This window comes from Marinobacterium lutimaris (assembly GCF_900108065.1).
GTDB classification, from domain to species: Bacteria; Pseudomonadota; Gammaproteobacteria; order Pseudomonadales; family Balneatricaceae; genus Marinobacterium_D; species Marinobacterium_D lutimaris.
Window position 1 is genome coordinate 2,163,441 of sequence record NZ_FNVQ01000001.1, and the last position, 57,391, is coordinate 2,220,831.

At 58.0% G+C, this 57,391-nt stretch carries 52 protein-coding genes and 1 other RNA gene (2 of these 53 only partly in view); 25 read left to right on the forward strand and 28 right to left on the reverse strand.

Annotation, left to right across the window (positions count from 1 at the left end):
* The 4 genes from acnA to C4S72_RS10095 all read right to left on the reverse strand — a co-directional run.
* A protein-coding gene (gene acnA / locus C4S72_RS10080; RefSeq protein WP_104002875.1) for an aconitate hydratase AcnA crosses the window boundary here: on the reverse strand, positions 1-579 show its beginning. Its footprint begins 2,097 nt before the window's first position; only the first 579 of its 2,676 coding nucleotides appear in the window; its start codon is at positions 577-579; the stop codon falls past the left edge of the window.
* A 366-nt stretch (positions 580-945) separates the two neighbouring features.
* Positions 946-2,397, reverse strand: coding sequence for a nickel-dependent hydrogenase large subunit (locus C4S72_RS10085; protein WP_104002876.1), 1,452 nt, complete (start codon positions 2,395-2,397; stop codon positions 946-948).
* A 31-nt stretch (positions 2,398-2,428) separates the two neighbouring features.
* A complete protein-coding gene (locus C4S72_RS10090; protein WP_104003111.1) occupies positions 2,429-3,442 on the reverse strand; it encodes an NADH-quinone oxidoreductase subunit B family protein in 1,014 nt (337 codons plus the stop codon).
* A complete protein-coding gene (locus tag C4S72_RS10095; RefSeq protein ID WP_104002877.1) occupies positions 3,435-4,787 on the reverse strand; it encodes an ATP-binding protein in 1,353 nt (450 codons plus the stop codon). Before C4S72_RS10095 ends, C4S72_RS10090 begins: the two co-directional genes overlap by 8 nt.
* 350 nt (positions 4,788-5,137) lie before the next feature.
* Here C4S72_RS10095 and C4S72_RS10100 point away from each other — a divergent pair, with 350 nt between their 5' ends.
* Positions 5,138-5,692: a HupE/UreJ family protein gene (locus C4S72_RS10100; protein ID WP_104002878.1), complete on the forward strand. Its 555-nt coding sequence runs from the start codon at positions 5,138-5,140 to the stop codon at positions 5,690-5,692.
* 400 nt (positions 5,693-6,092) lie between these two features.
* Here C4S72_RS10100 and C4S72_RS10105 read toward each other — a convergent pair whose 3' ends face one another.
* From C4S72_RS10105 to C4S72_RS10130, 6 genes are all read right to left on the reverse strand, one after another.
* Entirely contained in the window at positions 6,093-6,716 is a 624-nt protein-coding gene (locus C4S72_RS10105) for a hypothetical protein (RefSeq protein WP_104002879.1), read from the reverse strand.
* Positions 6,717-6,745: 29 nt separating this feature from the next.
* The gene (locus tag C4S72_RS10110) at positions 6,746-7,012 is read right to left on the reverse strand and encodes a type II toxin-antitoxin system Phd/YefM family antitoxin (protein WP_104002880.1); all 267 of its coding nucleotides are present in this window, start codon (positions 7,010-7,012) and stop codon (positions 6,746-6,748) included.
* Positions 7,013-7,353: 341 nt separating this feature from the next.
* A complete protein-coding gene (gene nirD / locus C4S72_RS10115) occupies positions 7,354-7,755 on the reverse strand; it encodes a nitrite reductase small subunit NirD (protein WP_235009084.1) in 402 nt (133 codons plus the stop codon).
* 16 nt (positions 7,756-7,771) lie between these two features.
* Positions 7,772-10,315, reverse strand: a complete 2,544-nt coding sequence (gene nirB, locus C4S72_RS10120; protein WP_104002881.1) for a nitrite reductase large subunit NirB — start codon at positions 10,313-10,315, stop codon at positions 7,772-7,774.
* Positions 10,316-10,686: 371 nt separating this feature from the next.
* The gene (gene cysQ, locus C4S72_RS10125) at positions 10,687-11,490 is read right to left on the reverse strand and encodes a 3'(2'),5'-bisphosphate nucleotidase CysQ (protein ID WP_104002882.1); all 804 of its coding nucleotides are present in this window, start codon (positions 11,488-11,490) and stop codon (positions 10,687-10,689) included.
* Positions 11,491-11,514: 24 nt separating this feature from the next.
* On the reverse strand, positions 11,515-12,429 hold the full coding sequence (locus C4S72_RS10130) for a bestrophin family protein (protein ID WP_160115489.1): 915 nt from the start codon (positions 12,427-12,429) through the stop codon (positions 11,515-11,517).
* Positions 12,430-12,664: 235 nt separating this feature from the next.
* Between C4S72_RS10130 and C4S72_RS10135 the strand changes: the two genes are divergently transcribed.
* The 3 genes from C4S72_RS10135 (at position 12,665) to C4S72_RS10145 (ending at position 16,410) form a co-directional block, all read left to right on the forward strand.
* Entirely contained in the window at positions 12,665-14,815 is a 2,151-nt protein-coding gene (locus tag C4S72_RS10135) for a NosR/NirI family protein (RefSeq protein WP_104002884.1), read from the forward strand.
* 175 nt (positions 14,816-14,990) lie between these two features.
* Entirely contained in the window at positions 14,991-15,299 is a 309-nt protein-coding gene (locus C4S72_RS10140) for an ArsR/SmtB family transcription factor (protein WP_104002885.1), read from the forward strand.
* A gap of 58 nt (positions 15,300-15,357) precedes the next feature.
* On the forward strand, positions 15,358-16,410 hold the full coding sequence (locus tag C4S72_RS10145; RefSeq protein WP_104002886.1) for an alkene reductase: 1,053 nt from the start codon (positions 15,358-15,360) through the stop codon (positions 16,408-16,410).
* 22 nt (positions 16,411-16,432) lie between these two features.
* Here the strand turns inward: C4S72_RS10145 and C4S72_RS10150 are convergent, their stop codons facing one another.
* The 4 genes from C4S72_RS10150 to C4S72_RS10165 form a co-directional block, all read right to left on the reverse strand.
* On the reverse strand, positions 16,433-17,473 hold the full coding sequence (locus C4S72_RS10150) for a M14 family metallopeptidase (RefSeq protein WP_104002887.1): 1,041 nt from the start codon (positions 17,471-17,473) through the stop codon (positions 16,433-16,435).
* 68 nt (positions 17,474-17,541) lie between these two features.
* Positions 17,542-19,029 (reverse strand): glutamate--cysteine ligase, encoded by a 1,488-nt coding sequence (locus C4S72_RS10155; RefSeq protein WP_104002888.1) that lies wholly within the window; start codon positions 19,027-19,029, stop codon positions 17,542-17,544.
* Between the two features lie 244 nt (positions 19,030-19,273).
* Positions 19,274-20,563: a M18 family aminopeptidase gene (locus C4S72_RS10160; protein WP_104002889.1), complete on the reverse strand. Its 1,290-nt coding sequence runs from the start codon at positions 20,561-20,563 to the stop codon at positions 19,274-19,276.
* 1 nt (position 20,564) lies between these two features.
* On the reverse strand, positions 20,565-21,107 hold the full coding sequence (locus tag C4S72_RS10165) for an FKBP-type peptidyl-prolyl cis-trans isomerase (protein WP_104002890.1): 543 nt from the start codon (positions 21,105-21,107) through the stop codon (positions 20,565-20,567).
* A 140-nt stretch (positions 21,108-21,247) separates the two neighbouring features.
* Between C4S72_RS10165 and C4S72_RS10170 the strand changes: the two genes are divergently transcribed.
* The 10 genes from C4S72_RS10170 to C4S72_RS10215 all read left to right on the forward strand — a co-directional run bounded on the left by C4S72_RS10170 (position 21,248) and on the right by C4S72_RS10215 (position 31,791).
* Complete coding sequence (locus tag C4S72_RS10170; RefSeq protein ID WP_104002891.1) at positions 21,248-23,347, forward strand: carboxy terminal-processing peptidase; 2,100 nt, start codon at positions 21,248-21,250, stop codon at positions 23,345-23,347.
* Positions 23,344-24,138, forward strand: coding sequence for a hypothetical protein (locus C4S72_RS10175; RefSeq protein ID WP_104002892.1), 795 nt, complete (start codon positions 23,344-23,346; stop codon positions 24,136-24,138). Before C4S72_RS10170 ends, C4S72_RS10175 begins: the two co-directional genes overlap by 4 nt.
* Before the next feature lie 223 nt (positions 24,139-24,361).
* Positions 24,362-26,044 carry a 30S ribosomal protein S1 gene (gene rpsA, locus C4S72_RS10180; RefSeq protein WP_104002893.1) on the forward strand — a complete coding sequence of 561 codons (1,683 nt, stop codon included), beginning with the start codon at positions 24,362-24,364 and terminating at the stop codon, positions 26,042-26,044.
* A 125-nt stretch (positions 26,045-26,169) separates the two neighbouring features.
* On the forward strand, positions 26,170-26,748 hold the full coding sequence (locus tag C4S72_RS10185; protein WP_104002894.1) for a hypothetical protein: 579 nt from the start codon (positions 26,170-26,172) through the stop codon (positions 26,746-26,748).
* Between the two features lie 28 nt (positions 26,749-26,776).
* Complete coding sequence (locus C4S72_RS10190) at positions 26,777-27,841, forward strand: rhomboid family intramembrane serine protease (RefSeq protein ID WP_104002895.1); 1,065 nt, start codon at positions 26,777-26,779, stop codon at positions 27,839-27,841.
* Between the two features lie 221 nt (positions 27,842-28,062).
* Positions 28,063-28,485 (forward strand): type IV pilin protein, encoded by a 423-nt coding sequence (locus C4S72_RS10195; RefSeq protein WP_104002896.1) that lies wholly within the window; start codon positions 28,063-28,065, stop codon positions 28,483-28,485.
* Entirely contained in the window at positions 28,482-28,946 is a 465-nt protein-coding gene (locus C4S72_RS10200; RefSeq protein ID WP_160115490.1) for a GspH/FimT family pseudopilin, read from the forward strand. Before C4S72_RS10195 ends, C4S72_RS10200 begins: the two co-directional genes overlap by 4 nt.
* Entirely contained in the window at positions 28,936-29,358 is a 423-nt protein-coding gene (locus C4S72_RS10205; protein ID WP_160115491.1) for a type IV pilus modification PilV family protein, read from the forward strand. Before C4S72_RS10200 ends, C4S72_RS10205 begins: the two co-directional genes overlap by 11 nt.
* 4 nt (positions 29,359-29,362) lie before the next feature.
* Positions 29,363-29,917 (forward strand): PilW family protein, encoded by a 555-nt coding sequence (locus tag C4S72_RS10210; protein ID WP_160115492.1) that lies wholly within the window; start codon positions 29,363-29,365, stop codon positions 29,915-29,917.
* 44 nt (positions 29,918-29,961) lie between these two features.
* Positions 29,962-31,791: a pilus assembly PilX family protein gene (locus C4S72_RS10215; protein WP_160115493.1), complete on the forward strand. Its 1,830-nt coding sequence runs from the start codon at positions 29,962-29,964 to the stop codon at positions 31,789-31,791.
* A 43-nt stretch (positions 31,792-31,834) separates the two neighbouring features.
* Here the strand turns inward: C4S72_RS10215 and C4S72_RS10220 are convergent, their stop codons facing one another.
* From C4S72_RS10220 to C4S72_RS10275, 12 genes are all read right to left on the reverse strand, one after another.
* Positions 31,835-32,281, reverse strand: a complete 447-nt coding sequence (locus C4S72_RS10220) for a YcgN family cysteine cluster protein (RefSeq protein ID WP_104002901.1) — start codon at positions 32,279-32,281, stop codon at positions 31,835-31,837.
* A 2-nt stretch (positions 32,282-32,283) separates the two neighbouring features.
* On the reverse strand, positions 32,284-32,571 hold the full coding sequence (locus C4S72_RS10225) for a YcgL domain-containing protein (RefSeq protein ID WP_104002902.1): 288 nt from the start codon (positions 32,569-32,571) through the stop codon (positions 32,284-32,286).
* A 1-nt stretch (position 32,572) separates the two neighbouring features.
* Positions 32,573-33,757 (reverse strand): ribonuclease D, encoded by a 1,185-nt coding sequence (rnd, locus tag C4S72_RS10230; RefSeq protein WP_104002903.1) that lies wholly within the window; start codon positions 33,755-33,757, stop codon positions 32,573-32,575.
* A 9-nt stretch (positions 33,758-33,766) separates the two neighbouring features.
* The gene (gene recR, locus C4S72_RS10235; RefSeq protein WP_104002904.1) at positions 33,767-34,366 is read right to left on the reverse strand and encodes a recombination mediator RecR; all 600 of its coding nucleotides are present in this window, start codon (positions 34,364-34,366) and stop codon (positions 33,767-33,769) included.
* 2 nt (positions 34,367-34,368) lie between these two features.
* Entirely contained in the window at positions 34,369-34,695 is a 327-nt protein-coding gene (locus C4S72_RS10240; RefSeq protein ID WP_104002905.1) for a YbaB/EbfC family nucleoid-associated protein, read from the reverse strand.
* A gap of 19 nt (positions 34,696-34,714) precedes the next feature.
* A complete protein-coding gene (gene dnaX / locus C4S72_RS10245; protein WP_104002906.1) occupies positions 34,715-36,739 on the reverse strand; it encodes a DNA polymerase III subunit gamma/tau in 2,025 nt (674 codons plus the stop codon).
* Positions 36,740-36,911: 172 nt separating this feature from the next.
* A complete protein-coding gene (locus tag C4S72_RS10250; RefSeq protein WP_104002907.1) occupies positions 36,912-37,772 on the reverse strand; it encodes an aldo/keto reductase in 861 nt (286 codons plus the stop codon).
* 438 nt (positions 37,773-38,210) lie between these two features.
* On the reverse strand, positions 38,211-39,566 hold the full coding sequence (locus C4S72_RS10255; protein ID WP_104002908.1) for a dicarboxylate/amino acid:cation symporter: 1,356 nt from the start codon (positions 39,564-39,566) through the stop codon (positions 38,211-38,213).
* 315 nt (positions 39,567-39,881) lie between these two features.
* Positions 39,882-39,978, reverse strand: an RNA gene (gene ffs, locus C4S72_RS10260) — signal recognition particle sRNA small type.
* A 146-nt stretch (positions 39,979-40,124) separates the two neighbouring features.
* Positions 40,125-41,147: a TIGR01620 family protein gene (locus C4S72_RS10265; protein ID WP_104002909.1), complete on the reverse strand. Its 1,023-nt coding sequence runs from the start codon at positions 41,145-41,147 to the stop codon at positions 40,125-40,127.
* Positions 41,144-42,583, reverse strand: coding sequence for a YcjX family GTP-binding protein (locus C4S72_RS10270; RefSeq protein WP_160115494.1), 1,440 nt, complete (start codon positions 42,581-42,583; stop codon positions 41,144-41,146). Before C4S72_RS10270 ends, C4S72_RS10265 begins: the two co-directional genes overlap by 4 nt.
* Before the next feature lie 70 nt (positions 42,584-42,653).
* Positions 42,654-43,748: a LysR family transcriptional regulator gene (locus C4S72_RS10275; RefSeq protein ID WP_200826712.1), complete on the reverse strand. Its 1,095-nt coding sequence runs from the start codon at positions 43,746-43,748 to the stop codon at positions 42,654-42,656.
* A 161-nt stretch (positions 43,749-43,909) separates the two neighbouring features.
* Between C4S72_RS10275 and C4S72_RS10280 the strand changes: the two genes are divergently transcribed.
* From C4S72_RS10280 to dmpG, 8 genes are all read left to right on the forward strand, one after another.
* Positions 43,910-44,938 carry a TRAP transporter substrate-binding protein gene (locus C4S72_RS10280; RefSeq protein WP_104002911.1) on the forward strand — a complete coding sequence of 343 codons (1,029 nt, stop codon included), beginning with the start codon at positions 43,910-43,912 and terminating at the stop codon, positions 44,936-44,938.
* Between the two features lie 52 nt (positions 44,939-44,990).
* On the forward strand, positions 44,991-45,584 hold the full coding sequence (locus C4S72_RS10285) for a TRAP transporter small permease subunit (protein WP_200826713.1): 594 nt from the start codon (positions 44,991-44,993) through the stop codon (positions 45,582-45,584).
* A 19-nt stretch (positions 45,585-45,603) separates the two neighbouring features.
* Positions 45,604-46,902 (forward strand): TRAP transporter large permease, encoded by a 1,299-nt coding sequence (locus C4S72_RS10290; protein ID WP_104002912.1) that lies wholly within the window; start codon positions 45,604-45,606, stop codon positions 46,900-46,902.
* Between the two features lie 67 nt (positions 46,903-46,969).
* Complete coding sequence (locus tag C4S72_RS10295; RefSeq protein WP_104002913.1) at positions 46,970-48,712, forward strand: IlvD/Edd family dehydratase; 1,743 nt, start codon at positions 46,970-46,972, stop codon at positions 48,710-48,712.
* 29 nt (positions 48,713-48,741) lie between these two features.
* Complete coding sequence (gene araD1 / locus C4S72_RS10300; protein WP_327332637.1) at positions 48,742-49,743, forward strand: AraD1 family protein; 1,002 nt, start codon at positions 48,742-48,744, stop codon at positions 49,741-49,743.
* Positions 49,744-49,759: 16 nt separating this feature from the next.
* Positions 49,760-51,337, forward strand: a complete 1,578-nt coding sequence (locus tag C4S72_RS10305; RefSeq protein ID WP_104002914.1) for an aldehyde dehydrogenase (NADP(+)) — start codon at positions 49,760-49,762, stop codon at positions 51,335-51,337.
* A gap of 101 nt (positions 51,338-51,438) precedes the next feature.
* Positions 51,439-52,350, forward strand: a complete 912-nt coding sequence (locus C4S72_RS10310) for an acetaldehyde dehydrogenase (acetylating) (protein WP_104002915.1) — start codon at positions 51,439-51,441, stop codon at positions 52,348-52,350.
* A gap of 14 nt (positions 52,351-52,364) precedes the next feature.
* Positions 52,365-53,393, forward strand: a complete 1,029-nt coding sequence (gene dmpG, locus C4S72_RS10315; protein WP_104002916.1) for a 4-hydroxy-2-oxovalerate aldolase — start codon at positions 52,365-52,367, stop codon at positions 53,391-53,393.
* A 125-nt stretch (positions 53,394-53,518) separates the two neighbouring features.
* On the opposite strand, the gene C4S72_RS10320 is transcribed toward dmpG, so the two are convergent.
* Complete coding sequence (locus tag C4S72_RS10320; RefSeq protein ID WP_104002917.1) at positions 53,519-54,133, reverse strand: LysE family translocator; 615 nt, start codon at positions 54,131-54,133, stop codon at positions 53,519-53,521.
* A gap of 130 nt (positions 54,134-54,263) precedes the next feature.
* On the opposite strand from C4S72_RS10320, the gene C4S72_RS10325 reads away from it, so the two are divergent.
* From C4S72_RS10325 to C4S72_RS10335, 3 genes are all read left to right on the forward strand, one after another.
* Positions 54,264-54,794, forward strand: coding sequence for a DUF2058 domain-containing protein (locus tag C4S72_RS10325; RefSeq protein ID WP_104002918.1), 531 nt, complete (start codon positions 54,264-54,266; stop codon positions 54,792-54,794).
* A gap of 79 nt (positions 54,795-54,873) precedes the next feature.
* Positions 54,874-55,506: a helix-turn-helix domain-containing protein gene (locus C4S72_RS10330; protein ID WP_104002919.1), complete on the forward strand. Its 633-nt coding sequence runs from the start codon at positions 54,874-54,876 to the stop codon at positions 55,504-55,506.
* 74 nt (positions 55,507-55,580) lie between these two features.
* Positions 55,581-56,381 carry a response regulator gene (locus C4S72_RS10335; RefSeq protein WP_104002920.1) on the forward strand — a complete coding sequence of 267 codons (801 nt, stop codon included), beginning with the start codon at positions 55,581-55,583 and terminating at the stop codon, positions 56,379-56,381.
* Between the two features lie 38 nt (positions 56,382-56,419).
* On the opposite strand, the gene alr is transcribed toward C4S72_RS10335, so the two are convergent.
* Positions 56,420-57,391 carry the 3' portion of an alanine racemase gene (gene alr, locus C4S72_RS10340; protein ID WP_104002921.1) on the reverse strand. The gene runs 108 nt beyond the window's last position, so only the last 972 of its 1,080 coding nucleotides appear in the window; the start codon falls outside the window, past its right edge — the gene reads right to left on this strand; it ends in the stop codon at positions 56,420-56,422.

The window sequence follows — 57,391 nt, forward strand, 5'->3', positions numbered from 1 at the left end:
GACCGATTTAGCCAGGTACTCCAGGTTAACCTGGTGACAGATACCGGTGCCCGGCGGCACCACGCTAAAGTTGTTGAAAGCGCCCTGCCCCCATTTCAGAAACTGGTAACGCTCCAGGTTGCGCCCCATCTCGATCGCCACGTTATCCTTGAATGAAGATGAGTCGCCAAACTTGTCGATGGTGACCGAGTGGTCGATCACCAGATCGACCGGCGAGAGCGGGTTGATCTTCTGCGGGTCGGCGCCGCGCTTGACCAGCGCGTTCCGCATAGCCGCCAGGTCGACCACACCCGGTACGCCGGTGAAGTCCTGCATCAATACCCTGGCCGGGTGGTAGGCAAACTCGTGATCCGCTGCCTTACCCCGGCTTTTCGCCAGAGCAACGATATCTTCACGACTGCAGGTCTCGCCATCCTCGTGCCGCAGCAGGTTTTCCAGCAGCACCTTGACCGAAACAGGCAGGCGCGCGGCCTCGACCATCTCACCCAGCTCGCCACCGTTCAGCGCGTAGTAGGTGTAGGTTTGACCGTTAACTTCCAGGTTACTTTGAGTTTTGAACGAGTCTTTCGATCGCAACATCGATATCTCCTTGGCCATAATCTGCGTCAGGTGCCCAAACCGGGCTCCGGGCGTTCTGTTTGAATGTTCACGGGCTTGAGATGTTCTGGATACAGGGCAGCGCGAAGAGCCTAATACGGAATTATTGTTGTGCACGCTAAAAGCGCTTCAGCGTCTCTCATTTCGGACAAGCCGCTTACCGATACAGTTCAAAATAGTTCATTAGGGTGGGGGATTCAGGTTTCAACCGGGTAACAACAGCGTTGCAGACCCTGCATCTATCTGGGGTTGTGTTGCCAGAAGAACTGAAAACAGCACCCTGCGCAGATGCTGTGGATGGGGGAAAATCGCCCTATTGCCGTAAAAATCGCTGAAAACGGGCCCAGTTTAATGAACCGTACATACCATGCATGGATCGAAGCTGCGTACGATATGCTGAACCGCCACCGGATCGGTTTCACCTTCACGCACCGGTGTGCCCACCAAAGCCTGTTCCAGCGCACCCGGCTGCCCTGAGGCGTCCCGCGGAGAGAAGTTCCAGGTGGTCGGCGCGATAATCTGGTACTGGCTGATGCGCCCCTTGCGAACCTCGATCCAGTGACCCAGGCTGCCGCGGGCTGCTTCCATCAGGCCGACGCCCTCGCCATCGGTGATCGACGACGGATGGTTACAGAAAGGCTCTTCCGGCTCGATCATCTGGGCCCACTGCTGCAGTCTGGGCAGCATTTTCGCCAGCTCCAGCAACCGCGCCAGCATTCGCGTCTTCACATTGGCACCCTCTTTTCTGGCCATTGCGGTCAGCAGGGGATCGCCATCCACCAGCGCCCTCGCCAGAGCACCGGTTTCCATCACCTGGCCTGCGTAACGCGGCGCTTTGCACCAGCTGTAAGCGCCCTCTTTCTCAGCCACTGGTTCGGTCTCGCCCTGTTGCGGATGCAAAGCCTCCGACGGGCGCATCCAGGCGTGGCTGACATCCTCGACGATCCTGCCGGCATCAAAACCGGAGAGGCCCTGGTCCGGCGTCCAGATCCCCTGGCCAACGGCATTTACCCCTTCCAGCGAGTAATTACCAAAGCTCATAAAACGGTCAACACTGCGGCCCAGCCCTGCAAAGCCTAGCTGCTCGGAGAGATGCAGAAAGGTACGCAGATCGTCATGCTGCCAGGGCTTTTCATGGCGCCAGTTCTCCAGCTGCGCTGGAGTCTGGATCGCCTGCACCCGCTCAAGGTCATCGCCAAACAGGGTCTTTTCCAGAAAGCGGCGAAACCCACTGAGGATCGCCATCAGCCGCAGCCGCTCCTGTCGCTGCACCGGCTTGGTGCTGCCGCCAGGCTGGATACTCAGCGTATGTGGCCACTTACCCGCCAGCAGGCCCATCAGATGCAGAAACTCGGCGCGAGCCGGCAGCACATCGCGAGTCGCCTCGCCTTTCACCGCACGGAAGCGAGTTGCAACCTGGTTATACCAGAGCTCGGCGGCATAGGTTTCCCGCGCCAGGTCCGGCATAAAGAACAGGTAAAAGTGAGTCAGCAGATCGGTAAGGGATTCGTTCGCCAGCACCAGGTTACGGCACAGTTCACCGTTGCGGGTAGGCTTGATACCGAGCGCCTGAGACAGCGCCTGAGCCGCCGCCACCGACTGGCTTACCGAGCAGATCCCGCAGATACGCGGCACGTAGACCAGCGCATCCAGCGCCGGCTTGCCCACCAGTATCTGTTCGAAACCGCGATAGAGCGTGGAGTTCACCCGTGCTTCGGTCACCTGGCCATTATCGGTGTCCAGGGCAATATCCAGATCACCCTCCACCCGATTGAAAGGGCCGACTACAACTCTGCTCATGAACGCGTTCTCAACTCTTCATTTATCGAAATTATTTAGAAGAAGCCTTATTACCGGAAGTCTTCTTGGCAGAAGGCGGATAAATCAATTGCTCTGAGCGGGCGTTTTCCTTCAGGCGCTCCGGCGTAGCAGCTTTCGACAGGGACGCCAGTGCGACAAACCAGGCCTTGGGCATATCGGTGGGCAGCCCCACGGGAATACCTGCGATTTTAGGTGTTTCGGTAAAGCGGTGGCGCGGCTCTTCAAACTCCGGCGCCGTGCAGTTGATGCAGGGATAACCACCCCGCGTACAGGAGCCTTCGCCATTCCAGGGCCGGGTATTGCAGTCACCATGGGCCTGGGTGCCCAGGCACCCGAGATGCTCCATCATGCAGCCCTGATGTCCCAGCGCCTCTGCACTGGCCTTGTATTCGTAGTATTCATTGCGGGTACAACCGTGATGCACCAGCTGATCGGCATAGAGCCTGGGCCGCACCAGGGCATCCAGCCGTTCGGGATCGCCCTCGCCCAACGCCAGCTCGATCAGCGACTCGGTCACCCAGTTAGGATGCACCGGGCAACCCGACACATTCACCACCGGCAGATCGCCACCAGAGCGATAATCGCTGCCCAACAGGCCACCGCGCAGCTCTCCTTCAAACTGCAGCCCGGTGGCATCGGTAGGGTTATCGCCCGCCGTGCTGATACCGCCAAAGGCAGCGCAGGAGCCGATCGCGAGGGTATACCGCGCCTTGGCGGCCAGTTGCTCAACCCAGTGGATCATCGGGATACCGGTGCCACCGAGGAGATGAAAACGGCCTGTACCCATGGGGCCGCGCATCATCGAGCCTTCGATGCAGAGCAGATCCAGCTCGGTGCGCCCTTCGAGGATATCGTCCAGCAACTGGCGAACTTCCGCGCCGGTCTGCTCACTCAGGGAAGGATGCCAGAGCAGGTTGATACCCGCGCTTTCCAGTGTGGTGATCAGGTCGGGCGCCTCCGCCCCCAGCAGGGACATGGAACAACCACCACAACCTCCGGACTGCAGCCAAAGCAGGTTAGCCATCAGCACTTTCATCCAGACCTGGCGCCGGCTGGCTGGCCGGCAGGGTCAACTGTGCGACAGCGCCGCCTTCCGCGCCGTTAATAATCTTCAAGGTGCCACCATGTTCGTTGACGATTCCGTAGCTGATCGAAAGCCCAAGCCCGGTGCCCTGCCCAGTGGGCTTGGTGGTAAAGAAGGGATCAAACAGACGCGGCAGATTCTCCGGCGCGATCCCCTGTCCGTTGTCGGCCACGCTGAGCCAGGCCAGCCCCTGATCACTGCCCGCCTCTATTTTCAGCGCTGGTTTGGGCTGATCAGCGACGGCATCGGCGGCATTCTGGATCAGGTTTACGACGACCTGATGAATCTGGCCGGAGTGTCCCACCACCTCGAGTTTATCCGGCAGCTCCAGATCCACATGGATCGCCACCTTGCTCTCCTTGGTGATCCAGTGCAGTGCCGAGCGCACCACGTGGATCAGATCGAAAGGCGCCTTCTCGCTACTCTGGGTGGATGAGAACTGGCGCAGGTCATTAACGATCTCGCGCACCCGGTCCGCCCCCTCCATGGTGCCTTCGACCAGCGAATCCAGATCGGCGATCGCCCGATCCAGGCGCAGCTTTTGGCGCAGCTCGCGCAGCTCATCACGGCTCGCGCCGGACTGTACCAGGTCGAAATACTCCACCAGTCGTCCGGTGTAGCGCCGCAGGGCGTGCATATTGCCATAAACGAAGCTAATCGGGTTGTTGAGTTCGTGGGCCACGCCGGCCACAAGACGACCGAGGGAGGCCATCTTTTCTGCCTGGATCAGCCGCTCCTGCGCCAGCTTCAGCTCGGCGTGGGCCTGGTGCAGTTCATTAAAGGCACACTGCAGCTCACCCAGCGGGCGACCCGCCACGACTATCCCGGCCAGACGGCCACGTTGATTGAAACGGGGGGAACAGTTCAGCGCCAGCGGCTCCGGGCCATTAACGCCATCGATGCTGATCTCCTGATCGCGCACCGCCTCCTTGCGGACCCGCTGCAGACACTGCACCAGCTTGTCGCGGCTCTCGCCGCTGCAGAGGCTTTCCATCGGCTGGTCCAGCAGCGATTCCATGGTGCGACCGGTAAGCTCTTCAAAGGCGCGGTTAACCTGCTGAATCCGCCCCTCGTGATCGCAGGCGATCAGCACATCGCTCATGGCCGACTGCACGCTGTCGACGAAGTTATGGGCTTCCTCAAGCGCCTCGTTCTGCTCTTCCACCTGAACCTGATAGCGCACCAGATCGGCATAGGCCTCGTCCATCTTGCGTATAACGCTGACCCAGGCTTCGTCGGCCGTGCCCGATTCTTTGTGGCTGTTGGGGTGTTGCTGCTGCACCATCGTTTACTTACCCGTTTGGAAGATTCCAGACTACCGCCAGACCGCGGTCAGGCCAACCTCGGCGCACGGAAACTCGTCACTTTGAAGCTCAGCACATTGAATGCACGAGCGAGTTTCCATTTAACACCCAGGGCGGCAACCAAATATCCACTTAAACAGCTAAAACCGTAGATTCTGTATGCCTACGCATTGAACGTGCCGCCCCGGTCGCAGCCATCGCGAAGCCTCGATTTTCCGCTTTCCCCAGGCAATATCGCCCCTTAATTTCCCCGCAACGGCGGCGATGGCATCGCTTTTGCTCCATGACAGGGAAGAAAGTGTGGAAAGAAAATTAAGAGTAGGAAACAACAATGAAGAAACAGCTTTTCACCGCTGCACTGCTGCTGGGCCCGAGCCTGGCATTCGCCCACCCCGGCCATGAAACCGGTGGACTGATTGCCGGCCTGACTCACCCGCTGATGGGTCTGGACCATCTGCTGGCGATGCTGGCCATCGGCATCTGGGCCGCACTGCAGCAGGGCAAAATGAAACTGGCGATGCCAATCACCTTCGTTGGCGTATTGATCGCCGGTTTCGCCCAGGGCGTTGCCGGCGTGAGCCTTCCGATGGTTGAAAGCGGCATCGCACTCTCGGTACTGCTGCTGGGCCTGATCATCACCGTCGCCGCCCGCCTGCCCGCTTCTGCCGCTCTGGCGCTGACCTCTGTTTTCGCCCTGTTTCACGGCTATGCCCACGGCGCCGAAGCCACAGGCTCACTGGCCCTGTTCGCCATCGGTTTCTCCGTCACCAGCGCCCTGCTGCACCTGAGCGGTATCGCCGTAACCGACAAGCTGAAAGCGCTGCCAGCCGTTGTTCGCAGCGCCGGTGCTGCCATCGCGGCCAGCGGTGTATGGATGCTTAGCTGAGGGTCTCCACCCTTTTCACCCCCAGGTAGTGTTTTACCGACACTCCGCGTAAGTTTTCCGGGCCTTGTGCCCGGTTTTTTTGTTTGGTGGGACGATTCTTATTTCGGAGTTTGTAGATGGTGCAGGTTCCGCCTGCTGGCGTATCAAGGATCTTGGACGGCCAAGATCCTTGATAATCCTAAGCCGCCCCGACAGCTTGATCGGCTGCGCCGATTACCCTGTGCTTCTCGCCTGAAAGAGCGGGAAGGGAAACTCGGCTTCGCCTCAAACAGCCCTTCCCTTTTCTCTCTTTCAGCCTGCGATGCTCGGCTGCGCTGAAGGGGAATCAGGGTGCTCTTAGCTAGCGAATTATTAAAATCAAAGAGACCCTAACCACCCATGATTTTATCAATGATAAAATCTAACAAAACGCCTCGAAGAATCCTTTTTGCAAAGATGAATTCATCAAACCATATTTTTCAAAAACCTTAAAAGACTTATCTTTAAAACTTACATCGCCTCTAAACTTAAATTTATATTTTTCCTTATCAAAAAATTCAAAATAGTAAAGTAAATCAACCAAGTAATATGAAACTTCCAGACTAGGAGCGTGATCAACCCAATGCATATAAGAATCATCATTTAGCCTCCTCACACGACCTTTATCCATATCACGAACTTTATCCCACTGAATCTTTACATTTTGAACAAATCTTCGGTGATCATAATTTGGTATTTTTCTAGTTTTATACAGTTCTAAGTGTAACTCACTGAAAACACTAAAATCTACTTTATGCGGAGCACTGTATTTTTCACCTTGATCTAAGTCTATTTTTCTTTTTTCATATTCATCGGCAATTCTTTTAAAGAAGGACTCTACATGACCGTAAATAAAACGTGTCTCATTATAGAATGCTCTCTCTAGTTTTATATTTCTTCGATAATCTAGAAAAGCTGAAGTTATAAATCCGAAGAATGCACCAAGAAATGCGCCGATCAATGCCCCCATGATTGACCAAAAACCTTCTCCTATAAAATGCTCCATGCATACTCCAAAAATATTCAGTTTTGGCATCATTTAGAATAATTCAGCCACTTACTCATCTTCGTCATCGCCTCAGTTTGAGCAAGCAGCTTTCCTTCAGCTACTGCTCGCTCTCCTCCTAAGATCCCCTCAAGTGATTCGACTCGGCGCTGCATAAGCTCATAGTCCTGCACATCAACGAGATAGGCCAGCGGCTGACCATGCTCAGTAATCTGCACAGGCTCTTTGGAAGAACTCAGGTCAGCTAGCATTTGGGATGTATCGTTCTTGAGGCTGGTAAGCGACTCAACTTTCATAGGCGTCCTGCTGATCAAATAAACATCAATACAACAGTAGCACTCTACGAGAACCGTGGACACGAAATGAGCAGTGAATGACCGCGCCAAGGAGTATTGAGAAAGCACGGGGACAAAAAAGTTACGCACAAACCAACTAACCGCAGCCGTATTCATCCCCCTTCAGTGCACAGCCGATCAAACTGTCGGGGCGGCTTGGGGTTATTAGGGGCCCATTTTTCATCAATGTAAGCGCACAAGGCCCCTAATTCGCCAGCAAGGCGAAACCTGACTCAGCTAAAGCAGCTGAAATATCAGGTCACAACTGAAGAAAGGATCGATTCAAAGCGGAGTCAGCGGGATCAAGCACTCTCCCGCAATACCCCCTGGTTAACCGACTGCGGATCCACCAGCAATTGATCCCCCTCCAGCCAGGTATTCCAGGTATCCAGCACCACCTCCGGATTATCCAGGCAGCGTCCGGTCTCCAGGCAGTAGCGCTCCTTGTACAGCGGCGAAGCCAGGAACAGGCCGCCTTCACTGCTGCCGACCAGCCCGCGGGAGAGCACGTTGGCCTGCCCTACCGGATCGAAGTTATCGATGGCGTAGACCCGAGCCCTGGCCGGGAAGTAGAACAGGGCGACCTGACGGCCGTTGATCAGGGCACAGACGCCGGATTCGGCGACCAGGTCATCAACAGTGCAGACCGGGATGCCCTTTGTTTCTAAAGCTTTCATTTCTACAGAATGGCTTTCTACAGACATGATTCTCTCCTCCGGCTTAGGCCATCACGATGGGCTGGGCTTCGATCTCTTTCTCTTCAGGTCGGGCGGGACGGATCTGGCCACGCTCCTGCACGAACACCACGTTGCTGTCTGACTTGTCGCTATTGACGAACTGGCGGAAGCGTTTGAGCGCCTGCTCGTCGTTGACGGTTTTCTTCCACTCGCACTCGTAGGTTTCCACTACGTGCTGCATCTGAGATTCCAGCTCGTCACCCAGAGCGAGGCTGTCGTTGATCACCACGTCGCGCAGGTAATCCAGCCCGCCCTCCAGGTTGTCCATCCAGACGGAGGTACGCTGTAGGCGGTCCGCCGTGCGGATGTAGAACATCAGCACCCGGTCGATGTATTTGATCAGGGTCTCTTTATCCAGGTCGGTAGCGAACAGGTCCGCGTGGCGCGGCTTCATGCCGCCGTTACCGCAGACGTAAAGGTTCCAACCGTTTTCGGTGGCGATCACGCCGATATCCTTGGACTGGGCTTCGGCGCACTCACGGGTGCAGCCGGAGACGGCGAATTTGATCTTGTGCGGCGCGCGCAGGCCCTTGTAGCGGTTCTCGATCTCGATGGCGAGGCCGACGCTGTCGTCGACACCAAAGCGGCACCAGGTGCTGCCGACACAGGATTTCACGGTACGCACCGATTTGCCGTAGGCATGGCCGGTCTCGAAGCCAGCATCGATCAGGCGGCCCCAGATCTCCGGCAACTGCTCAAGGCGTGCACCAAAGAGGTCGACGCGCTGGCCGCCGGTGATCTTGGTGTAGAGGTTGTAATCCCGCGCCACCTCGCCGAGCACGATCAGCTTATCGGGCGTAATCTCACCACCGGCGATACGGGGTACGATGGAATAGGTGCCGTCCTTCTGCATGTTGGCGAGGAAGGTGTCGTTGGTGTCCTGCAGGATCACGTGCCGTGGATCGAGCACATAGTTGTTCCAGCATGACGCCAGGATAGAACCCACCGCCGGCTTGCAGATATGGCAGCCCTTACCACCCTTACCGTGCTTGGCCATCAGCTCATCGAAGCTGTGAATGCCCTCGACGCGAATCAGGTTGTAGAGGTCCTGGCGGGTGAACGCGAAGTGCTCGCACAGATCGTGGCTGACTTCGACTCCCAGGGCTTCAAGCTCGTGGTTCACCAGGCTGGTCAGCAACGGGACGCATCCGCCGCAACCGGTGCCGGCCTTGGTAGCGCCTTTAACATCGCCCAGTGAGCAGCAACCGCCGGCCACCGCGCCCTGCACGTCGCCCTTGCTGACATCGTGGCAGGAGCAGATCTGCGCAGTTTCCGGCAAAGCCGCCACGCCAAGCCCGGCGGAGGCGGCGCCATCAACGCTCGGCAGAATCATCGATTCAGGGTTGGCCGGCAGGTCGATCTCGTTAAGCATGTACTGCAGCAGGGTGCCGTAGCTTTCCGCATCGCCCACCAGGATGGCGCCCAGCAGTTTCTTGTTATCGCTGCTGACCACCAGTTTCTTGTAGGTACCTTCAGCTTCATTAAGCCAAGTGAAGTTCTTGGCGCCCGGTGTACGGCCCTGGGCATCGCCGATGGAGCAGACATCGACACCCATGAGTTTCAGCTTGGTGCTCATATCGGCGCCGGCGAACTCCGCTTCGCCGCCGTTAAGCTGCGCCACGGTGACCTTGGCCATGGCGTAACCCGGCGCGACCAGGCCGAAGATCTTGCCATCCCAGAGGGCACATTCGCCGATGGCGTAGATGTTTTCGTCGGAGGTCTGGCACTGGTTGTTAATGACGATACCGCCACGCTCGCCCACCGCCAAGCCAGATTCTCGCGCCAGCTGATCGCGGGGGCGGATACCGGCGGAGAACAGGATCAGGTCGGTCTCCAGCACTTCACCGTCCGCAAACTCCATGCGATGCACATGATGCTCGCCATCGACGATCTGCTGGGTGTTCTTGCCGGTATGCACCTGCACGCCCAGCGCTTCGATCTTGGAGCGCAGCAGACCGCCGCCCATTTCATCGAGCTGTACCGCCATCAGACGCGGAGCAAACTCGACCACGTGGGTTTCCAGCCCCAGATCACGCAGCGCCTTGGCCGCTTCCAGGCCCAGCAAACCGCCACCTACGACGACTCCGACCTTGCCCTGCGCCGCGCTGGCCTTGATCGCTTCCAGGTCTTCGATGGTGCGATATACCAGGCAGTGGTCGCGGTCATGACCCGGCACCGGCGGTACGAACGGGTATGAACCGGTGGCCATCACCAGCTTGTCGTAGCTCAGCGTGGTGCCCTTGTCGGAAACAACCAGGCGGTCGTTCTTGCTGATCTCCACCACGCGCTCGTTGAGCAGCACGTTCAGACCCCATGCGCGGTACTGATCGATCTTGCCCATGGCGAGATCTTCGGCGGTCGCGCCCGTGAAGTATGAGCTGAGGTAGACACGGTCATAGGCCAGACGCGGCTCCTCACAGAACACGGTCACCTCGAACTCATTCAGACGACCGGAATCTGCCAGGCTCTGAAGAAACTGGTGACCCACCATACCGTTACCGACGACGACCAGGGCGGATTTGCTCATTGTGCTGCTCCTGCTTATCTGTTTTGGGCCTGCCTGCTGCGCTTTTGCAAACCCCAGAAACGAAAAAAGGCGCTCACCGATCAGCACCCTGAAAAGGAAGCTGATCGATGAACGCCTTTGTTCATCAAATATGTTGTCCGGGATATGCCCGGCTGTTGGAATCTTTAAAGCAGAAGCCGTGCCAACAGCGCACTTCTTTTAGATAACAGATAGTTAGTGATTAAGAACAACCGAACGCCCTATTAAAATCGCACCAGTTTGGTGAAGAGGCACCAAAATAATGCTCTTTTTGTGTATGTGGGGGCGCACCACTGACCTGGTTGTACTGCAGTCGCGACTGCCGGAGCAGATCGAAAAAGACGGCCTAAGGGCTAGAACCGGCTCCAGTCGATCTCGCCAAGACCATGCGCGATAAACCAGGGGTTCAACAGCTCCGCGGTGTCGGCATAGCCAAGCGGCGAACCATCGAAGCGGATCACCGCCCCACCCGCCTCGTTCAATACAGCGTGAGCGGCGGCGGTATCCCACAGGGATGTTGGGCCCAGGCGCGGATAGATATCGGCCGTGCCTTCGGCGATGCGACAGAACTTCAGCGAGCTGCCCACGGATTCCAGCCTGACCTCATCATGCTTTTCCAGCTTGTCGATCCAGGCCTGCATATCGGGGCTGGGATGAGAACGGCTGCGCAGCAGATGCCAGGGCTGGCCCGGCTGGTGCTCACGCACCTGCAGCGGTTTCTCGCCCTCGGCGTCGATTCTCACAGCGCCTATACCTCGCGCCGCCATCCAGAGCACTTCATTCACCGGCGCATAGACCACGCCGAGCACCGGCTCACCGTTTTCGATCAGGGCGATATTGACGCTGAAGTCGCCGTTGCGCTTGATAAACTCCTTGGTGCCATCCAAAGGATCCACCAGCCAGTAACGGCCCTGATCGTCAGCGCCACTAAAACCTTCTATATCCTCTTCAGAGAGGATCGGCAGTTTTGGTGTCAGCGCGACAAGCCCCGCCGCGATGATCCGGTGCGCCGCCTGATCTGCCTCGGTCAACGGTGACTCGTCCGCCTTGAAGTTGACCTCGAAGTCGCGGGCGTACACCTGCATGATCGCTGCACCAGCATCCCTCGCAAGCTGAGCCACATCATCGAGCAGCGCTCTGTTAATCCAGTCGGTCATGCTGTCTGTCCTTATAGGCTCAGGTTAACTTAAGCGGAAGTTCTTACTGGCATGGGGCTCTGGCAGGGTCGGTGTACCCAGCGCCTGCAGGCATTCGCGCTCAAAGGTGCGGGTCATCGAATCCAGCGCCAGCCCGTTGTCGGTCTGCCCGAAGGGGTTCTCCAGCTCCTGGCTCAACTCATCCAGGCCGAAAAAAGCATAGGCGACGATAGCTGTCAGCAGAGGCGTCAGGATGCCGCTGCTGGCCACCAGGCCAAACGGCAGCAGCAGGCAGTAGATGTAGCAGATCCGGTGCACCAGCAGCATATAGGCGAAAGGCAGCGGTGTGTTGCCCAGGCGTTCACAGCCAGCGACCACTTCACTGAGCGACACCAGCCGCTGCTCGAAGTTACGCACGGTGACCGGGTCCAGGCCGCCGCTTTTCACCTCGGTCGCCAGCTGCTCGCCGAGCAGACCAAGAATAGCCTCGGGTCGGTTCACCGATGCCTCTATCTGAGCCAGCTCAGCAAAACTCAACCAGTTGGCAAGCCCTGGCATCGGATCGGTACCGCGCAGCTGATCACGCAGGCACTGGGTAAATCCGATCAGACGCCGCACCATGCGCTGGTGACGCTCGCTGTCCTGGCCGCGGTAGCTCAGGCTCAGACGCAGCAGGCTGCGCCCCTCCACCAGCAGCTGGCCCCAAAGCTTGCGACCTTCCCACCAGCGCTCGTAGCAGGCGTTATTACGAAAACCCAGATAGAGCGACAGCGCCACACCGATAAAGCCGAACGAGGTGGTGGTCAGCTCCGGGAAAAAGTCGGGGAAATGGTCATGCAGCACCACCGTCAGCGCCGCCAGCAGCGACACCAGGATAATCTGGGGCATCACCCTGGGTGCGATGGAGCCCTGAAAAACAAAAAACAGTGCCAGAAATCCCGGCTTTTCACGCACAATCACGGTCGATAAATCCCAGTAAAACAGTTCGTTGCAGCATACCCCAGCAATCCTCTTTTCTGTAGGCCGAGTATTGCTACCGGGTTTTGCACCGTCCCGAACGGGTCATTTTCCCACCAAAAGTAGTAGCCGATTTACTTCCTTTGACCCTTAGCCACACCGATGTTGATCTGCCACGCTTTCCCGATTAGCGAATCAGATATGTAAGCCGGATAACAACAATAATAGAGGGACGAAGATGCAAAGCTGGCGGATGCAAAGCTGGGTGATGCCAAGCTGGGTGCCTCGCATATGCCTGGCCATGCTGCTCTGGCTGCCACTGCTGGGAAGCCAGGCCCGTGCCGATGCTCTTCAAACGCAGGCGCTGGAAAACAACCTGCCACCACTGATTCAGGAGCTTTTTCCCGAGGCCACGGAAATCGGTGAAAAGCAGACCAGCCCCAAGGTATGGCCGGTTTACCAGGTAACCGAACTGATCGGCTACGCCTTTCTATCCGGCGATTACATCGAACTACCCGGCTTTTCCGGTGCGCCCTATCAGCTGCTGATCGGCATCGACCGTGACGGGATCTATCGCGGCGTTAAGGTACTTGAGCATCACGAACCGATCTTCCTACATGGCCTCGGCCCAGAGCCGATGCACCGCTTTACCGAGCAGTATCAGGGCCTGGATCTGCGCCAGCCGATCAAGATCACCAGCGCCTCGGTGCGTAGCAAAGGCGCCGGCAGCAATGTCTATATCGACGGCATCACCAAGGCCACGGCCTCGGCCATAGTGCTGAATGAAACCGTTATGATCTCCGCCATTCAGGCCGCCCAGGGCACAGGGCTGATTCCGCATCGCAACCCGCCCGCCAGGGTTCGCACCGAGCTGCAGGAAGATACCGACTGGCAAAGCCTGTTGGCCAACCAGATGGCGGGCCAGATCCGCTTGAGCGATGCGGAGGTCAAAAAGGCTTTCGGTTCCTCTGACTCTTCCATCTCAGGCAATGATGACGGCGAGAGCAACTTCGCCAACCTCTACTTTGTTTATCTGAATACACCGACTACCGGGCGCTACCTGCTGGGCGATGCCCATTATGAGCGGCTGATGCAGGAGAAACTGGAACCGGGCGATCACGCCATTGCGGTCATCAACCGCGGGCCCTACTCGATCATGGGCGAGGAGTTCGTGCGCGGCACCGCGCCGGACCGCCTGGCACTGGAGCAGAACGGTATTCAGATCGAACTGCGGGATATGGACTTCTATAACTTCGTCGACCCTCAGTTGCCCGCTGACCTGCCGCAGTTTGAAGAGATGCGCCTGTTCAGCATACATAGCGGAGCCGGCTTCGATCCGGCCTCCCCCTGGGTATTGAGGCTGGTGGTCAGCCAGCAGCAGGGTTATCTGCGCCCCGATGAGGTTCGCAGCTTCAGCAGCCGTTATCAGATGCCGGAACGCTTCTTCGAAACTGTTGAAGTTCAAGCCACCGAAACACGGCCGCTATGGATGCAGATCTGGCAGCAGCGCGCCGGTCTGATTGCAGGCCTGCTGGCCGGTTTGACGCTACTGACCGCGATTATTCTCTGGCACCGCAAGGTCACCGGGAACGCCCGTCTGTTCCGCGTTATTCGCTGGGGATACCTGCTCTACACGCTGATCTTTATCGGTTACATCACCCAGGGTCAGCTCTCGATCACTAACGTCTTCACCATTTTGCAGGTGGTTACCGGCTCAGCCGACAGTTCGATTCTGTTGATCGACCCGGTGATCTTTATCCTCTGGTGCTACGTAATTTTGACGCTGGTGCTCTGGGGGCGCGGATATTTCTGCGGCTGGCTCTGTCCCTTCGGTGTACTCCAGGAGATGGCCGCCGCCCTCGCCACAAAACTGAAGATCAAACAGAAGAAGATCCCCTGGTCCGTGCACCAGAAACTCTGGGGGCTGAAATACCTGATTCTGGCCGGGCTGGTGGGCGTCAGCTTCTACTCACTGAGCGCCGCCGAACGCGGCGCCGAGATCGAGCCGTTCAAGACGGCTATCACCCTGGGTTTTGTGCGCGAGTGGCCCTTTGTGATCTACGCGATTGTGCTGCTGGTTGCCGGCCTGTTCGTACATAAATTCTTCTGCCGCTACCTCTGCCCACTGGGCGCCTTCTTCGCCGTGATGGGTCACTTCCACCTGTTGCGTTGGCTGCCAAGACGCAGCGAGTGCGGCAGCCCCTGCCAGCTCTGCAGCCACCGCTGCGGTATCCGCGCCATCGAGCCTTCGGGCAAGATCAACTACCGAGAATGTATCCAGTGTTATGACTGCGAGGTGATCTACCGGGATGACCATCAATGCGTGCCGCTGATCAACGAACGCCGCGGCAGAAAGCGACCATCCGGCGTAATCGCGAAAGCTTCCTGAAGTTGGCCGGTTTATCATTCTGTTACTTTGCGGATCATCGCCGCTCGCTGTACCTTTAGCCTGCTCAGCAGAGACTGCGCCGGCTTCAGCCCTGGCTGCTATTAAAAAAAATCATGTTCCATAACTTGTGTATCGGGTTTTTACGATATACATTTCGATAAAAAGCGATATAGATATGACCGACTCGTCCGAAATCGATGCCATTATCAAGGCACTGGCTCACCCGGTTCGCCGGCAAATACTGGCCTGGCTCAAGGAGCCCGAAGAGTGGTTCGCGGAGCAGGCCCATCCGCTGGATTACGGTGTCTGTGCCGGCATGATCGATAAACGGACCGGCCTGTCGCAGTCCACTACCTCCGCTCACCTGTCCACACTACAGAAAGCGGGCCTGGTGGAAACTCAGCGCATCGGTCAGTGGATCTATTACAAACGAAACGAAGCCAATATCCAGGCATTTCTGGAGGCGATCGGGGAAAGTCTTTAAGTGACTTTCTACGCCTCCTGAACTGTTAAGCGTTAAACCCAAGGAGGCAATCCTCGCAATGAGCACACTTCACCAACCTCTGACAGCCGGCGCACTGGAACTGCGCAACCGTATCATCATGGCGCCACTGACTCGCTGCCGCGCCGATGCCGGCCGGGTTCCGGGCGAACTGATGCTGGAATACTACCGCCAGCGCGCTGGCGCCGGCCTGATCATCAGTGAAGCCACTTCGGTAACGCCTCAGGGCGTGGGTTACCCGGATACTCCGGGAATCTGGAGCGATGAGCAGGTCGCCGGCTGGCGTAAGATCACCGATGCGGTTCACGCCGAAGGTGGCAAGATCGTGCTGCAGCTCTGGCACGTGGGCCGTATCTCTGACCCGATCTACCTGGACGGAGAACTGCCGGTGGCACCCAGCGCTATTCAGCCGGCGGGCCATGTCAGCCTGGTACGTCCGCAGAAAGGCTATGAGACGCCGCGCGCACTGGAGACCGACGAGATCCCCGGCATTGTCGAGGCTTACCGTCAGGGTGCCGCCAATGCCAAGGCAGCAGGTTTTGATGGTGTAGAGATCCACGGCGCCAACGGCTACCTGCTGGAACAGTTCCTGCTCGATGGCACCAACAAGCGTACCGATGCCTACGGCGGCTCTTTGGAGAATCGCGCCCGTCTGCTGCTGGAAGTGACTGACGCGGCGATCGATGTCTGGGGAGCAGATCGTGTCGGTGTACATCTGTCTCCGCGCGCCGATGCCCACGACATGTCCGACTCGGATCGCAAGACCACCTACTCTTACGTGGCCAGCGAGCTTGGCAAGCGCAACATCGCGTTTATCTGCGCCCGTGAAAAAGCCGGTGAAGACAGCCTGGGCCCTGAACTGAAAAAGCTGTTTGGCGGCGTTTACATCGCCAACGAAGGCTTCGGTTTTGACAGCGCCAACGCCTGGATCGACGCCGGCAATGCGGATGCTGTCGCGTTCGGTGTACCCTACATCGCCAACCCGGACCTGGAAACACGCTTTGCCCAGGGTGCCGAGCTGAACACGCCGGATCCGAGCACTTTCTACGCCTCTTCACCGGAAGGCTATACCAGCTACCCGGCGCTGGCCTGAGCCTGAGCCTGAGCGGACAAAGTCAGCTATCCAGCCGGCTGTGTCCCGCTTCAGGTGCCGCATAGAACAGGCAGTCGCTCAGCGCGATATCCTGGCGGTGGGTCACCATGAACAACCTCAGCGGCTGAGCGGTCAGCAGCCGCTGATCATCCACTCTGAACCACTCATCAAAGCGGTCTATGCCGTTGCCGTTACGGGCGCTGAATCGCTGTCGGCTGTTAGGCCCGACCCAGCCGATAAAGGTACCTTCTGGCGCCGTACCGAAGTTGAATCTCTCCAGATCCGGCGGCACCGTCAGGTCCATCCCGGCCACCGGGCGGGTATCAAACGCCAGGGTCGCACCACTCTCCAGCTCCAACCTAACCGGGCTGTGATAGAGCTCCATCCGTTGCCCACTTTCCAGCCGTAGCACCTGATCACGCTCGGCGTAACGTACCAGTCCTTCATAAGCGACCCGGTCGGCACGGGCATCTCCCGCTCCGCCGCATTCGATGGTCACTATGGGCCGCTGCGGCGTGCTCAGCTCCATCAGCGCGCCGAGTCGCAGGTCAGTGACCACCAGGTGATGGGTAAACAGGCAGACCAGCGCCTCATGCAGGCTATCTTCACGGGAGACCACCCCGAACGCGGGGCCCGCACCGGATGTGTTATGAATATCGATCACGCATTCCGGCTGATACTGATCCAGCAGCTGCATCATCCGCTGCGCTACCTGCCCCGGCAGATCATCAAAAGGCGCCAGGAAACAGCGGTTCATATCGCGCAAGCCCGGCAGATGCCGATAAAGAAACAGGCGCTCATGCAGCGCTGTTTCGACCGACACAACAAAGCAGAGCAGATCCACCGCCGGCACCTGGCCGCTACGCAGATACTGGTGCAGCGCATGGGTACCAGACGGCTCGTTACCGTGCAGCAGGGTCGCCACCGCTCGGCAGCGGCTGCGGTCCCGCCCCGGTACCTGTATCAGGGAGGTGCCGCCGAGACGCTGCAGAAAATCGTCGACGTTCTCACCCCAAACACAGCGGGGTGAGGCTTCCAGTATGCGGATCGGATCGTTACTCATATTCCCTCTTTCCCGACCATCTTTCCGGACCATTTTTGCAGCCAAGGGACTCGTCAGGCTGAGCCGGCTCAGTCAATATCCTTCCAGCGCGCAACCGGCAGGTTGGCCCGGCTGTTCTCCATGTAACACTGCATCAGCCGCGACATGGCGATATGACGCTTGTTCGATCGGTGTAAGCGCTCGAACTGGCGCAGCTGCCAGGCGGCGCCGTTGACTCCAGCCTTCAGGCGCTCTTCTATAAGTCCGAGGTAATAATCACTGTCCGCAGTGTCTATACCTATACCGCTCAACCCCTGGGCGGCTAGCGGCAACAGCTTAAGCGCCAGTTCACGCGGGGTTGTCTCGTCAAAGCCGCCACCCTTCTCTCGCGGCCAGAGCAGCTCCGCTTGCATACCCTGCTGAGCGGCACGGTAAAAGTTATAGACCAGGGTCTGATAGGGCATGGCCGCGGTGTAGCGCTCCATTTCCGGCGCCAGACCTTCCGCCAGCCCCAGCAGAAAAGCGGCATTCGCCATCATATCGCAAGCGCTAGGTCCCGCCGGCAATGCCCGCAGCTCGATACGCAGGTGCCCCTTTCCTGACGAGTCGTAGATTGCGCGGTTCCAGGGCCAGACCGTGCCCTGGTGCAGCTGGAGCTGGTAGAGCTCAGGCACCTCTCCGGCATCGAACACCGCCTGCGGGTTTTCCTTGCTGCAGATTGGCAATAGTGGCGGGTGCAGGTAAACATTCTCGGCGAAAAGCTCATGAATCCCCTCGCGCACCCAACCGTTGCCCAGATCCACACGCGATGGCAGGTGAGCATCGCGCAGATCGCGGGTATACCCGTCGATGGCGTGCTTGAACAGCGGTATCCGTGTTTCGTGCCAGAGCCTGCGCCCCAGCATGAAAGGCGAATTACAGGCGATCCCCAGCGCTATCGGCGTGGCCAGTTGGATCGCGTTAAAAATACGCGCATAGGCCTTGGGTTCCACCCGATAATGCAGCTGCAGCGAGGTGTTCGCGCCCTCCAGCGTCAGATCGCGGGAGCGCAGTTCCACCGGTTCCGCGCCGTTAATTTTCACCGAGAACAGCTTTCCGCGAAGCTCCGCCAGGCGCTGTGTCAGACAGTGGTAGCGTTTCAGATCGGTCATATGACGCGGGCCAAAATCGCGCCGCTTCAACGTGGGCAAAATTCCGACCGGGATAACATGGGCATTGAACTCCGTTGCCGCCTGGTTCAGCCGTAGCAGCGCATCGCTGATCTGCGCCTCCATGGTGGAGAACGGCTGACCTTTAATGCGGGTAGGTGCCAGGTTGTATTCCAGGTTGTAGCGGTTCAGCTCCAGGGTCACCAGCGGGTCATCCAGGGCCTTCTGGATCTCCGCATTGGCATCCACCGGACGCCCCTGGTCGTTGACGATATAAAGCTCAAGCTCCGCGCCGAAGGTGCGTGCGCCCAGGCCAAACCTGGGTCGCGCCAGAACCTGGGCCAGTACATCAAGATCGGTCAGCAGACGTTTCTGGAAGCGCTGCAGTGAGCGGTCGGAGTAGCTGGCATTGCTGATCGCCTGTCCCATACGCGCCTCAGCTTAATCGTAATAAACAGGTCAGGAATCGCTGCCAGGATACGGCGGCGCTGTGCAGGAGAAATCGCCGGTATTGCTGCTCGTTTTGCATAACAGGCCCCTGAAGGTTTTAACTTCAGAATGGCACATCACAGCGAGTTCTCAACTCAACCGCCAGCCAGGCTGACCGGCATCAGGAATTGCCCCGGAAAGGGAAAACAGCAGAGGACGGCGGGCAGAACGCCCGCCGCTGGGATCAGATTTTTGCGCGTTCGTAGAACGGGGTCAGCACCCGGCTGAGCGCCTCAGCATCGCGGCTGCCGCAGAGTTCACGGATGGAGTGCATGGCAAACTGAGGCACGCCGATATCCAGCGTCGGCACTCCCAGTTCCGCCGCCGTGATCGGGCCGATGGTGCTGCCGCATGCCATATCGGAGCGCACCACGAAGCTCTGCACCGGCACGCCCTGCTTTTCCGCCAGATCGCGGAATACCGCGCTGGTTTCGCTGTTGCTGGCGTAACGCTGGTTGGCGTTCATCTTGATCACCGGCCCCTTATTCAGCAGCGGCCCATGGTTTTCATCATGCTTGTCGCTGAAGTTGGGGTGCACGCCGTGAGCGTTGTCCGCCGAAATCAGCATGGAAACCGACAGCGCGCGGTTACGCTTCTCGGCATCCGGCATCACCCGCTCCAGCCACTGTTTCAGCATCGGCCCCTGGGCTCCGGATGCGCTGAGGCTGCCAACCTCTTCGTGGTCATTGCAGACCAGCACCTGACCGACACCCGGCTTGGCATCAATCAGCGCCTTGAGGCCGATAAAGCAGCTGAGCAGGTTATCCAGCCGCGCAGAGGCGATAAAGTCCCCCTCCAGGCCCACTTCGGCAGCACCCTGGGTATCGTAGAAGCAGAGTTCGTAATCGAGCACCCTGGCTACGCCGGTTTCGCCATCCGCTTTGAGACGCTCGGCCAGCAACTGGCGGAAATCCGGCTTCTCATCGGTCTGGCTCAGCAGCGCCGGCAGATAGGTCTGGGCGTTGATGGCGCGACTGGAGTTGGCTTCGCGGTCCAGGTGAATCGCCAGACTCGGCACGGTCGCTACCGGACGTTCGAAGTCGATCAGCGAGCTGTGCAGCTCACCGGCCTCGTCACGCCAGCTGACACGCCCCGCCAATGACAGGTCGCGGTCGAACCAGGGGTTCAGCAATACGCCGCCGTACACTTCAACGCCGAGCTGGAAATATCCCTTACGGACCAGCTCCGGCTGCGGTTTAACCTTCAGGCAGGGTGAATCGGTATGGGCTCCGACCAGACGCCAGCCGCTCTTTTCCGGCTCGCTGCCCTGGGGCTGACGCCAGGCGATGATCGATGAACCGTTACGGCAGATAAAGTAGCCGGCGCCCGGCTGCAACGACCAGCTTTCGTTCTCGACCAGTGGCGTAAAGCCCGCAGCCGTCAGCCTCTCCTGTATGGAACGCACGGCGTGCCAGGGGGTTGGCGATGCATCGAGAAATGTAATCAGTTCAGCGTTGAATGGGGTGCTCGCCATATCACTCTCCTGTTGCAGACTTCTGGACTTCGAGCAGCTCGACCTTGAAGATCAGCGCCGAGTTGGCCGGTATCGCCGGTGAAGGGCTGCGTGCGCCGTAGGCCAGATCAGCCGGCAGATAGAGCATCCGCTCGCCGCCGGGTTTCATATCCATCAAGCCCTCGGTCCAGCCGCGGATCACCTGATTCAGCGGAAAACGCGCCGGTTCACCACGCTTGTAGGAGCTGTCGAATACCTCACCGTCGATATTAGTGCCCTCGTAGTGCACTACAACCACGTCCTGCGGACCAGGGCTTGCGCCTTCGCCTTCACGCAACACTTTGTATTGCAAACCGGAGGGTTTCACCTGAACACCGGGCTTGCTGGCGTTTTCTTCGAGAAACGCATCGCCCGCGCGGCGGGTGTCATCATTCAGCGCCTTGTCCACCAGTTCCTGGCGGAAACGCTCCTCTTCCGGATCATCACCACAGCCGTTCAGCGTCAAAACAGCCGCACCAAGGCACAAAATCGCACCACTTCGCAGCCAACGCCTGGAATATCTCATTGCAAGCCCCATAACAGGTACAAAATACTGATTTTACATTACTTACATGCCTGACTACACTCGAAAGTCCGGCCAGCGGAACTCGGAACTAACGGAACGGGTCCGAGTTATAAACGAACGATCTGGAGCCCTCCTTCCCGATGAAGAAACATTTCAAGGCCCTCACACTTGTTCCGGCGCTAGTTGGCGCCCTGGTGATCAGCCTGCCGGCCCAGGCGCGTTTAAGTCCTGAACCTATTCACAACCAGACACTTACCGAAGTCGTCGACACCCTGCAGCAGGGGCACTACAACAAGGTAGCCATCGATGATGCGCTCTCCAGCAAGCTGCTGGACCGCTACCTGGAGCGCCTGGATCCTGGCCGCAGTTACTTCTACGCCGCCGATATCGCCGAGTTCGAACCGCTGCGTAATCAGCTGGATGACCAGTTATTGGCCGGTGATCTCTCTGCCGCCTACAACATCTTCAACCGCTTCGAAAAACGCCAGCTCGAACGCCTGGATTACGTCATCCAGCGGCTGGAGAATGACTCTGTCGACTACGACTTCAGCGTGGATGAGTCGATCGATCTGTCCCGTGAAGAGGCTCCCTGGATCGAGTCCGAAGCCAACATGGACGATCTCTGGCGTCGTCGCGTCAAAAACGCCCTGCTCAGCCTCAAGCTCGCCGATAAAACCATCGAAGAGGCTCGTGAGGTGCTGCTCAAGCGCTACCGTACGCAGAAGCAGCGCGCCGAACAGGCCAAGAGCGAAGACGTATTCCAGACCTACGTAAATTCTCTCACTGCGGAGCTCGACCCGCACACGCAGTACTTCTCCCCGGTCACCGCCGAAAGCTTCAAGATCAATATGAGCCTGTCGCTGGAAGGCATAGGCGCGGTGCTCTCCAGCGAAGATGAGATGACCAAGATCGTCAAGCTGGTGCCGGCCGGCCCTGCCGAAAAAAGCGGCCAGCTCAAGGCTGCCGACAAAATTGTCGGCGTTGCCCAGGGCGAGGATGGCGAGTTCGAGGACATCATCGGCTGGCGTCTCGATGACGTCGTGCAGCTGATCCGCGGCCCCAAGGATACCGTGGTACGGCTCCAGGTGATCCCGTCCGATGCCGTTAACCAGACCACGCGCAAAACCGTGCGCCTGGTACGCTCCAAGGTCAAACTGGAAGAGCAGGCGGCCAAGAGCCGGGTGCTGGAGGTTGAGCATGGCGGTGAAACCCATCGCCTTGGCGTCATCACCATCCCGACCTTCTACATCGACTTTGCCGCCCTGCAGAGCGGCGACCCCAACTACAAAAGCACCACCCGCGATGTGCACAAGCTGATCGACGAGCTCAAGCAGCAGCAGGTCGAAGGCCTGGTGATCGATCTGCGCAACAACGGCGGCGGCTCTCTGCGCGAGGCCAACGAGCTGGTTGGCCTGTTTATCAGCCGCGGCCCCACCGTACAGATCCGCGATCCGGAAGACCGCATCGATATCCTCGGTGACTTCGATCCGGATGTAGCCTGGAATGGCCCGATGACCGTGCTGATCAACCGTCTTAGCGCGTCCGCTTCAGAGATCTTCGCCGGTGCGATTCAGGATTATAACCGCGGCCTGATCGTCGGTAGCCGCAGCTTCGGCAAGGGCACCGTACAGGTGGTCGAACCGATCGATCACGGCCAGATCAAGCTGACCCACTCCAAGTTCTACCGCATCTCCGGTGAGAGCACCCAGGACAAGGGCGTGGTGCCGGATATCGCTCTGCCGACCCTATACGACGAAGACGAAATCGGCGAAAGCGCTCTGGACTCCGCCCTGCCCTGGGACAAGGTACGCCCGGTGCGCTACGGCCACTTCCCGTCGTTCGACAACATGCTGCCCGAGCTGGAGAAACGCCACCAGCAGCGCACCGCCGAAGACCCGGACTTCAATTTCATGGAGGAGCAGATCGCCCACCTGAAAGAGAAGAAGGCCAGCACCCGCGTCACTCTCAACGAAGAGAAGCTGAAGCAGGAGCGCGACAGCACAGAAAGCTGGCTGCTCAACGCCGAAAACCGCCGCCGCAGCGCCAAGGGTGAACCACCGGTGGAAAGCCTCACCGCTCTGGATGAAGAACTGCCCAAGGACGACGATGGAATGCCGATCAACCAGGAAGCGGAAGCGATCCTCAAGGAAGGCGCCGCGATTACTCTGGATATGATCGATCTGTCCGAACGTCTGGCAACCGCACAACAGACTCCGCCCCTGCTCAAGAGGGCTGAATGAAGTTCAATGCAACAAAGCTCTCTCTGATCATCGCGGTTCCCCTGATTGTCGCTTCGCTGGGGGCCGCGGTGTATTTCTTCTGGGATTCGATGCAGGCCAGCCAGGAAGCCAACGAAGAGATACTGCACAAGTTCGGTTTTCAGATCGTGCCGAACAGTCCCTACACCGAAACCACTGGTGAACTGGGCGCCAAACAGGTGCCGGCGACCTTTGCCGAGGATGACCTGTCTCCGGTGGAAAAAGTGATCCGGGGTCTGCTCTTCGACAAGGAACAGCTGATCGAGGAAAACGCCCAGCTGCAAAGCCAGATCGATGAACTCCATGCGCGGATCGACAAGCTGGAGCAGTACAAGACCAGCAACGAGCAGTTCGCTCCGGAGAATCTGGCCCAGGAGATGATCCGCACCCGGGCGGAACTGCGCGACAAACTGCGCGCCCTTCCGGAAGCCCAGCGCTTCACCGATTTCTGGATCAACATGATGACCGACGCCTCGATGTACGAGTATCGTCAGTTCATCAACGCCAACCGGCTCATGCTTGATGAAGCTCACCGCGAGCAGATGGTTGGCAAGGACCTGGTCGACTACGGCTTCTGCATTGGCAACGCGGTAGAACTGGCGGCCAACTCAGTCGATGAAGCCCAAAGCGTCGCACGCTGGCTGAAAGATCCTCAGAGCACCAAGCTGGCCAATGCCCTGCGCGAGGACCTTAAGGTCGTCATTCCACCCTGCCGCGCGCCCCTGCGTGCAAAGCTGGACACCTATCTGGCGGGTAACCTGGGCACCCCCTGAAGATGCCCCCGCCGGATAATTTTTCATGGAACGCCGCTGTTAATCGCCGGATCACCTCTGTATAATTTTGCAACTTTAATCATTCTCCCCTCGCCTACGTCAGCGCGGCGCGGGGCGGGATGACTATCGATAACCGACCCTGTATAGCTGACGATACAGGCTGGCAAGCTGTCTAAGGCGTTCATTCCAACCCCGCCGAAGCAGCGCAATATAGGACATTTTCATGAGCGAAAGCTTTGCTGAACTGTTTGAAGAATCCCTCCAGAACGTACAGATGACTCCGGGCACCCTGGTCATGGGTGAAGTTGTCGACATCGACAGCGACTGGGTTACCGTGAACGCTGGCCTCAAGTCTGAAGCCGTTATCCCCCGTTCACAGTTCATCAACGATGCCAACGAACTCGAAATCTCTATCGGCGACACCGTTAAGGTAGCGCTGGAAGCGGTTGAAGATGGCTTCGGTGAAACCCGTCTGTCCCGTGAGAAGGCTAAGCGTGCTGAAGCTTGGGAAGTTCTTCAGACCAAGTTCGAAGCCGAAGAAACTGTCAAAGGTTATATCTCTGGCAAGGTCAAAGGCGGCTTCACTGTCAGCATCAACAACATCCAGGGCTTCCTGCCGGGCTCTCTGGTTGATGTTCGTCCGATCCGTGATATCGATCACCTGGAAGGCAAAGAGCTGGAATTCAAGCTGATCAAGCTGGATCCCAAGCGCAACAACATCGTTGTTTCCCGCCGTGCCGTTCTCCAGGAAGCTAACAGCGCTCAGCGCGAAGAGCTGCTGGCCACTCTGGAAGAGGGTCAGATCGCCAAGGGTTACGTTAAGAACCTCACCAACTACGGTGCGTTCATCGACCTGGGCGGCGTTGACGGCCTGCTGCACATCACTGACATGGCTTGGAAGCGCATCTCTCACCCGAGCGAAATGCTCACTCCGGGCGACGAGATCACTGTCAAGATCATCAAGTTCGACAAAGACAGCGGTCGTATCTCCCTGGGTCTCAAGCAGCTGTCTGCTGATCCGTGGGATGACATCAAAGCTCGCTACCCGGCTGGCTCCAAGTGCGCTGCACGTGTTACCAACCTGACCGACTACGGCTGCTTCGCTTCTATCGAAGACGGCGTTGAAGGCCTGGTACACGTTTCCGAAATGTCCTGGACCAACAAGAACATCCACCCGTCCAAGATCGTCAACATCGGCGACGAAGTGGAAGTGATGATCCTGGACGTCGACGAAGAGCGTCGTCGTATCTCCCTGGGTATCAAGCAGTGCACTGCTAACCCGTGGGTATCCTTCTCCGAGCAGTTCGCTGCCGGCGACCGTGTCAGCGGCACTATCAAGACCATCACCGATTTCGGTATCTTCGTTGGTCTGGATAACGACCTGGACGGCCTGGTACACATGTCCGACATCTCTTGGGATGCGGATCCGGAAACCGCTCTGCGCCAGTTCAAGAAAGGCGAAGAAGTCGACGCAGTTATCCTGTCTATCGACGCAGAGAAAGAGCGCATTTCCCTGGGTATCAAGCAGCTCGCTACCGATCCGTTCAGCGAGTACCTGGCAGCTAACCCGAAAGGCTCCATCGTTACCGCTCCGGTTAAGAGCGTTGACGCCAAGGGCGCTGTAATCGATCTGGCAGAAGGCATCGAAGGCTACCTGAAAGTCTCCGAGATCTCTGCTGAGCGTATCGAAGATGCCAGCACTGCTCTGTCTGTAGGCGAAATGGTTGAAGCTAAGATCACCGGTGTTGACCGTCGCAACCGCGCGATCAACCTGTCTGTTCGTGCTAAAGACCAGGCTGACGAGAAAGAAGCTCTGAACGCTGTTCGCAACCAGGAAGTTGAAACTGCTGGTCCGACCACCATCGGTGACCTGATCAAGCAGCAGATCGCTAACCAGAAAGACTGATAGCATCTGACCTCCTAAAATGGCCCGCCTAGCGGGCCATTTTTGTTTCTACACCTCCCCTTTTCCCAACTCCGCCATACAGTTACCATTCCCCGCTTCAAAACACCGCTAAAGGAATATTATTCATGGAAGATATGGATCACGACAGCTCCAACCGGAGGCTGCGCAACAAGCTGGACAACTCTGAACTGGTCAAAACCGGCTTCTGGGTCGGCCAGGTTTTCATGCTGATCGCCACCGTGCTTGGCGTCTATCTTGCCTCCCAGGAAGGTCTGTCCCAGGCGATCCGCTTCAGCGAGATCGACGATATGCAGAACAACTATTACCTGCAGCGCTCGCTTTATGATGAAGTCAGCGACAATGTCGAAGGCGTACGCAACTACGTCAAAACCATCGAAGAGAACAAGCCGTTCGACCTGACCAAATTCCATCCCGAACTGCAGACCTATATCTGGGACACCATGCGTTATTCCCAGAACACCCTGCAGACCCCTTCCCGCTTTCTTTCCGAAATCAGGCGCTTCTATGCCGAGGTGGAGGATCTGGTCCGCAAAGGGGAAGAGCGCACCTACGGACGCTCCTTTTTCATGCCCAAGCTGATTGAGGCAGCAGATCGGATGGAACAGGAAACACTCGCGGCGCTGGAGCAGAACCTGGAGAACCTGAAAGCCGAACTGGCTAAAAATGACGTCGATATAGACTAACGCAACGACGCTGCCGAAAGGATCCCGGATGAAATACTGCCCCTATTGCCGTCACCAGGCACTACGCGAAACCACCTATCAGGGCCAGGAGATCGATGTCTGTCCGCGTTGCGCAGGGCTCTGGTTTGAGGCTGGCGAATTCGACGCCATTCTCGACCTCGAAAAGGACAGCTCCATCGAGCTGAAGCGACGCGACGCTCACGCTAAAACCGATCTCCCCTGCCCCGACTGCGGCAGCGCCATGCACCGCCATCATCTGATGCAAGGTTACCGCATAGAGATAGAATGCTGCCCTCACGGACACGGCAGCTGGATAGAGCGTGCCGAACTGGCAGAAGCCAAGGCCGCCAAGGCGCTGAACACCCCTCTGGAAACATTGAACGCAGGCATTAACTGGCGCACCTGGCTGTTCCAGTTTGTCACACAGATGCCGGTGGAATACAACATCACTCCGCACAACCGCCCTTGGGTAACCTGGTCGCTGCTGCTGTTGAATACGCTGATCTTTGCCGCCATGATGTTCGTACCCCAGATCGAGGAAGCGATGTTCTATTGGGCAATGATTCCTAACGACATCAGCCATGGCAGCCATCTGGGAACGCTGATCAGCAGCCAGTTTCTACACGGCAGCTGGCTTCACCTGCTCAGCAACATGTACTTTCTCTGGCTGACGGGTGACAACCTGGAGGACGCACTCGGGCATGTTCGCTTCCTGCTGATCTACCTGCTGTGCGGCACCTTCGCCGCCCTGGCGCAGGCGATGACCGATCCTTCATCCACTATCCCGGTGATCGGCGCTTCCGGGGCGATAGCAGGTCTCTTTGGCCTTTACCTGTTCTGGTTCCGCAAGGCCAGCCTGACGCTGATGATTTTCGTCTTTCAGAAGAAGGTCGCCCCCTGGGTGTTTTTCCTGATCTGGCTGGGCCTCAATCTGATCGGCATGATCAGCGGCGATCAAGGCGTCGCCTACATGGCGCATATCGGCGGCCTGGTTGCAGGCCTAACGCTGGGCGCATTGCTGCATCAGTGGGTATTGAAACACTACCCGATGCTGCAACTCCTGGGCAGCGACAAGGTCCGGGTGAAGCGCTAGCCCCATAGAAACAGTAAAACCTTTGCCGGATAACGCTCCGGCAAAGGTTAATCCTCTAAATAAGCGTTACTTGATATAAATAACTTTCATCTCTCTTCAATCAAATACCCCTGATCCGATCTGGAATATTGTCGACCAAGTGATACACTTGCGTTCACTTTTTAACCAAGACGTACCTTCGGCAGTTTTTCCTTTCCAGCGCATCGAACATCCAGAAATCAATGAAAGAGCTTCGCAAGCACCGTTCTTCAAACCGTCTGCCCACCGATAAAGGCTTCACTCTGATTGAGTTGATGATCGTTGTGGCGGTCATCGGCATTATTGCGGCCATCGCCTACCCCAGCTACATGGAGCATGTGCGTCGCAGCCACAGAGTCGACACCCAGGGCCAGCTGCTTGACGGCGCCCAGACACTGGAACGCCAGTACACGCTGAAACGGGCCTATGACTGCAGCCTGCACGGCCTGAGCAACACGGAGCGTTACACCTTTTCATGCGCGGTGAACGGCGTCGCTAACGGCAGCGGCCAGAGCTTCACACTGCAAGCCACCCCTCGCGGCGATCAGACCAAGGACCACTGCGGCACACTCAGCATTAACCAGCGCACGGAAACCAGCGCCGCTGAGGGAGATTGCTGGCAGTGAAACAGCACTTTCACCGCGGCTTCAGCCTGATTGAGCTGATGATTACGCTGCTGATTCTCGCCATTCTCAGCCTGGTCGTTGTGCCCGGTTTTCAGTCACTGATCTCGCATAACAGATTGACCTCAACCACCAACCAGCTGCTGGGCAGCCTGCAACTGGCCCGTAGCGAAGCGATCCAGAGCGGTGACGATATTAAGGTCAGCGCCATAGATAACGACTGGAACCAGGGCTGGACACTGCAGACCACCGCGAGCGGAGCAGCGCCGCTCAGGGTCTATGACGACCTGCCCGGTGATATCAGGATCAGCACCGTAAAGGGCTCCGCCAGCCTTACTTACAGCGCCATAGGGGCAACCGGCAGCAGTGAGTGCTTTACCCTCGCCAACAGTGCCGGCGAGCGCTCCGTTGAGGTCATATCCAGCGGTCTTGCCGCTGCTTCGGAGGTCAGCTGTGCGCCCTGAGACTCTGAACCGCGAACGCGGCGTAACCCTGATCGAAGTTCTGATCACCCTGGTGGTGATCTCCATAGGACTGCTGGCCATGGCGATGATGATGATCAAGGCCACCCAGTACTCCCAGGCCAGTTTCGATCGCTCAGCCACTGTCATTCAGGCCAGCGACCTGGTGGAGCGACTCTGGGCCGGCGCCTGCGAGCTGCCCGCCAACGGCAACCTGATCGTCGATGGCTGGAAAACCGACAACAGCATCGTCATCCCTGCCGGCTGGGACGGCACCCTGGTGAACATCACCGAGAGCGACAACCTGTTTGAAGTCGAGATCCATATTCCACTGGTCAACAAGAATGAAGCGGGCGGTGAGCAGCTTGAAGAGATCACCCAATCCGCTTTCATTCCCAACGTGTGTGGTAACTAGGCCGATGCAGAGCAAGATCGCTAGTCGCGAACATGGTTTTACGCTGATTGAACTGATGATCGCCATGCTGCTGGGTCTGGTTATCCTCGGCGGCGTGCTGACGATCTACAGTTCGATCAGCCATACCAATGTGATCAAGACCCGCTTCGACAGCGCCCAGGAGTCTATCCGCTACAGCCACTACGTCATCACCCGCCTGGTGCATAACGCCAACAGCTTCGCTGGCAGCAGCAGCTCCAGCCTGGTGATCGGATACCCGGGCGATATCACACAGGTAGATGACTGCCAAGGCAGTTCCCTTGGCCCGAGCAGCCAGACCCGGTTCGACGCCGAGAACGGCCGCCTGCGCTGCGATGACGAGGATATCGCCCTGAGTATTAAAAATGCCGAGTTTGAATATGGCGTCATCGACGACAGCACCGGTCAATGGAAGCAAACCAGCCTGGCTAACGCCAGCAGCGTCAAAGTGATACTGACCGTTCAGCCCCACGCTGACTTTGCAGAACGCAAGCTGAGCTTTATTGCCACCATGAGAAACCCAATTCTGGAGAAGGGCTGAAACAGATGCCTGCAACCAACGCCGCTCGTAAAAATAGGCCAACCATGCGCACACCCAACCGCGAAGGGGGCGCCGTGCTGATCGTTGCACTGGTGCTAATGGTCGCCGCGACACTGCTTGCACTGAGCCAGATGAAGAGCTCACTGCTGCAGGAGCGCATGACCTCCAACCAGTACGCCAAGGAAACCGCGCGACTGGCAGCGGAACAGGGCGCTGCGCGGGCGATGGAGTGGATCAACGGCATCGAGGATGAAACCGAGTGGAATGAGTGGGTCGACGATCCCGCAAACCACCCGATCTGGCACGCCAACCCGAAGGCCGCAGAAGTCGCCCAGGGCAAGGGCTTGGGCAAGGGCCTCTATAAAGGCATCCCCGCTGCCAACGGAGCACCCTTCCTGGCGGGCAACGCGCTGTTCTGGATAGATCCCGACGAGATCAATACGGATTCATCCGATCCCGGCTTCGCGCGCATCAAGGTGCACGGCGCGGTGAAAGACCCGGATACCGACGATCAGCTTGCCTACTCTAGCCTCGTTCTCAGGGCCAGAACCCCGAGCGGTGGCAACAACGCCGTACCGCCCTTTGCCAGCGGCCTAGTCGGCTGCGAAGGCGTCAATATGGTGGGCAGCGGCCAGATAGACAGCTTCGACTCCCGCATCGGCGGCTACGGTGATCTGTTCTATGATGATGCCGGCACCGAACAAAACAACAGTCTGCGCAGCAACGTGACTCTGCAGACCTTCAGCGAAAATGCCAGCGCCAACTTCGCAGGTCACGCCCCACTCTATGGCGACCTGAGCTTTACCGGCCAGAACCTGACCATGTCAGGGTCTACGCCGATCTACGGCGATGTCTATGCCGAAGGCGATGTAGAGATGAACGGCTCCATCACCGGCACACTCAATGCTGGCGGTAACGTCACCCTGGGCAGCGCCTCTTCCTCCAATCAGATAAATGCCGGCGGCAACGTCAGCGTAGAATCAACCGGCTCGCCGCCCAGCGCGATATCGGCCGCGGGGGAAGTGAGCTGGCCGGACTGGTGGCAGTATGATGACGCCAAGAACGCCCTGACCGCGAACTATAAAGGCAACGACGGCATCCAGGTACCCGCCGTCTATGACAGCTCACAAAGCTGCGACCAGCTCGGCGTTCGCGATGCAGACGGCAATACCGGCAACATGTTTGAATCGGCGCGCAACGGCTCAACTCCGCTTGCCGATGCCATGCCCGATACCGACGCCAAGCCCCCGAAAGGCCCCGACTACCAGCTGAAGAAACAGGGTAGTGACTACTCACTGAACGGCCCCGGCGGCGACGAAAGCATTCTGAACCTGGGCAGCGACGGTGAAGCCTCCACCCTGTCTGTAGATGCCGGCCTGACCACCTCTGGCAACCTGTCTGGCATCACCATTCATGGCGATGTCACCATCGTCGTCAGCGGTGACTTCAACCTGGGGTCGAACACCCAACTGAACGTCAGCCCTGGCGCCACCCTGACCCTGCTGGTTGAGGGCAAAACCACCCTGTCGGCGGGTACAAACCTCACCACCAGCGACTTCACCCGAACCAACACCGAGGGCGAGGCCTCCGCTGCGGTGCAGATCTACAGCGCGTACCAGAGCAGCGGCAATAACGATGTGGGCGTTAGCATTTCTGGCGCAAACTCCAGCAGCCTGGCGATTTACTCACCCTATGCGACCGCCAGAATCACCGGCTCAGGTGCCCTCTACGGAGCGATCCGCAGCAGATACCTGGATATTCGCGGCAGCGGTGATATCCATTACGACGAAGCCCTGGGCACCCTCACCCAACCGGGCAGCAGCGGCGGCACTCCAACCGCCGGGGCGATTTCAGGCTGGTTCGAAGTGCAGTAAGAACAGAAATAGCAAGGCAGGGAAAAACAGAGATCCCGGCTGATCAGCCGGGATTGATGACGTAGTCGACCAGGTCCTCTTCGTCGATCTGATCGTCGGTAATGTCGTAGATATCGATAACCGATGCATGAGCCTTGATCGGGCTGCGGCGGTCACCGGTCACCAGCGGATGCCACTCAGGCAGCTCCTTGCCTTCATTCAGCAACCGGTAGGCACAGGTCGGCGGCAGCCAGTTGAGCTGTTCCACGTCATCCGGTGTCAGCTGGATACAGGTAGGCACAAGCTCGGTACGTTTCTCATACTGGGTGCAGCTGCAGTCCGAGGTGTCCATCAGATGGCAGACCACCGTGGTGTAGAAGATCTCCTCGGTATCCTCATCCTCGATCTTGTGCAGGCAGCAGAGCGCGCAACCGTCGCAGAGCGACTCCCACTCCTCGCGATTCATTTCGCGCAGGGTTTTACGGCGCCAGAACACCTCCTGGGCGACCATGCTCAGCGCACTCCGGTAACTGGGCGGTTGGCGTGCAGATCGAGCAGGTATTGTTCTTTCGGCGGCGGCATCTGCAGGTAGTAACCTTTTTCGGTAATTCCCTCCAGCACCTTGTCGGCATCGGCACGGGCCAGCTTGCGTTCCGCCTTCATCGGCATATCCATCACATGCACCGGCTGGCCAAACATCTCCAGCAACGCCTCAGGCACCCGCATCAGTGCCTCGCGCTTGTCGACGTAGAGGTACATTTCGTCCTTGCGCGGACTCTTGTAGATACTGCAAATTTTCATACTAGTTCTCTTGTTCGAATTGTTGCAGCTGCTCAAGCAGCGCCTCTCCCACCAGGGGTTTACGCCATCCCTGGAGCGTGGGCGGTAGTGTGTACCCACCCACAGACGAGCGCGACTGGATAAGCGCATCGAGATCGCGCTTTCTCAGCAACACTTCGACCGCAATTCCCTGCTCTTCTGCGATCTGACGACCTATCGCCTTGAGCACCTTAATGCGCTTATTCCAAGCATAGTGCAACGGCCGCTGGATCGGCTCCGGTGGCACTTCTGCAGCGGAGTGCTGCGCGTTACGGATACAGTTCAGTATCGTCTCGCCATGATCCTTGACCACCTTTCGGCGCAGCTCCGGCACCCGCCCCAAGGCCTCCGTCGTCTGCGGCCAGCGCTCGATAATGCTGAGCAGGTGCTGGTTGCGCAGCAGGCGGTTGCGCGGCACATCCTGGGCACGGCAAGCCTGCTCTCGCCAAGCGGTCAGATCACGCAGCGCAGCACGCTTCACCTCAGATATATTCCATACCTGGCTGAAACGCTGGTAATAACTCAGCCCCTGGGGATCGGTATCGATCACTGACAGACGCAGCACAGAGCATTCCTCCATAACCCAGTCCAGACGACCCAGGTTGCGCAGCTGCTCCTGCAGCTCCATCGCGATGGCCGGCAGGTAGGCCACATCCAGCGCCGCATAGTGCTCCTGCTCTGGCGTCAGCGGGCGCTGCATCCAGTCAGACGTGGTCTCGCCCTTACCCAACTGCACGCCCAGCGCATGATCAACCAGGCGCTGCAGCCCCATACTGAATCCCCAGCCGGCAAATGCCGCCGCCACTTGGGTGTCGAACAGCGGCTCGGGCAGCACACCGTAGCTGTTGAGCAGCAGTTCCAGGTCCTCACTGCCGGCATGAATCAGCTTGAGCACCGAGCCATCCGCCATCAGCTCGACAAACGCGGAAAAGTCCTCGATACAGAGCGGATCGATCAGGTAGCAGTTATGCTCGTCCGCCAGCTGGATCAGCCCCGGGCGTGGGTAGAAGGTATCTACCCGCATAAACTCGGTATCGAGCGCTACCATCGGCAGCTGCCGCCAACGCTCGCAATGCTGCGCCAGCGTCTCGCTGTCCCTGATCCAACAGGGAGTCGCAGCCGAGCGCTCCAGTTCCTGCCAATCCCATGCCCTGGACTTTTCCGTCATGTCACTTCCTTAACGCAGTGAACGGCGACCCGCCAGCGCATGCGCCAGGGTCCCACCGTCAACATACTCCAACTCACCGCCCACCGGCACACCATGCGCTATGCGGCTGATTTTCACCGGATGATCGCTGAGCTGCTCGGCGATGTAATGAGAGGTCGCCTCCCCTTCCACCGTCGGATTGGTGGCCAGTATCAGCTCCTCAACAGAGCCATTGATCACCTTGCTCAACAGCTTGTCGATCCCCAGTGCATCCGGGCCTATACCATCGATCGGTGACAGCCGCCCCTTGAGCACAAAATAGAGCCCGTTGTAGCCGCCGGTCTGCTCGATCGCCATCATGTCGACAGGCGATTCAAGCACACAAAGCAGGCCACGATCACGCGCTTCGCTGCTGCAGATCTCGCAGACCGGGTCTTCCGACAGGGTACGGCACTCAGTGCACTCACCGATCTTCTCGACCGCTTCAACCAGCGCGCCGGAGAGCGTCAGCGCTGCGCTGCGATCCCGCTCGAGCAGGTGCAGCGCCATGCGCTGAGCCGATTTAGGGCCAACGCCCGGCAAACAGCGCAGGGCATCGACCAGATTTTGCAGAAGAGGACTGAACGCCATAATCAGAACGGCATCTTAAAGCCCGGCGGCATGCCCATGCCGGAGGTGACCTTGGACATGCGCTCCTGGGTGCTCTGCTCGATCTTGCGCACCGCATCGTTCACGGCCGCCGCGATCAGGTCTTCCAGCATCTCTTTATCTTCTTCCAGCAGGCTGTCATCGATGCTGACTTTCTTCACATCGTGACGGCCGTTCATAACGATGCTGACGAGACCCGCACCAGACTCACCGGTGCACTCTGCATTGGCGATCTCTTCCTGCGCCTTCTGCATGTCTTCCTGCATCTTCTGGGCCTGCTTCATCAGGTTGCCCATGCCACCTTTCATCATCTCGCTTACCTCTATTTTCTTAAGACGGGTCTACTGGTGTGACAGATTCTTCATCGATACGTGCCCCGAACTGCTCGAGGATCTGCTGCACGACCGGGTCGGCCTTCATCGCCTCTATCGCATCAGCCTTGCGCTCAGCCCTGCGGCGCTCGGCAAACTGCGCCGGCGTCTCGCGGGTCTGTAGCGCCAGCTTGTACTCCACAGTCAGCGCTTCGCCGTAACGGCTTTTCAGTGCGCCGGCGATACGTTCACGCTGAGTTTGGTTGAGCAGGGCTTCCTGTTCCGCATTGTAATGAAAGCACAGATCGGCGCCGTTCACCTGTTCCAGGGAAAGACTGCGCGCCAGGCTTTCGGTCATGCCGGTCAGGCCGATCTCGGCGGACAGCACAACCCAGTGTTCAGGCGTCAATTGTTCAACACTGGCGGGCGGCGGTTCAAGACCGGCCAGCAGGACAGCAACAGAAGGCGAAGGACCGGTTTTCTGCGCAACGACCGCAGGCCTGTTTTCCGGCTTTACTGTTTCCGGTTCAGGCTGGGGTGGTGCCGCAGACACCGGCGCAGGGGCCGGTTCAGGCTTTTTTGCCGGCGACTCCTCGTAATCTACGGGGGCGGCGTCGTACTCATCCCAGGGCGGCGGCTCCTCCATCGGCGGAGGGGCCATCTCATTCTGCGCCACTGCCTGCTGCGGCTGGGGCTTCTGCTCTATAGGCTGGGCCGCGGTCCGCGTTGGCGGCTCTGGTTCTGGTTCAGGCGCAGGAGCCGGTTGAGGAACCACCTCAGCCGGTGCAGGCGTTTCGACCGCCGCCCTAGGCTCTGGCTGAGGCTGCAAGGGCTGAGCCTCTTTTTCAGCAGCGACAGGCGCGGCTTTAACAGCAGCAGACGGCTCTGCCTGGGCTGCCGGAGCCGGTGATACGGGAGCTGCTGCAGCGGCCGGCGGCTCGGTAGCGCTCACGGCCGCGCCAGCCGGACGGAACGCCAGCATTCTCAGCAGCACCATCTCCAGGCCTTCGCGGGCGTGCGGTACAAACGGCAGATCCTTTCGGCCCATCACGGCGATCTGGTAGTAAAGCTGCACATCCTCGGCACGCATGCTCGCGGCCAGCGCCCTCACCTGCTCCAGGTCACCCAGACTGTTATCCACCGCTGTAGGTACCGCCTGCGCCAGCGCAATGCGGTGCAGCAGACTGATCAGCTCGCCTAGCACACTGGAGTAGTCGGGCGAGAAGTCGGCCAGCTCAGCACTGGCGGCCAGCACCTCGGCGCCATTGTGGCTCGCCACCGCTTCCAGTATCCGGTACACCAGTCGCTGGTCGATGGTGCCGAGCATGGCGCGCACATCCGGCTCGGTAATACTGCCGGCACCAAAAGCTATCGCCTGGTCGGTCAGGCTGAGCGCATCACGCATGGAGCCGTCAGCAGAGCGCGCCAGCAGCCAGAGCGCCGGGTCTTCAAAGCTGATGGTTTCCGCCTCAAGCACATGACGCAGATGGCTGACGATGCGCTCAGGAATCAGGTTTTTCAGGTTGAACTGCAGACAGCGCGACAGGATGGTGACCGGCAGCTTCTGCGGATCAGTGGTCGCCAGCAGGAACTTAACGTGGGGAGGCGGCTCCTCCAGCGTCTTCAACAGGGCGTTGAAGGAGTGGCTGGAGAGCATGTGCACCTCATCTATCAGGTACACCTTGAAACGCCCATGGGTCGGTGCGTACTGGACGTTTTCCAGCAGCTCCCGGGTGTCTTCCACCTTGGTGCGCGACGCCGCATCGACCTCGATCAGATCGACAAAACGGCCCTCGGCGATTTCGCGGCAGGCGGTACACTGGCCACAGGGTTCGGAAGAGATCCCCTGCTCACAGTTCAACGACTTGGCGAACAGTCGCGCAATGGAGGTCTTACCCACCCCGCGCGTGCCGGTAAACAGATAGGCATGATGCAGGCGGTCGTCATCCAGCGCGTTAACCAGCGCTTTTAGAACATGCTCTTGCCCCACCATCTCCTGAAAGCGGCGGGGTCGCCATTTTCGTGCCAGTACCTGATAGCTCATTGTGCCTCGTGCAGCTTGCGTCCGTAACTTTGCAGGGGGCCGATATTAGCATGACAGGAGTGCGGAGTCGTTAGCCGACGACCCCGAGATCCGTCTGGAGAGCAGACATGAAAAACCCGCTCCTTTGTTAAAGAAAAGAGCGGGTTGTGTTTAATGCGGGTCAGAGGGAAGTTCAGCCCTCGCGATAGACCGGGAAGTGACTGGCATCGCCGTAGTCGCTGATCTTCTCCATACCCTTCAGCACAGTCATATCCGCGTCAGAGATCACGAAATCCAGGTCCGCATTGTTTTTCATATGCTCCGGATTAGCGGTTTTCGGCAGCGGCAGAAGACCCAGCTGAAGATCGTAACGAATACAGAGCTGCGGTACAGAAACACCGTACTTCTTCGCCATATCGGCAATGGCGCCATTTTTGAACAGCTCTCCATGACCCACCGGTGAATAGGCCTCAACCAGTAGGCCCTTTTCCTCGGAGTACTGGATCAGCTGCGTCGGAGTATTGCTGATATGCGCCAGTATCTGGTTTACCACCGGCGCTACCGTGCAGGATTGCAGAATATTGTCGATATCGGGAGCGGTAAAGTTGGACAGACCTATGGCGCGCAGTTTGCCGGCTTTCTGCGCATCTTCCAGCGCCCGCCAGGCTTCGCGGTTACCCTCAAAAAAGCGATCAGTCTCACCGAAATTCCCCCAGGGCTGAGGACTGTGAATAATCATCATATCGATGTAATCCAGACCCATGCGCTGCAGCGATTCGTCAATCGCCTGCACCGCGCCCTCATAGGATTTGTACTGCGCCGCGAGCTTGCTGGTCAGAAAGATCTCGTTACGATCGATACCGCTGCTCTTGATCGCAGTGGCAACCTCCGCCTCGTTACCGTAATCCTGCGCCGTATCGATATGGCGATAGCCGAGCTTCAGCGCATCCCGCACTGCCTGCTCGGCACTCTCGCCGGTAATCAGCCAGGTACCCAGGCCCAGCTTCGGAATCTGCACGCCATTGGACAGCGTGTACGTTTCGCTCAATACCATGAATTACTCTCCTTTTCATAGATATGACCGCAGTGTAACGCCAGAGATGAACACCATTGCACCTCGGCCGGGAAACTCTCAGTTTCCAGTTAGGACAACAGGGACAGGATGAAGATTCAGAAAACGGATAGACAGAAATGGCTGGCAGAGCCGGCGCCGCCAGGGTCGAAAAAGCGACAGGTATAACGGGTTAAAATGTCTGGCGGTGGTAACACCTGTGCCTGTAGATCGGATTGCTGTTCCACCGGCTACAGCCGAAAACCCGTTCTTGCACGTATCGCTCTGAAAAGGCCGAAACAGAAGCCTTATGCCCTGACAGGAAAAAGTCGAGGGCGACCGGGAGATTCCTGTCGCCCTCGACTGAGTTGATTTTGCATGAAAGGTTAAGTGAGCCCCTGATATCGCCGCTGAAAAGCTGTGACAGGGGCCCCTCTACTGTCAGTGTTTGTGCGCCGCTGTGACGAGCTCAGCTTCCGCCTCCGCATCAATATGCATATCCGCAGGAGTAATAAGCCCGGCATCCGGGTCGTTGAACACAGACATGTCGATCTGACCTTCGCCCTTGGCCACAATACTGGTCACCACAGCATCGCCAGTGATATTCACCGCCGTACGGATCATGTCCATGAGACGGTCAACACCCAGTATCAGCGCGACCCCTTCGATCGGCAGCCCCACCTGTCCGAGCACCATGGTCAACATTACCAACCCGACCCCTGGTACACCGGCCGTACCAATGGAAGCCAGAACCGCCATGGCAATGACCGTGAGATAGCCGCTAAGACCCAGATCGATACCATAAACATTCGCCAGGAATACAGTCGCAACCCCCTGCATGATTGCCGTGCCGTCCATGTTAATGGTTGCACCAAAAGGAACACAGAACGAGGCCACTGAGTTATCGACCCCCACACGCTCCGTTACCGAGCGCAGGGTGACAGGGATGGTGGCATTCGACGAAGCGGTCGAAAAGGCAAAAATTTGCGCCGGCCGCATCTTAGCCATGAAGGTGAAGGGATTAAGACCTGAAAATAGCTTAAGGATTATCATCAGCGTCACAAACAGATGCAGGAACAGCGCTCCCACCAACGTGAACACATAGGCCAAAACCGGTGCAAACAGCTCAACGCCCTGCTCGGCAAAGGTCTTGGCTATCAGGGCAAACACCCCAATTGGCGCAACGCTCATGACGATGGTGACAATTTTCATCATCACCTCATTCATATACTCGCAGCCCTCCACAAAGGCTTTCGAGCGGTGACCCAGCATCATCACTGCGACGCCAAGCACAATGGTGTAGAAAATGATCTGCAGCATCTCGCCATTGGCGAAAGCCGCCACCGGATTGGTCGGCACGATAGCAGCAAAGACATTCCAAACGGTCGGCGCCGCCTTGCCCTCAACGCCGCCGGTATCAACGCCGACCATATCGAAGTTATTGCCGGGCCCGACCACCACAGCGATCGAAATGGCAATGGCAATCGCAAGAGCTGTGGTCATCAGATAGAGCGCGAAGCTCTTACCACCTACACGGCCCAGCAGCCGGATATCACCTATCCCGGTTACCCCGGTGATCAGAGAAAAAAATACCAGTGGTACCACCAGCATTTTGAGCGCATTCACAAACATCTTGCCGATCATCGCGAAGAGACCGCCAACAATGTGCGTATTAACGAAGTTATTGTCGATGATGTTGAAAATCACGCCTAAAATAACGCCAGCGATCATCCCGATCAGAATTTTGGAAGTCAGCGAAAGCCTTCCACTGCGTTTAACCGTGCCTGATTCAGTCATCCAAATCCCCTGTGCTATCAAGTTTTCACAACAGCTTCCCGCACATTTCAGGATAATCTAAATTTTTCGAAAATCTGCAAAAACTCAATTGCGTTTATGTATCGAGTAGACTTAGAGGGGATGAAATAGGCTGTGCAGACGCGCTATCGAAGACAAAGAATCAACGCAGGTGACGGTATCAAACGGAGTGTCGAGAAAATTGGATAGGCTGTTGCTCGCGGGTATCGAGGGTATCGAGGTCTACCTTGGGTTACACCAAGGCGATACTGAGCAAAAAACACGAGGAAATAACCCAGCTGGGGAAACTGGGGGTGGCCCCACCAGCCACATCCCGGCACACGAATCCACCGCTGTGGCTGCTCCCTTCCGGGCCTGACCAGGTTCACGGCTTCTCGTTGCGAGAGGACCGGCAGAGCCACCATAACGTGGCTTACGCCTTGTTCCGATAGAGGTTTAGCGCCTCACATCGAAACAGGCGCGCAGTATAAGCAGCGTGTTCTGCGAATGCAAACCCGATTTATCAAACCGGGTTTTGATTGCACAGATAAACGGGTTCGGCTACTTAGATCCCCCCAAACGCTGCACTATGCCCTTGGCCACCGCATCGAACACCCGCCCCTCGTCACGCTCAAGCGGCAGTGGGCGGCAAAGCTTCTGCGCCTGCAAACCGGTGCGGGCCGTGAACAGGCCTGCGCCCAGCCCCTGCCCCGCCCGCGCCGATAGAGTCGAAGTAAGCGAACTGCCCAGGGCCGCGGAACCGGCATCGATCGCCATTTCACTGGCGCCGGCAAATGCCAGGCCGTGCAACACGCTTTTCAGCAGCTTCCATTGCGCAGCGGCTCCCGGCGCGATGCCATAAATCCCGGCGATCTCACGCAGCATTCTCAGGTTGCGCCAGCCCACCAGCAGCATGTCGAACGTGGCCCAGGGGCTCAGCGCCACCATTACCCCTGACTCGACGCTATAACGCTGCACACAGCGGCGTGCGGCAGCATCCTGGCTTTCCAGCGCATGCCGCGACAGGAACTGCACCACCTCCCTATCGCTATAGGCCGAATCGAGCTCCCTGATCGCATCGATCACACTGCTGTGCCCGGCCTGGTCCTGGTAACGGCGCTCAAGGCCAGCCAGCAAGGCCGCCGATCGACCCTGACCGCTATGCTCCAGCAGCTCACGGGCACGATCATGCAGGCGCTCGGTATCACGCAGCTGACGTAACCCTTTGAAACTGCGCCAGATCTGCACGCCACCGCTAATGGCCAGCAACGCCAGGAGTACCGAAAAACCTATGCCGACACCAAGGTGAATAGAAAATCCCCAGCTCAGCAGACGGTAGAGTTCTGCACCGACACCGGTCACCACAACCGCACCCAGCGAAAAACCAAACAACTTCTTCCAGCCACGTCGCCGACGTGGCGCTGGCGACTCAATCAGCTCGACGCCTTCGTTATCAGCGATATCGACCACCTGATCCAAGGGCACCTCCTGCACCCGCGCAGACTCTTTCGGAGCCTGCTCAGCTGCCTCAAGCTTGTCGAGGTCAAGCCAGACCGCACCCTGTCGACGTTTAGACTCGCTCATCGAAACAGATCCCCCGTCATATACTCCAGCACCTGATCCAGCCTTATATGGTGCTTCGCCTCCAGATCGTTCAGCGGCAGACGCCGGGGCGCGAAGTCGATAAACCTGAAGCGCTCCTCATTCCAGTCATCGGCGCCCGGCAGCTCCGTGGGCACCTCGCCCGGAAACAGCGCCACCTCCTCACCGTTCTCCTTACTGATGCCACGCAGACAGGAAAGCACTTGGCCATCCATCTGCGCCTGGGCCGCCTGAGTCGAACGGATAGACGACAGCGCCAGCGAGCGGGTCTCTATGCCGTCGAAACGGATATTGCGCTGCGCTTCCTCAACGATCAGCTCCAGAAAGCGATCCAGGTTGTGGTGTTGGTTGGCGGTGACATGATCGGCCTTGGTGGACGCGAACAGTACCTTGTCTATCCGTGGCGCGAACAGACGCCGCAGAAAACCGGAGCGGCCGTAGTTGAAGCTTTCCAGAATCGCACTCAGCGCCGCTTTCATATCCTCAAAGCAGGCCTCACCGCGATTCAGAGTCTTGAGACAGTCCACCAGCACAATCTGGCGATCAAAACGGGAGAAGTAACGGCTGTAGAAAGGCTTGATAATCTGCTCGCAATACTGGTCATAGCGCGACCTGAGCAGATCGAGGTAACTACCGGCGGGGACCTCTCCCGACGGCCAGTGATCGATCATCAGCGGGAACAGCTCGATCAATTCACTGCCGGCATATTCACCGGGGAGTACCGCACGCCCGGGCTGCAAAAGGCTCAGCCCATCCGGACCTGTGCGCAGCTGCTGCAACACCGAGGCAAAACCATCGGCAAGGCGGCGCAGCACAGCGGGATCCGCCGGCGCCGTCCAGTCGATCTCACCCAGCTGGGCCAACCAGCCCTGAGCCACTTTCGCGCGCGGTTCACCGGCGAAGAGCTGCGTCTGCTGTTCGCACCACTGCTCAAAACTCATCTCCAGCAGCGGCAGGTCCAGCAGCCACTCGCCGGGATAATCGATGATATCCAGATACAGGGTGCCGGTTTCCCCCAGCACCCGCCTTAATCCCGCCGGACGACGATAGCGAATTGCGAGGCGAACCTCGGAAAGCCCGGTGGTGGATTCTGGCCACTGCGGCGGATCCTGGGACAATCCAGCCAACGCCTGGCGCAATGGAAAAGGATGCTCGGAAGCGGTACTCAGATCACGACTGCTGACCACCCGACCACTGGCCGCCACCTCGAAAAACGGCAGCGAACCGCTACGATGAGCGTGCAACAGATGATGAACCAGCGAGGTGATAAAAATGGTTTTGCCGCTTTGACTCAGCCCGGTTACGGCAAGCCGTAGATGCCGTTCGGTACTCTGTTCGGCGAATTCATGCAACCGGCTGCGGGCCAGATCCACCCGTTCGTCACCGATCCAGTGTTTTAGCTTTCGACCTACACCCATTCTTTCTCCCGTAACTGCAAACACCCTTTTCAGACAGACGGCTCGCTGCTTAGTGCCGCTGTGCAGAGACTCAACTACGTTTTCGAGTGTAGTTTTTCCCCTGACGCAGCAACGATAGCACCGCACGAGAAGCCGGAGACAGCAACTCTTCGCCGCGGTGAATAAGGCCATAAGGCTCCAGTATCCGTGAAAGATCCCGCTGCAATCGTGCCTCTACGGCCACATGCCCCACCATGCCATATTTCATATAGTGCGCTACCGCCGCATCAGGCAACAATGTCAGCATGTCATTCTTTTCCAACAGATTAGTGACCATCAGCAAGTTCTCCGCCGTCACGATATGATTGGGCAGGTTCAGCCCACTGCGCTGGAACAGCGCCTCAAACTCGGCGCGCATTACACTGCCAGCGGGTGGCAATACCCACTCTTTATCCAGCATATCTTTCAACGCAAGACGCACCCCATTTTTAATCAATGGATGCTCCCTGCGGGCACACACCACCACCGGTTCCGGCGAATAGGGTTTGGGATAAGCGGGATCAGGATAGCTGGATTGGGCAAAAAACGGCGATCCGCCCCCCGCCTCACCGGGATAGACCGGTTCAGGATACTCCGGCTGAGGAAAAGCCGATTTATGTTGAATCGGCTCATAACAAAAGTTGAGGTGGGCAAAAGCGTGCTGGATACGCGCCACCAGAATGTCCAGCTCACCATCTTTCAGTATTCCCAACAACTCTTCGCTGGACCCGGTACGAATAGTGATCTCAAGATCAGGGTGGGTTTCCCTGATTCGGTTAATCGTTTCCGGGATCAAGTCAGTACAGGGCGTAAGTACGGTACCGATTCTTACGTGCCCACTTAACCCCTGACGAATCGAATTAACCTCATCAAATGCATTATCCAGCGTTGTCAGCATCGCCCTCGCATAGCGGATCATCGTCTCACCATAGACGGTTGGCATAACGCCTCGCGGGTGGCGCTGAAACAGCTCGACATTCAGCCCCTCTTCCAGCTCTTTCAACAGCTTGGAAATAGCTGGCTGAGAGATCCCCAAACCCTCCGCCGCATGATTCAGATTGGCGGTCTCACCCAACGCAGACAGGACCAGTAGATGCCGATGTTTCAGCTTGGCTCTGATAAACCAGTTGGTGTTAATGGTACGCATACTTGCCTCGATATATTCAATTAAATATATCAAAGCCTGAATTTAGTATTTGTTCAACATACCCCGCTATTTTAACCTCCATCATGCTCGCTAGATGGACCAACCGGCATGCACCCGACGAGTTGGTCGCACGATAAAAAAAACAACCGGAGTATTTAAGGATGAGTAAAATTCGCTTCCGTCCCGTCGCAGCGATTAGCGGCATTGCTGCAGCTGTAGCACTGTCCACCAGCCTGTCCGCCCAGGCATCACAGCTGTGGAAATTCCAGATCAACGTCAACGCCGGTGACGAACAGTTCAAGATCGCCGAAGAATGGGCAAAAAACGTCGCTGAAAAGAGTGATGGGGAGATCGAAATCGAACTCCTGCCGAGCAGCTCAATCGTTGGCAATAATGAAACACTCGACGCCGTTGGCGCAGGCATTCTGCAGGGCCATATCACTGACCCGAGCTACTTCGCCGGCAAAAACCCGGCCTTTGCCGTTTACGGCAACATGGTTGGCGCCTGGTCTGACCCTTACCAGTTCCTCGATTACATGCGTAACTATGGTGGCGAAGAGCGTTACAACGCCCTGGTAGAGCCTTACAACGTTCACTTGATTCGCGCCGGCGCCATGATCCCCGAGGCACTGATCACCAAACGTAAAATCGAAACCATGGAAGACTTTAAAGGCCTGAAGATCCGCGCCCCTGAAGGCATGGTCTCCAACATCTTCCAGCTGGCCGGTGCAGCCCCGGTCAATCTGCCCACCTCTGAGGTTTATACCGCACTGGAAAAAGGCGTAATCGACGCAGCGGACTACACCGTATTCGCCACCAACTACACCCAGGGATATCACAAGTACGCTCCGGCCGCGGCTTACCCGGGTTTCCACTCTATGCCGATGATGGGCATCTCCCTGAACAAAGACATCTGGGAAAGCCTTTCTGCGGAAGATCAGAAGATGCTGGAAGACTCCGTCGATGAATTTGTCGACGCACTCTACAACCAGTTGACCGAAGCAGACCAGGAGCAGGTCAAGATCGCCAAGGAAAACGGCGTGACTATCAGCACCCTGTCACCTGAAGAGCTGAAGAAGTTCCGTTCTGCTGCACAGCAAGAGTGGAACAACTGGCGCGAGAAAACCCCGGCCGCCAAAGATGCCGTAGAGAGCATCACTGCTTACCTGAAGCAGAACGACCTGCTCTAAAACCTCTGTAAAACGGCCCGCCAACAGGCGGGCCACAGACCGGACGACCCCCATGAGTAAATACCACCATCCCTCCGAATCGGAGCAGGAGCTGAGCGGCCTGCACGCCAGCAGCGAGCTGGACTCATCGCTCCCCGATGCTGATAAAGAGATCACAGCAATGGACCGGCTGGTTGAAAAAGCCGGGAAACTCTGTGCCTGGCTGGTGCTGCTTGCAATGGCAATCAGCGTTTACGAAGTAATCATGCGCTATGTCTTCAATTCGCCTACGACCTGGGTACATGAAACCACGACCTTCCTGGTCGCTGCGATCTTCGCTCTGGGCGGCCCTTACACACTGGCGCGCAACCGCCATATACAGATCAACGTACTGCACGACATCCTGCCTCCGGGCGGGCGCCGCTGGCTAAAGCTGGTGCAACTGCTGCTCGGCATCGGCTTTTGTGTGGCAATCGGTTACGCAGCGTGGATTCTCGCCTGGAACGCGACCCATACACCGGGTGGTGAATGGCGCCTGCAGACTTCCGGCTCCTCCTGGAATTCACCGCTGCCTGCGTTCACCAAGTTGATCGTACTTCTCTCTGTTGTACTGATGGCTGTCCAGCTGTTAGTCCGGTTCGGCGCTTTCTTCCGCCGTAAACCCTGATAGCTGCGAGTAATTCCCGATGACTATTGAAATAGCAACTTACCTACTGATCTCGTCGATATTCGGCTTGCTCATTATCGGAATTCCGTTGGCCTTCGTAACAGGCCTGGTCGCGGTCCTGTTTACCTTGGGTTGGTTCGGCCCTAATGCGATTCCGCTGGTTGGCAGCCGAATCTACGGATTTATCACTGAGTACTCCCTGGTCGCCGTACCGATGTTTGTCTTTATGGCCGGCCTTCTCGACCGTTCCGGCATGGCCAGAGACCTGTTCAACTCGATGCGAGTGTTCTCCGGACGCCTGCCTGGCGGTGTAGCGGTACAAACACTGGTGGTAGCGTTCTTCCTCGCAGCCATCTCCGGCATCATCGGCGGTGAAATCGTTCTATTGGGCGTCCTCGCCCTGCCGCAGATGCTACGCCTGGGCTACGACAAACGGATCGCCATCGGCGTGGTTTGTGCTGGCGGCTCGCTTGGCACCATGGTTCCTCCCTCCATCGTATTGATCATCTACGGCCTGATTTCCAGCGTCTCGATTGCAGACCTGTTCAAAGCCGCATTTATCCCGGCATTCATCCTGATGGGTGCGTACATGGCTTACGTGATTTTTATGTGCGCCAGAAACCCTGCTATGGGCGGGGCTCATATCACCGAAGACGATCAGCCCAAGATCAGCTTCAAGGAAGCGGTAAAAGGGATCTCTGGTCCGCTGATCATTGCCGGCATGGTGCTGGGTTCAATTTACGGTGGCATCGCCTCCGTCACTGAGGCTGCAGCCATGGGCGCAGCTGGGGTGCTGGCAGCAGTGAAGCTGCGCGGGGAGTTCAGTTTCAAGCTGCTGCGCGAGAGCCTGACACAAACACTGGAAACCTGCGGCATGATCGTCTGGATCGGCATCGGCGCTGCCTGCCTGGTTGGCGTCTACAACCTGATGGGCGGTAACCGCTTTGTCTCCAATGCGATTCTCGGGCTCGATGTCGCACCGATCCTGGTCATCCTGGTAATGATGCTGATCTTCCTGCTGCTCGGCATGTTCCTGGACTGGATTGGTATTGCCATGCTCTGCCTGCCGATCTTTGTCCCGATCGTAGTCCAGCTCGGCTTCAACCCGGTGTGGTTCGGCATTCTGTTCGCCATCAACATGCAAGTGTCCTACATAAGTCCACCCTTTGGCCCCGCCGCTTTCTACCTCAAGAGTGTGGCGCCACCAGATATATCACTGAAAGACATATTCGGATCGATGGTGCCCTTCATCGTCATCCAGCTCTGCGTCCTCGGCCTGATGCTCGCGTATCCCGAGATGACGACCTGGGCACTCTAACCCTTACCCCAAATTATTGACTCCGGCCCTGCGCGGGTCGGGAGATCACGAATAAGAGGCAATAATCATGAAAAAGAAGACAGATCTGCGTTCTGCCCAGTGGTTTGGCACCATCGACAAAAACGGCTTCATGTACCGCTCATGGATGAAGAACCAGGGCACCCCTGACCACGAGTTTCAGGGCAAACCGATCATCGGTATCTGTAACACCTGGTCGGAACTGACCCCGTGTAACGCCCACTTCCGCCGCATTGCCGACCGTGTAAAACAGGGCGTCCTGGAAGCCGGCGGCTACCCGGTGGAATTCCCGGTATTCTCTAACGGCGAATCCAACCTGCGCCCCACCGCCATGTTCACCCGTAACCTCGCGAGTATGGACGTGGAGGAAGCGATCCGTGGCAACCCGGTTGATGCGGTCGTGCTTCTAGCCGGCTGTGACAAAACCACCCCTGCCCTGCTGATGGGGGCCGCGAGCTGCGATATTCCAGCTATTCTCGTCACCGGCGGACCGATGCTGAACGGCAAGCACAAGGGTAAAACCATCGGTTCCGGCACCGCGGTATGGCAGCTGCATGAAGAGGTAAAAGCCGGCAAGATCTCCATTGAAGAGTTCCTCAGCGCCGAGCGCAGCATGTCCCGTTCGGAAGGCACCTGTAACACCATGGGTACCGCATCCACCATGGCCTGCATGGCGGAATCCCTGGGCGTTACTCTGCCTTATAACGCAGCTATTCCGGCCGTTGATGCCTCACGTTACACCCTGGCCCACCTGTCCGGCATGCGTATCGTCGACATGGTCTGGGAAGACCTGCGTCTCTCCAAGCTGCTCACCCGTGAAGCGTTCGAGAACGCTATCCGCACCAACGCCGCCATCGGCGGTTCCACCAACGCAGCGATCCACCTCAAGGCGATCGCAGGACGTATCGGTGTGGATCTGGAACTGGATGACTGGACCCGTATCGGCCGCGGCACCCCGACTATTCTCGACCTGATGCCCTCAGGCCGCTTCCTGATGGAAGACTTCTGCTACGCAGGTGGCCTCCCGGCAGTCCTGCGCACGCTGGGCGATGCCAATCTTCTGCCGCACAAAGACGCCCTGACCGCAAACGGCAAGACCCTGTGGGAAAACGTCTGCAACGCGGACAACTACAACACCGAGGTTATACGCACACTCGAAAACCCGCTGGTCGATGATGGCGGTCTTTGCATTCTACGCGGCAACCTGGCACCCCGCGGCGCCGTACTCAAACCGTCTGCAGCCAGCCCGCATCTGATGCAGCACCGCGGTAAAGCCGTAGTGTTTGAAGACTTTGACGACTACAAAGCCCGCATCGCAGACCCGGACCTGGATGTGGATGAAAACTCCGTCATGGTCTTGAAGAACTGCGGTCCGCGTGGTTATCCAGGCATGGCTGAGGTCGGCAATATGGGCCTTCCGCCCAAGCTGCTGGAGCGCGGCATCACCGACATGGTCCGTATCTCAGACGCCCGCATGAGCGGCACCGCCTACGGTACCGTTGTGCTGCACACCGCCCCGGAAACAGCTGTTGGCGGCCCGATCGCCATCGTGCAGAACGGCGACTGGATCGAGCTGGATTCCGCCAACGGCGCACTCAACATCGACATCTCCGATGAAGAGCTGCAGGCACGTCTGGACAAACACAATGCGGAAAAACCAGTAAACCCGCTGATCGCCCAGGGTGGCTACCGCAGCCTCTACATCGAGCATGTGATGCAGGCAGACGATGGCTGCGACTTTGATTTCCTTGTCGGTTGCCGCGGCTCCGACGTGCCGCGCCACTCTCACTGATGTCTGACCCCAACATCGAGGAACGCACAATGATTCGTCTTATTCAGTACATCGATTCAGACAACCAGCGTCGCGTCGGTATCGTCGATACCGTTGGCGGCGAGCAGATTCAGCGGCTCGAGGGCGCTGTCAGTGTTTATGCACTGGCACAGCAAGCCATCGAGAACTCCAGCGATCTTGAAACACTGGTCAAAAGTCTGCCAACTCGTGCCGAGGAAGCTACGCTCAGCTCCCTGCTTGAAGCCAAACGTGTGCTGGCACCGGTAGATCACCCTGATCCTGCGCACCTTTACGTCACCGGTACCGGCCTTACCCATACCGGCAGCGCCGATACCCGCGACAAGATGCATACCGCCGACAGTGCCGAGATCCAGCAGTCAGATTCCATGAAGATGTTCCGCATGGGCCTGGAAGGCGGCAAACCCGCCGCTGGAGAAGCCGGTGTGCAGCCGGAGTGGTTCTACAAGGGTGACGGCAGCATTGTCGTGCACCCAGAGCACAGCTTCCCGATCCCCTCTTTCAGCCTGGATGCGAGCGAAGAACCGGAACTGGTCGGCTGCTACCTGAATGGACCGGACGGAACGCCTTACCGCATCGGCTACGCGCTGGGCAACGAACTGTCCGACCACATCACCGAGCGCGAAAACTACCTGTTTCTGGCCCACTCCAAGCTAAGAGTCTGCTCATTCGGACCGGAGCTGCTGATCGGCGAACTACCCGAGAATATTCAGGGCACCAGCCGCATCCGCCGGAATGGCGAGCCGATCTGGGAGAAAGCCTTTGCCAGTGGTGAAGCGAACATGTCGCACACCTTCGCGAACCTGGAGCACCACCATTTCAAATACAAACTGTTCTGTCGCCCAGGCGATATTCACCTGCACTACTTCGGCACCGCCACTCTTAGTTTTGCGGATATGCGTACCGAAGCAGGCGATCAGTTTGAAATCAGTGCTGATGCATTCGGTAAACCGCTACGCAACAACTGGGAAGTGGTCCAGGAACCGGACTGCGTCACTGTAAAAACGCTCTGAATCCTAGGAGGAAACTATGCAATTCGACGGCAGACACCTGATTAACGGACAGTTTCAGGCCGAGGGTAACGAGACCTTCCAGGTTGCAAATGCAGCGACCACCGAAACACTGAACGGAGCCTTCACCCTGGCGCTGGAAAGCGACGTGAACAAGGCCTGCGAACTGGCAGCCAAGGCTTTTCCGATCTACTCGGAGCTGCGCCTTGAAGAGCGCGCAATATTCCTCGAGACCGCCGCTTCTGAAATAGATGGCATCGTCGATGATCTGGTAGCCCGCATCGGCGAAGAGACCGGCCTGCCAGAAGCTCGCGTCCGCGGTGAAACAGGCCGTACCACTGGTCAGCTTCGCCTGTTCGCCAAAGTATTGCGCCGCGGCGACTACCTTCAGGCGCGCATCGATACCGCCATGCCGGAGCGTCAGCCGCTACCGCGCCCGGATATCCGCCAATACAATCAGGCCCTGGGCCCGGTTGCCGTGTTTGGCGCCAGCAACTTCCCGATGGCGTTTTCGGTAGCCGGTGGCGATACCGCATCAGCACTTGCTGCTGGTTGCCCTGTCGTGGCCCGCGCTCACTCCGGCCACCCGGGTACCGCAGAACTGGTCGGCAAAGCGATGGTACGCGCCGTTGAAAAATGCGGACTGCCCGCCGGGGTTTTCTCCCTGATTCAGGGCAAAGGTCACCATATCGGTGGCGCGCTGGTTAAGCATCCCGCTATCAAGGCGGTAGGCTTTACCGGATCTCTCGGTGGCGGTCGTGCGCTATGCGACGCTGCAGCCAGCCGCCCTGAACCGATTCCTGTTTTCGCTGAAATGGGCAGCATCAACCCGGTATATCTGCTGCCACGCGCACTGGAAGCCAACGCAGAGAAGCTGGCAGAAGGTTTCGTTACTTCTCTGACCATGGGCACTGGGCAGTTCTGTACTAATCCGGGATTGGTGATAGCTGCAAAAGGTGAGGGCCTGAACCGCTTCAAGGCAAAAGTTGCAGAGTTGATCAGCAACGCCCCCGCCGGCGTTATGCTCAACGCCGGTACGCTAAACGGCTTCAACAAACAGCAGGATAAATACCGCAACGAGGCGGCACTGATCGGCGAAGGCCCAAGCGCTGAAAATCGCGCCCGCGCCAGCCTCTTCGGAGCCGATCTTGCCGACTGGGCGGGTAATGAAACCCTGCATGAAGAAGCCTTCGGCCCCTGTTCACTGCTGGTGGAAACCGCAACTGACGCGCAGTTTGTTGAAGCTACGCAAAAACTCGAGGGGCAGCTGACTGCAACTCTTTGGGGCGCAGATGCCGAGCTTGAATCCTATCAGCCCCTGCTGAACGAGCTTTCCCGCAAAGTGGGCCGCATTCTGGTTAACGGCTGGCCGACAGGCGTTGAAGTATGTGACTCCATGACGCATGGCGGCCCTTACCCTGCCTGCTCCGTCGCTGGTTCCACCTCCGTGGGTACCCGTGCCATCGAGCGCTTTGTGCGCCCGGTCAGCTTCCAGGATATGCCGGACACCTGCCTGCCCGCACCACTGAAAAACGCCAACCCGCTGAGCATTTCCAGGCTGGTTAACGGCGCACCGAGCACCGACCCGATCGCCTGATCGATCACCGGGCGCCGCCTGGCGCCCTCCTAACTTCTAGGGCTCTGCCACACCGATACGCTCGGTGTGCAGGTCCCGTTTTGCCTTTTTGAGGTGAACAGATGAGTAAAAAACTGAAAGCCGCGATCATCGGTCCAGGTAACATCGGAACCGATCTGCTGATGAAGATGCAGCGCTCTGAGTGGATAGAGCCAGTATGGATGGTCGGCATCGACCCGGAATCCGAAGGTCTCAAACGTGCTCGCGAGATGGACATAAAAACCACCGCCGATGGCGTGGATGGCCTGTTACCGCATGTACTTGAAGACGATATCCGGGTGGCCTTTGATGCAACCTCTGCTTATGTTCACGCCGAAAACAGCCGCAAGCTGAACGAGCTGGGCGTCATCATGGTTGACCTGACTCCGGCGGCCATCGGGCCTTTTTGTGTACCGCCCGTCAACCTGAGCGCACACGCCAAAAATCTGGAAATGAACGTCAACATGGTTACCTGCGGCGGACAGGCCACCATTCCAATGGTCGCTGCCGTGAGCCAGGTTCAGCCAGTCGAATATGGCGAGATCATCGCGACCGTATCCTCCCGCTCCGTAGGTCCAGGTACGCGCAAGAACATCGATGAATTCACCCGCACCACCGCCGGTGCCGTAGAGAATGTGGGCGGTGCCCAAAAGGGCAAGGCGATCATCATTATCAACCCTGCTGAACCGCCAGTGATGATGCGCGATACAGTGCACTGTCTCACCGTATCCGAGCCGGATCAGCAAGCGATTACCACGTCGGTTCACGCCATGGTGAAAGAGGTACAGAAATACGTGCCGGGATATCGCCTGGTCAACGGACCGATCTTTGACGGCAACCGTGTCTCCATGTTCATGGAGGTTGAAGGCCTGGGTGACTTCCTGCCCAAGTACGCAGGCAACCTCGACATCATGACAGCCGCAGGCCTGCGCACGGCCGAGATGTTTGCTGAAGAGGCCGCCAGCGGCTCCATCCAACTGCCTGCACGCGGCTAACCGGGAGAGAAAAGATGAACCTGAACGGTAAAAAGGTCACGCTTCACGATATGAGCCTGCGTGACGGTATGCACGCCAAACGCCACCAGATCTCGCTTGAGCAAATGGTGGATATCGCAACCGGGCTGGATGAGGCGGGAATGCCGCTCATCGAAGTCACCCACGGCGATGGCCTCGGCGGCTCCTCGGTGAACTACGGTTTCCCCGCTCACTCCGATGAGGCGTATCTCAACGCGGTTATCCCGAAGCTCAAAAACGCAAAAGTCTCCGCACTTCTCCTTCCCGGTATCGGAACCGTTGAACACCTGAAGATGGCGCGTGATTGCGGCGTCAACACGATTCGGGTAGCGACACACTGCACCGAAGCGGATGTCTCCGAACAGCACATCGGTCTAGCCGCAAAAATGGAAATGGATACCGTTGGCTTCCTGATGATGGCGCACATGGTCAGCGCCGAAAAGGTGCTTGAGCAAGCAAAATTGATGGTGGAGTACGGCGCTAACTGCGTTTACTGCACGGACTCCGCCGGCTACATGCTCCCCGACGAAGTCAGCACCAAAATCGGCCTACTGCGGCAAGAACTACCCACCAACGTAGAGATCGGTTTCCACGGCCATCATAACCTCGGCATGGGGATCGCCAACTCGCTGGCCGCTATCGAGGCGGGTGCCGCTCGTGTCGACGGTTCCGTTGCTGGCCTTGGTGCCGGTGCAGGCAACACACCGCTGGAAGTGTTCTGTGCCGTGCTTGACCGCATGGGCGTCGAAACCGGGATCGACCTCTACAAGATCATGGATGTAGCAGAAGACCGAGTGGTGCCGATGATGGATCAACCGATCCGGGTCGACCGTGATGCACTGACACTGGGCTACGCTGGGGTTTACTCATCGTTTCTGCTGTTTGCCCAACGCGCAGAAAAGAAATACGGCGTTCAGGCACGTGACATTCTGGTGGAACTCGGCCGTCGCGGCACCGTGGGCGGTCAGGAAGATATGATCGAAGATCTCGCGCTTACCCTGGCCAAGGATCGCGGTCTGATCTAAGCCTTTGGCTGCGCATCATCACTGGCGATGCATAGCAGTCCAGCCGCTAACTCATCTCGCGTCAGTTTGACGGGCCGCTCTCCTCAGGGACGGCCCTTTTTTTGCTCTAATGCCTGGCAGCGCCGTCAGAGGGTCACCACCCTTACCGCCAGCCCAACCAGCAACGCACCTGTGGCTCGCTCTACCAGCTTGGCGCGGCGCCTCAGGGCATTCAGCAAGCGACGGTGTGACAGCAGCAGCGCCACCAGCGTATACCAGGCACCATCTACTATGGTGGCGGTCAGTACCATCACCCATTGAGCCAGCACACTCTGCTCGGCACTGACGAACTGGGAAAACAGCGCCATAAAGAACAACGCTAGCTTGGGATTAAGCAGCGACACCAGCGCGCCGGCGCGGGCTGCGCCAAACAGGGAGTGCACAGAGCCATCAGCAACCTGCAGCGCCCCGCCCTCTCCGGCATGACGCCAGGCCTGAATACCCATATAGGCCAGGTAAGCGGCGCCGGCCCAGCTCAGGGTCAGATAAAGCGTCTGGTGTTCGGCCACCAGCAGCGCCAGACCGTGTACGGTCAAAAAGGCCCAGAGCCCAACTCCCAGCGCATGGGACAGCCCCGCCACTACGCCGTGGGCACGACTGTTGCGCACCGTTTCACGCAGCACCACCGCGAGGCTCGGCCCCGGCGACATCGCCCCCATCACACAGACCAGCAGCAGGGAGCCCCAAAGCATCAACGACATCATCTATCCTTGGAATAGCGAAATTTAGCGCCATTATCCTCCGCTACGGGAGGTGTGTCACACTGCCCGTTCAACGTTAAACCGCCTTGGGGTATAGTTCCCGCCCCATCAATTTTTTCGGAGTTTTGGCATGGCAATCTCACTCCAGGACCAGCTACTCAAAGCCGGAGTAGCCAACAAGCAACAGGCCAAGAAAGCCAAACAGGCGAAAAAGCAGCAGAAGAAAAGCAACGCCCCCGATGAAAGCGTGAAGCAGCAGGCCGAGCTGGAAGCAGCGCGCAAGGCGAAAGCTGAGAAGGATCGAGAGCTTAACCGTCAGCGACAGGAAGCCCAGGGCCAGAAAGCCGCGCTTGCCGAGGTGCGTCAGCTGATCGAGCAGCACCGCGTCGCACTGCCCAAAAATGGCGAAACCAAGTACAACTTCGTCTACGAATCCAAGATCAAGTCACTCTGGATCGATGCCAGCCTGCTCAACCAGCTGGCCCGCGGACAGCTGCGCGTAGCCGTGCTGGGTGAGGGCTTCAACCTGATCCCCCGCGAGATCGTCGAGCGTATCGAACAGCGCCTGCCTGGCACCGTTCTGCCGATGCCGGAGCAGGATAAGCCGGATGAGGACGACCCGTACGCAGACTACCAGATCCCCGACGATCTGATGTGGTGATCGCGCGCTCAAGGCAGAGTATACTTTCTGGAAACTTTGTTTCGTTTAATCGCCAGAACTTTCCTCTGTGGAGCGCTCGATGTCCGATCAGCCCCGTTTTTTACAGCTGGACAAACAAAACCTGCAGGTAGAACGAGCCGATTCCGACGCCCGCGTAGAGCCGCTGCAGCTCGGCCAGCGGGTGCGAGAGATCCGTCTCAGCCAGAACCTGACTCTGGAAGAGGCCAGCAAGCTGACCGGGCTGGCTCGCTCTACCCTGTCAAAGATCGAAAACGAACAGATCTCCCCGACCTTCAGCGCCGTGACCAAGTTGGTGAACGGCCTGGGGATCGATATGCCACAGTTGTTCACCCAGCCCAAGCGTGAACGCGGCGGCGGTGGCCGACGCGATATCACCCGCTCCGGCGAAGGCCGCCCCCATCCGACTCCTACCTACGAGCATGAACTGCTCGCCACCAACCTGACGCGCAAGAAAATGATCCCCTACCGCACCCAGGTAAGGGCCCGTGACTTCGATGCCTACGGCGAATGGGTCCGACACGATGGCGAAGAATTTCTCTACGTGCTCGACGGCGAAATCATGTTCTACACCGAGTTTTACGAGCCCATCCTGCTGCAGCAGGGAGACAGCGCATACTACGACTGTGAAATGGGGCATGCACTGGTCTCGGTTTCAGAGGAAGATGCCACGGTAATCTGGGTTACCGCCTAGGCTGAGGGGTGGCAATTAACACCCGCTGACGCTATTTTGTGTACTCACAACGCAACAGAACTGAGTGCGCAGCCATGAGCCACCTGCAACTGGATGACCTGCAGATCCTGCTGATTGAGCCGTCTGCAATGCAACGTAAACTCATCACCCAGGAGCTGGCCAAAGAACAGGTCATGGAGGTCGACGCGGTAGCCTCGATGCAGGAGGCGCTGTCACTGCTCGACCGCACCCATCCCGACCTGATTATCAGCGCTCTCTACTACGATGATGGTTCGGCCGATCAACTACTGCAGAAGATACGCGCCAGCGAAACCCTGAGCGACGTTCCGTTTATGCTGATCTCCAGCGAACGTCGCCGCGCCCAGCTGGAAGTCTTCAAGCAGTCCGGCGTTATCGCCATCCTGCCCAAGCCCTTCAACCACAGCCATCTCGCCTCCGCCCTGAACGCTACGCTGGATCTGCTGGACCAGCACGAGGTTGAGCTTGCCGAGCTGGATATCGGCAGCGTCCGCACCCTGGTGGTTGACGACAGCCGCCTGGCACGACGTCATATCATGCGTGTGCTGCAAAACCTGGGGATTCAACACCTGACCGAAGCCTGTGACGGCAAGGAAGCAATTGGGGTGCTGCAACGGGAAACGGTGGACCTGGTGGTCACCGACTACAACATGCCTGAAGTCAACGGCGCGGAGTTGACCGAGTATATCCGCCAGACACCGTTTTATGCCCACCTGCCGGTGCTAATGGTGACCTCCGAGGCGCAGGACGCGCATCTGCAGTCGATCAGTCAGTCGGGGGTGGATGCCATGGCGGACAAGCCGTTCGAGCCGGAAACGGTCAAGCAGCTGCTGTTGAAGCTGCTCAACCGTCCCTGATAACGGCAGTTAACGGCCAAGAAAGCCGTTCGCGGCAATTATTCGCTGTAGAAGCGCGGCACCCGGGAGGTCAGGCAGGTAACCAGCGTATAAGGGATGGTATCGCACCAGAGAGCCACTTCAGACACCGGCAACTGCTTGCCGAACAGCTCAACGCGATCGCCGATCTGCACTTCATCCAGGTCGGTCACATCGATGGTCATCATATCCATGGAAACACGCCCAGCCACGGCAGCGCGCTGACCGTTGATTACCACCGGGGTACCGTTTTTAGCGTGGCGCGGATAACCGTCGCCATAGCCCATGGCGATGGTCGCGATGCGGGTCGGGCGCTCACAGACAAAGGTGCCGCCGTAACCTACAGACTCACCTACGGCCACATCGCGCAGCGCGATCACCTCGGTACTCAGTGTCATCGCTACCTGCAGCCGATCCGCTACCGGGTTCGGCTCCATAAACGGCGTAGCACCGTACAGCATCATGCCGGGGCGCACCCAGCTACGATGCGCTTCGGGCCAGGCCATGACCGCAGCCGAGTTGGACAGACAGGCCGCCAGCCCCTCAACACCGGTCACCGAGGCAAAGGCCTCCAGCTGATGCCTTGTTGCAGCTTCTGCCGGCTCATCGGAACGGGCAAAGTGGGTCATCAAAATCACTTCCGACACGCAGGGCAGCGCCTGCAGACGGGAAACGACACCAGCCACTTGCGCCGGCTGGAAGCCGAGGCGATGCATGCCGGAATCTATTTTCAAAAATACAGGGAAAGGGTTGCTCAGTTCAGCCTGTTCCAGCGCCTGCAACTGATGCTCGCTGTGCACGGCCGGCCAGAAATTCTCGCTGCCCACCAGGCTCAACTCGTCCGCATCGAAGCAGCCTTCCAGCAGCATGATCGGCTTGGTAATGCCCGCTTCGCGCAGTTCAATCGCTTCTTCAATACAGGCCACGCCGAAGGCGGGCACATCCGCTTCCAGCGCTTTGGCGACCTTTACAGCGCCATGGCCATAACCGTT

What these genes read in the sequence shown, in the direction of transcription:
- recR (WP_104002904.1), bottom strand. Translation starts at nt 34,366, where the DNA reads ATGGCGTTCAGTCCTCTTCTGCAAAATCTGGTCGATGCCCTGCGCTGT.
- C4S72_RS10210 (WP_160115492.1), top strand. Translation starts at nt 29,363, where the DNA reads ATGCAGAGCAAGATCGCTAGTCGCGAACATGGTTTTACGCTGATTGAA.
- C4S72_RS10140 (WP_104002885.1), top strand. Translation starts at nt 14,991, where the DNA reads ATGACCGACTCGTCCGAAATCGATGCCATTATCAAGGCACTGGCTCAC.
- C4S72_RS10190 (WP_104002895.1), top strand. Translation starts at nt 26,777, where the DNA reads ATGAAATACTGCCCCTATTGCCGTCACCAGGCACTACGCGAAACCACC.
- C4S72_RS10175 (WP_104002892.1), top strand. Translation starts at nt 23,344, where the DNA reads ATGAAGTTCAATGCAACAAAGCTCTCTCTGATCATCGCGGTTCCCCTG.
- C4S72_RS10255 (WP_104002908.1), bottom strand. Translation starts at nt 39,566, where the DNA reads ATGACTGAATCAGGCACGGTTAAACGCAGTGGAAGGCTTTCGCTGACT.
- araD1 (WP_327332637.1), top strand. Translation starts at nt 48,742, where the DNA reads ATGATTCGTCTTATTCAGTACATCGATTCAGACAACCAGCGTCGCGTC.
- C4S72_RS10290 (WP_104002912.1), top strand. Translation starts at nt 45,604, where the DNA reads ATGACTATTGAAATAGCAACTTACCTACTGATCTCGTCGATATTCGGC.
- C4S72_RS10285 (WP_200826713.1), top strand. Translation starts at nt 44,991, where the DNA reads ATGAGTAAATACCACCATCCCTCCGAATCGGAGCAGGAGCTGAGCGGC.
- nirB (WP_104002881.1), bottom strand. Translation starts at nt 10,315, where the DNA reads ATGAGCAAATCCGCCCTGGTCGTCGTCGGTAACGGTATGGTGGGTCAC.
- C4S72_RS10185 (WP_104002894.1), top strand. Translation starts at nt 26,170, where the DNA reads ATGGAAGATATGGATCACGACAGCTCCAACCGGAGGCTGCGCAACAAG.
- C4S72_RS10275 (WP_200826712.1), bottom strand. Translation starts at nt 43,748, where the DNA reads ATGCGTACCATTAACACCAACTGGTTTATCAGAGCCAAGCTGAAACAT.
- C4S72_RS10280 (WP_104002911.1), top strand. Translation starts at nt 43,910, where the DNA reads ATGAGTAAAATTCGCTTCCGTCCCGTCGCAGCGATTAGCGGCATTGCT.
- C4S72_RS10145 (WP_104002886.1), top strand. Translation starts at nt 15,358, where the DNA reads ATGAGCACACTTCACCAACCTCTGACAGCCGGCGCACTGGAACTGCGC.
- rpsA (WP_104002893.1), top strand. Translation starts at nt 24,362, where the DNA reads ATGAGCGAAAGCTTTGCTGAACTGTTTGAAGAATCCCTCCAGAACGTA.
- C4S72_RS10215 (WP_160115493.1), top strand. Translation starts at nt 29,962, where the DNA reads ATGCGCACACCCAACCGCGAAGGGGGCGCCGTGCTGATCGTTGCACTG.
- C4S72_RS10295 (WP_104002913.1), top strand. Translation starts at nt 46,970, where the DNA reads ATGAAAAAGAAGACAGATCTGCGTTCTGCCCAGTGGTTTGGCACCATC.
- C4S72_RS10100 (WP_104002878.1), top strand. Translation starts at nt 5,138, where the DNA reads ATGAAGAAACAGCTTTTCACCGCTGCACTGCTGCTGGGCCCGAGCCTG.
- C4S72_RS10325 (WP_104002918.1), top strand. Translation starts at nt 54,264, where the DNA reads ATGGCAATCTCACTCCAGGACCAGCTACTCAAAGCCGGAGTAGCCAAC.
- C4S72_RS10195 (WP_104002896.1), top strand. Translation starts at nt 28,063, where the DNA reads ATGAAAGAGCTTCGCAAGCACCGTTCTTCAAACCGTCTGCCCACCGAT.
- C4S72_RS10250 (WP_104002907.1), bottom strand. Translation starts at nt 37,772, where the DNA reads ATGGTATTGAGCGAAACGTACACGCTGTCCAATGGCGTGCAGATTCCG.
- C4S72_RS10320 (WP_104002917.1), bottom strand. Translation starts at nt 54,133, where the DNA reads ATGTCGTTGATGCTTTGGGGCTCCCTGCTGCTGGTCTGTGTGATGGGG.
- dnaX (WP_104002906.1), bottom strand. Translation starts at nt 36,739, where the DNA reads ATGAGCTATCAGGTACTGGCACGAAAATGGCGACCCCGCCGCTTTCAG.
- C4S72_RS10170 (WP_104002891.1), top strand. Translation starts at nt 21,248, where the DNA reads ATGAAGAAACATTTCAAGGCCCTCACACTTGTTCCGGCGCTAGTTGGC.
- C4S72_RS10220 (WP_104002901.1), bottom strand. Translation starts at nt 32,281, where the DNA reads ATGGTCGCCCAGGAGGTGTTCTGGCGCCGTAAAACCCTGCGCGAAATG.
- C4S72_RS10135 (WP_104002884.1), top strand. Translation starts at nt 12,665, where the DNA reads ATGCAAAGCTGGCGGATGCAAAGCTGGGTGATGCCAAGCTGGGTGCCT.
- C4S72_RS10090 (WP_104003111.1), bottom strand. Translation starts at nt 3,442, where the DNA reads ATGGCTAACCTGCTTTGGCTGCAGTCCGGAGGTTGTGGTGGTTGTTCC.
- C4S72_RS10335 (WP_104002920.1), top strand. Translation starts at nt 55,581, where the DNA reads ATGAGCCACCTGCAACTGGATGACCTGCAGATCCTGCTGATTGAGCCG.
- C4S72_RS10165 (WP_104002890.1), bottom strand. Translation starts at nt 21,107, where the DNA reads ATGAGATATTCCAGGCGTTGGCTGCGAAGTGGTGCGATTTTGTGCCTT.
- C4S72_RS10265 (WP_104002909.1), bottom strand. Translation starts at nt 41,147, where the DNA reads ATGAGCGAGTCTAAACGTCGACAGGGTGCGGTCTGGCTTGACCTCGAC.
- C4S72_RS10150 (WP_104002887.1), bottom strand. Translation starts at nt 17,473, where the DNA reads ATGAGTAACGATCCGATCCGCATACTGGAAGCCTCACCCCGCTGTGTT.
- rnd (WP_104002903.1), bottom strand. Translation starts at nt 33,757, where the DNA reads ATGACGGAAAAGTCCAGGGCATGGGATTGGCAGGAACTGGAGCGCTCG.
- cysQ (WP_104002882.1), bottom strand. Translation starts at nt 11,490, where the DNA reads ATGACCGACTGGATTAACAGAGCGCTGCTCGATGATGTGGCTCAGCTT.
- C4S72_RS10270 (WP_160115494.1), bottom strand. Translation starts at nt 42,583, where the DNA reads ATGGGTGTAGGTCGAAAGCTAAAACACTGGATCGGTGACGAACGGGTG.
- C4S72_RS10305 (WP_104002914.1), top strand. Translation starts at nt 49,760, where the DNA reads ATGCAATTCGACGGCAGACACCTGATTAACGGACAGTTTCAGGCCGAG.
- C4S72_RS10310 (WP_104002915.1), top strand. Translation starts at nt 51,439, where the DNA reads ATGAGTAAAAAACTGAAAGCCGCGATCATCGGTCCAGGTAACATCGGA.
- C4S72_RS10085 (WP_104002876.1), bottom strand. Translation starts at nt 2,397, where the DNA reads ATGAGCAGAGTTGTAGTCGGCCCTTTCAATCGGGTGGAGGGTGATCTG.
- C4S72_RS10225 (WP_104002902.1), bottom strand. Translation starts at nt 32,571, where the DNA reads ATGAAAATTTGCAGTATCTACAAGAGTCCGCGCAAGGACGAAATGTAC.
- C4S72_RS10095 (WP_104002877.1), bottom strand. Translation starts at nt 4,787, where the DNA reads ATGGTGCAGCAGCAACACCCCAACAGCCACAAAGAATCGGGCACGGCC.
- C4S72_RS10240 (WP_104002905.1), bottom strand. Translation starts at nt 34,695, where the DNA reads ATGATGAAAGGTGGCATGGGCAACCTGATGAAGCAGGCCCAGAAGATG.
- C4S72_RS10105 (WP_104002879.1), bottom strand. Translation starts at nt 6,716, where the DNA reads ATGGAGCATTTTATAGGAGAAGGTTTTTGGTCAATCATGGGGGCATTG.
- C4S72_RS10330 (WP_104002919.1), top strand. Translation starts at nt 54,874, where the DNA reads ATGTCCGATCAGCCCCGTTTTTTACAGCTGGACAAACAAAACCTGCAG.
- C4S72_RS10110 (WP_104002880.1), bottom strand. Translation starts at nt 7,012, where the DNA reads ATGAAAGTTGAGTCGCTTACCAGCCTCAAGAACGATACATCCCAAATG.
- C4S72_RS10155 (WP_104002888.1), bottom strand. Translation starts at nt 19,029, where the DNA reads ATGGGACAGGCGATCAGCAATGCCAGCTACTCCGACCGCTCACTGCAG.
- nirD (WP_235009084.1), bottom strand. Translation starts at nt 7,755, where the DNA reads ATGTCTGTAGAAAGCCATTCTGTAGAAATGAAAGCTTTAGAAACAAAG.
- C4S72_RS10160 (WP_104002889.1), bottom strand. Translation starts at nt 20,563, where the DNA reads ATGGCGAGCACCCCATTCAACGCTGAACTGATTACATTTCTCGATGCA.
- dmpG (WP_104002916.1), top strand. Translation starts at nt 52,365, where the DNA reads ATGAACCTGAACGGTAAAAAGGTCACGCTTCACGATATGAGCCTGCGT.